Origin of the sequence: Bacillus sp. FJAT-29790 (genome assembly GCF_019039215.1) — a bacterium.
GTDB lineage: Bacteria > Bacillota > Bacilli > Bacillales > Cytobacillaceae > Cytobacillus.
Genome location: NZ_JAHNZZ010000002.1, coordinates 277,918 through 335,588 on the forward strand (window position 1 = coordinate 277,918; position 57,671 = coordinate 335,588).

Here is a 57,671-nt window from a genome sequence, read left to right on the forward strand (position 1 = left end):
TGGATGCGAGCAAAACGTTAATTTTCAGTATCGGCATTTCGGTTATTTTGATTACGTTATATTTGGCGGCCTTATTTTTTAAACTTGTTACTCACCGTGGGGTTTATCAAACGAAAGATGAGAGTAGAGCGCTGCACGCTGACGAAGTCCCTGAGTGGAGCAAAGGGAAGGCGATAGCTGTCCTTTTCCTCGCAACAATTGCTGTTGCTTATATTTCTGAACATTTAGTACATACCTTTACAGAAGTAGGGAAAACATTTGGCTGGACAGAATTATTTATAGGGGTAGTCATTGTTGCCATTGTTGGAAATGCGGCAGAACATGCGTCAGCAATCATCATGGCCTATAAAAACAAAATGGATGTTGCCGTTGAAATTGCAGTCGGGTCTACGCTTCAAATAGCGATGTTTGTCGCACCATTGCTTGTATTAATTTCCTTGTTTTTCCCGACAACCATGCGGTTATTGTTTACTCTTCCAGAATTAATCGCAATGGTTACAGCCGCTTTACTCATGATCGTAATTTCGAACGATGGCGAATCGAACTGGTTTGAAGGAGCCACATTGCTTGCTGCCTACGTAATTATGGGGATTGGATTTTATTTATTATGAAGGCTCTTTTCGCATATATTGTTTTTTTTTCTTCAAAGTTTGCTCGTTGATTTCCGCTCCAATCAACTCAGATAGTTATATAAAAATCACACTAAAAAGCAACAAACTTTACGAAAATTGCTATTATGAAAAACAAAACGACTCCGAATAATTCTCAGAGTCGTTTTTTATTGATAAGTATCTTTTATTGGAATTTACGCTTTAAAAAGGAAATAAATCTACTCGCTTTCAGGCATTGATCACCAACCTTTACGTTGTTATTTGACCACGAAACCTAATCCGGAATGATGACTTCTTAACAATAATTATTTCATCCTCCTTATTTTATATAAAAGCGAATCGACTTAACCGCCCTCCTTTTTATTGAAAGTAAATTAATTATACAATGTTTTTGAATGTTTGTAAATATTCTAATTTTTACAAAAGTATTACAAATATCAGTTTAATGAAATCATATTGTAAAAAATCACCGTACGATGATTTTCTTTCGTCGGATGGATAATATAACTGAACTACGAAAAAACTAAAAGCAAACTAAAAAGATAGTGAGTTGAAAGGAGTTCGACAGCATGAAAAAATTCGTTTCCATGTTCCTAATAGGTCTACTTTTCATGTTATCAATTCAACACCTAACATGGGCAGAAACGGGCCAGAAAAAGGAAGTGCCAGTCCCAAAGGGGATCACTGTGCCAAGCTCTGTTTTAAAAATCACGAAAGAAAACACATATCCAAATCCAACCCAGAATATGCCTACTCTCCAGCCAAGTGAATTAACCAAAAAGCTCATCGATTCGTCGAAAGTGAAAATTGAAAACCCTGACTTAATTCGAATGCTAAATGAATCATCGGTGAACAGCACTCCTTTTGCTGTTGGGTACCGAGCCATTATCTACCTTGGCCAATGGCCGCTGAATTATGAGTCATCAGAAACGTCACCAAACTGGGAATATCAAAAAATAAATACGAACTATTATGACAATCGGGGAGGGAAGGCAGCTTACCGAATCCATTACGTCCAAGAAGTACAAAAGGTTGTACGTGGCGGACTGACAGCAAAGGTTCCAAATATGGAAGATGTTAAAAAAATGATGTTATTAAAAGCGATGGAGAAATCAGGCTTACCGCTTGCTTTTGATACAGTGATCGGAGCCGGAACAAAAAAAGACCAAATCTATAACATCCATCCGAAAAATTTAGGCTATTTATACGGCTACGCTCCCGCCGTCAATGAAAAAGGAAAGGTAACCTATGGAGAAGTATATTTAATGCTGAAGGGAAACAAAAAAATGATTATTATTAAAAATGTAACATCCCAGGGCGTTGGAGCATGGATCCCGATTCAAGATCATGTATCATTTGGATTTTTAGTATCAGAACGTCCAAGATAAAAAACGCCAGATCTCTGGCGTTTTTATTTTGGACGTATAGAGCATGGAGTTAAATCGCTGGTTGTTGGATTTACAAGTTTGATTTCCCTTTTTGAAAATCTACATCCTTATAATAACTATTTTTTACTAGAACATTTGGACCTAGGCAGCGAACTTCAGGACAATGGCAATTCAATGATTCAGCAAGGCTGGATCCTATCCATTGATCAAATACATCTGAAAGCGCATCCTTCTTTATATTGCCTAGAGAAGGAGTGTCACCGAAATCGGTCACGATCACATCGCCTGTAAAAATATTTACATTTAAGCGGGAACGTCCATCCGGGTCGTTTCGCACCGTTACCTTTTTAGCAGAATATAATCGACTCAAAAGATTCAAGTCTTCCTCCTTTGAACCGCAAGCATAAAAAGGAAGCGTACCAAATAGCATCCATGTATTCTCATCCCGAATATCCAATAAATGATGAATGGCAGATCTGATTTCTTCTAAAGAAAGACTTTCTAAAGATGAGGCGAAATCTGAAGGGTACATAGGATGTATCTCGTGCCGCTGACAATTCATTTCGCTAACAATCTGCTTGTGAATCTTTTCAAGATGCGGCAATGTTCGTTTATTAAGCATCGTTTCAGCAGAAACCATTACTCCCGCTTTTACTAGTTCACGGCTGTTATCAATCATTCTTGTAAAAAGGCTTCTTCTTTGTTCAACTGTCGGTTTGCGTTCCATCATGGCGAAGCCGCCTTCGACAAAGTCTTCTTCCGTTCCCCAGTTATGAGAAATATGCAGAACATCCAAGTATGGAATTATCGCGTCATAGCGGCTAAGTTCCAAAGTCAAATTCGAATTCATCTGTGTTTTCACACCTCTGCTATGGGCGTACCTCAGTAAAGGAACTACATATTTCTCCACGGATTTCTTCGAAAGCATCGGTTCTCCGCCCGTGATACTTAAAGATCTTAAATGTGGAATCTCGTCAAGTCTGTTAAGTAAAAGTTCAACTGGAAGAGCATCCGGGTCCTTGGGCTGAAGCGTATAACCGACTGCACAATGCTCGCAGCGCATATTGCATAAAACGGTGGTCGTAAATTCAATATTAGACAAAGTTAGTTTTCCATATTGGTTCATATCCATATAAGCTTCCCATGGATCAAAGTCCGGGGTCATCTGTATTTTTTTAGAAATCATCCTATTCTCCTTTAAAAATTATTCTTTTGATATGTGAGTAAATTTCATCATATAATTAATGAAAATGAAAGGCTGTTTTCGTAATCTTTGTTACTATTTAACAAAAATGAGGTCTAGTTGATTTCCGCTCCAATCAACATACAAAATCTATTTAAAAACGACAATTTTAGAAAACAGTCAAATGAAAAAATGATAACACTATATAATACCACTATTATATATGGTATAAGTGAAATTATAGTAGGATCAAAAATAAGTGGGCAAATCGAGTTCGTAAATGGCACGCGGGCGCCCTTGTTGATAAGTCATTTCTTCACCGACGACACGAGCATATCCATGGTCGACTAATTTTTTAATTATGCGCTCTGTGGAACGTCTTGTCACTTGAAGATATTCAGCAAGTTCTTTAGAAGTAAATTGAAGTGACGGCCTAAATTTGCTGAATTGCATGATTTTCGAGAGATTAGCAGGACTTAATTTCGTTCGTTTGGCTATTTGCAAAAATTCAGGATGATCATTTTTCAATCGCAGTTGTTTACTTTCTTGTGGAAAAGGACCAAGAAGCTCTTTCTTTTCCGTTAAAATGTACCCGCACTTTTCAACTGCATTTTTTTCGGCAAACCGGAGGGCGTCTGTTGCGTTTTGGTCAGCTTCCATTATTGTAGTCCCATAGCCGAAGCCGATGGTGATAGTTTCTTCCCATTTATTAAGGAAATGCTGGAGCATATCCCGCTTCATTAACGTTTCGATATCGCCCCGAGTGCTGTAAAGGACAAAAAGGGCATCATCCACCTGCTGTACGGATGCATTGATGTTATGAGCGAATGAATCAACTATTTCCCGCTGCTGATTATCCCAATTGTTTAGAGAGACATAGGCAACTGCTACTTGAGCGGATTGACTTTTTACAAGCTCGGCTTGGTCTTTCGCATCCTGCAGCCCTCGAATTAATACACTTATTGGATCCGTCATCCTTAAGGCAGGTACGCCAAGAAGCTGTAGCTGATCAAAAACGGCATGAATACTCGTTAAGGCTAAATCGACAGAGCCTTGCTTCCAAAGTGAATAATGATAACTTGTGATTCGTTTCAAGTCGAACTCTTCTTTCTCAAGCATTTGATGATAATCCATTACATGAAAACGCTGCACATTAATATCTATCGACTCTAATACATTTGTTAAAAAAGAAGAATCGATTAAATCAATCGAAATGCGCTCCAACGGAACTTTTTTATGATAAAATATAGAGAGTAAAGATGTCGTGATGGTCATTTCATCTTGGACTAGGTAGAGCGTAGGAATAGGTAAAGTTTCCCGATGTTTTTTCGAAAAATAATAAGGCAAAGCACCTGAAAAAAAGACAGCATCGCAAGGCTTAATATTTTTTACAAGGTTAGCTGCTCCTTGTGGTTCTTGATAAATATAGGGAATCAATTCAATATTAGCAACATATGGCTCAACGGATTGGATACTTTGAAAAAAATCAGCAGAGCAAATGACAGCAATTTTCGTACTCATTAATTCAACTCCAAAAAAAGGGATTTACATTTTTAAATAGCGACTATTTAACGACAACTATATCAAATCATTCATTATTTTGTAAACGAAAGGAAGTCATACTAATGAAAATTACAGCTATTCATCTTTATGCCATTCATTTACCGCTTCATAACCCATTCGTCATCAGCTATGGTTCATACGACTATATGCCATCTATCATTGTGAAGATTGAAACGGACGAAGGCATTGTCGGCTACGGTGAAGGGGTGGCAGACGAACATGTGACAGGGGAATCATGGGAAGGCGTTTTTCATATATTGAAAAATACATTAGCACCTACTTTACTGGGTAAAAACCCGATGGAAATCGAGAAGATTCACGATTTCATGAATAAGGCAATTTACGGGGCGCCGACTGCCAAGGCTGCAATTGATATTGCATGTTTTGATATTATGGGGAAAAAACTGGAGCAGCCAGTGTATCAGTTGATCGGCGGACGGTATCATGACGAGTTTCCAATCACCCATGTGCTAAGTATTGCTGAGCCTGTAGAGATGGCAGATGAAGCTGCATCAATGGTCGAAAAGGGCTACCGATCTTTTAAAATGAAAGTAGGAACAAAGGTCAGCCAAGATGTGAAGCGAATCCAAGCTGTTCGTGAAAGAGTTGGAGAGGATATTGCGATTCGCGTAGATGTCAATCAAGGCTGGAGGAATAGTTCAACAACACTTGTGGCTTTAAACCAATTACGCGATTGCAATTTAGATTGGGTTGAACAGCCGGTAGTTGCTGATGATATTGACGGAATGGTTGAAGTAAAATCTAAGACTACTCTTCCTTTAATGATCGATGAAGGCTTAAAAGGTTCTCGTGAAATGCTCGAAATCATCCAAAAACGCGCATCTGATAAAGTCAATATTAAATTAATGAAGTGCGGGGGAATTTATCCTGCTGTGAAGCTTGCTCATCAAGCGGAGCTTGCAGGCATCGAATGCCAAGTTGGGTCGATGGTCGAATCTTCTGTTGGATCTGCAGCAGGATTCCATGTCGCTTTTTCCAAAAAGGTCATTACAAGTGTCGAATTAACGGGCCCCTTGAAGTTTTCAAAGGATATTGGTAATTTACACTATGATGTCCCGTTTATCCGGTTAACTGAAAAGCCGGGATTAGGTGTCGAGGTCGATGAAGAAATACTGAGCGAATTAACCGTATTTCAGGATATTGTCCGCTAAAAAGGAGGGAAATTTGTGAACCATATTTATGAAGGTACACTCAATAAAAACGGTCAGGAGGGGCCCCTTCCATTTAGAGTTCGCACTTTAAATAGCGATCATTTGCCTGCTATTTTAAACGTACAAGAAGAAGTTCTTCTTCAATTACAGGGCAAAGATACGCTGCAGCCACTTACGAAAGAAGAATTTGAATTTATTTTAACAGGAAAGGGACTAATGATAGGTGCATTTGATGAGGAGAAGCTCATTGCATTTCGAGCGTTATTAGTTCCTCCGATCGATGAAGAACACTTAGGGATAGATATCGGGCTACCAGAGGAGGAATTATCCAGGGTAATCTACCAGGAAATTTCGAATGTCCTCCCAGCCTACCGGGGAAATCAGCTGCAAAAGATCCTTGCGACCCTTATTATGCAGGAATTAGCTAAGAGTAATCACGGCTACCGATATGTTTGCTGTACAGTTGCACCATTTAATATGCCGAGCTTAAAAGATAAGTTTGCTCAAGGGATGGAAATCGGTGCGTTAAAGGAGAAATATGGCGGAAGCCTGCGCTATGTTTTTATGAAGGATTTGAAAGAATCCGAGCCTCAAGAATTCGGAGAAATCACGTCTATCCTAATGAGTGACACAGCCGCCCAACAAGCCAAACTCACCGAGGGCTGGCGCGGTGTAACAATGGAAGAACGTGAAGGCACAATGTGGGTTGTATTTGGACGGTAAGGGGTATTTAATCAGTTAGAACGCTAAAAAGCGTTATGCATTCTTCCATGCGTAACGCTTTTTTTCTTCGTTTCCGGGGTTAATTTTTCAAGATAGAATATGAAGTTTATCTATTTTTCGGTATAACGTGCGAAGACTTATGCCTAAGTCTAGCTGCCCCTTTTGTTTAGTAACTGTTATTAACTAATTATTTGAATAATGTTTTATATCAGGAATGGAGGGTATTACATTTACTATACAAAATTAGTAATGAAGAAAAGGGGATAGGTAGAATGATTATGAACGAAATGATGACAGGATGGTACTCGTACTTTCACCAACTTCCAAGCTTTTTATTGGCACTTCTCGTATTATTGATTGGCTGGCTTATCGCTAAAAGTATCGGAAAAGGTGCAGAAGCTGCTTTAAAGAAAACTAGTTTTGATGATCAGCTGTTTTCAAACTTTGGAAAGAGAAAGTACTCATCTGAATTAATTATTGGAAAAATTGTTTACTATCTTCTGCTGGTTTTTGTGTGGATTATCTTTTTTAATATGCTGAGCTTAAGCTTTATTGCAACACCGCTCATTCAAATGTTATCCACCATCACAGCAGCCATTCCAAACCTATTAAAAGCTGCTCTGATTTTACTGCTTGCCTGGGTGGCAGCATTTCTCCTTCGTATGCTGTTTAAAAAGGGAACAGCACTGTTCCACTTAGAACGCCGTTTAGTAAAATGGAATATCGCAAATAGTGAAGTTGACGCGATGAACAAGGTTAACAGTATTGCCAAAGCCCTCTTCTATTTTGTTCTGGTGCTATTCTTACCTGGGGTATTAGATGCATTACAAATTAAAGGGATTTCAGAACCATTCGCACAATCTCTTACAATCCTTCTAGCATTTATACCTAAGTTATTTGCTGCAGCTCTGATTGTTTTTGTCGGCTGGCTTATAGCTAAAATTGTTCGTGATATATTAACGAACTTTCTAATAAGTATTGGTACGGAAAGACTCGGTCAGCGTTTGGGATTAATAGAAAAAATAGAAGGTACAGGTCTTTCAAGTATCATTGGAAATATTGTGTTTATTTTAATCTTAATTCCTACGATTATAACTGCCCTAGAAAAACTTGAACTAAAAGGAATTTCTGATCCAGCAATAGCAATGCTCCATGATGTGCTAGCACTCATTCCAAACATCGCTGTTGCTGTTATTCTGATCTTAGTTGGCTTAGAGCTTGGAAAATGGGTGGAGAGAATCGTCGCTCAAATGCTTGGGCGTTTAGGGTTTAACGGTATATTTCAGCATATGGGTATTGGCTCATTAAATCCAGAGCAATCCAAGTACACTCTTTCTCAAATTGTTGGTTTGTTTGTAAAAGTTGTTCTCGTTTTAATGTTTACAGTTGAAGCATTACAGATTGTCCAACTAGGGTTCTTAGTAACTCTCGCAACAGGTGTAATTGCTTATTTACCGATGCTGTTTGCGGCACTTGTTATTTTAGGAGTTGGATTATATTTAGGCAATTTAGTAGAACGTATTCTGCAAAATATTTTAAAGAACAGATACTCCCGTACCTTCGCATCTGTTGCAAAGTATGCAATATTATCCATTACAGTCTTTATGGCATTAGATCAACTTGGTGTTGCGCACTCCATCGTAAATGCCGCATTTATCCTTATACTGGGAGGATTAGCGTTAGCATTTGGACTTGCATTCGGCCTGGGTGGAAAAGATTTTGCTTCAAAATATTTACGTAAACTAGATAATAAAATAGATGAAGAAAATAATAGCATATAAAACCAAAAAATAGAGAAGAAGGGCAAATCTTTCCCGATCGAATGAAATTTAAAAATAACAATCCGAAACTTACATGATTTCGGATTGTTATTTTTGTAGATAGATAGGAGGTGTAGGCCTTACTTATGAAGTAAAAAGAATAAATTCATTTTTTCACCTTACAAAAAAATGGTTGGGGTAATAATCTGCCCCAACTCTTCTATCACTGGATTTTCTCATTATAAAATTGCACTGAATACATAGCCCCTTCACTAACCATATTGTTATCTTCCAGATCATGCGGATGAGGATTTCCTCCCTTTTCGATCGGCAGATTTTTACTTTTATCGAAAATGGTAGGCTTAATTTTCCGTTTCCATTCTCTAAGTAAATTTTCAGCCTTTATTCTGTTCGGTTTTGAAGATAACCAAATCACGGCAGATACTCCTATTCCTGCGGCCATTATTGTTTTCATAGGGGAAATTTGTCTCATAACAGGACCTCCTTTAGATTTTAACAATCTTATAAAATAGCAGTTATTTCGACTTAAGTTCTATTTATCTTATGATTACCCGATTCGTTTCTTTTAAAACATTTTTTTCAAAGTTTCATTTATTCAACAATCGGGGATTTAGATAAAAGAACTTTCCATTATTGAGCCGGGTCAGGAATTAGATTTTCTTCCAGCAGCTCGCTCCCAGTTTTAGCATTCTTCATTTCTTTGCCAAGCCTTTTCATTTCGTCGAAATCCTGTGCCATAGAGCTATTGTTGGATTCCTCTAATGATTGGGGTGCTGAATCAAGGAACAGCCGCTCTAACTCAATCAGCTTATCGAGGGCAGATCTGTGAACATGAAGCGGCACAGTTTCATTTTCTTTAAAGGCGGCTTCCTCGAAATGAACAACCGTATGGCCTTGTTCGTAAGCTGACGTATTTATATACAGAGGATAAGAGGCCCCTGTCACATCACTAATGATATTCAATCGATACGTTGATTTCTCTAAAAATTCCACTCGTTCCAACCCATGATCGGCAAAATGCTGATTTAGTGTTTCTTTATCCATTACTATCTCCTCCTAAAAATGATTTCTTTTAGTATGTAACCCTATTTTAGGGGTTTGAAACAAAAGGAGATTCTTTTTTTTAGCTAGTGGAAAGTTTAACTTTTTGTGCAAGCTAAAGTAAGTTTCGACAAAATATAAAAATTCAAGTTTATTCATCGCATAAAAATAACTAAGCCATTCGCCAAAGGACTTGGGTAGTATCAAGTTTGTCCTAATATCACAAAGAAAACAGCTTATATAATTGGGTCTAAATGACTAGGTCATCGTATTTATATGTTTAGATAGTATAAATTGGTATAATACTGGCAAGAAAATAGTCATTTGAATAAATGTTTAGGAGAGGAGAATTTAGATGGATAAAACAAATTATTTTGTCGACTATATTCAAACAAACCGAGAACAGCTTTTAAATGAATGGACGGAAAAACTTATAAATATAGATGAGCAAAAAGTATCAAGTGTGCTATCAGACCAAGTCTATATTAATATTTGTAATGAATATATAAATATATTAGTTAATAATTTTATGAATCAAGATAAAAACCTTATCAGCAAGATGAGTGCTTTCTCTCAAAAAATGGTTCAATTAAGCTGGACTTTAGCTTTTATTATGGAAAGTTTAACTGAATTTGGAAAGGTTCTATTCTTTCAGATGACTAAGGATGCTTCTGAAAAGGAAAAAATTGAATTTGTTTGGGCTTATGATAAATGGATTAGTCCTATTAATAATGAAGTGTTTAATCAGTATGCATCATCTTGGCAAAAAACAGTCTCCTTACAGAAAATTGCGCTTCAGGAGCTATCCGCACCACTTATCCCCATTTTTGATAATATTACGGTAATGCCTTTAGTTGGAACAATTGATACAGAAAGAGCAAAATGCATTATGGAAAATTTATTACAAGGTGTTGTTAAGCATCGGGCACAGGTTGTATTAATTGATATTACAGGAGTTCCAGTGGTAGATACGATGGTGGCCCACCATATTATTCAGGCTTCTGAGGCTGTAAGGCTAGTGGGAGCAAAATGTTTGATCGTTGGGATTCGGCCGGAGATTGCACAAACAATTGTTAATTTAGGAATAAATTTAAATCAAGTCATTACAAAAAACAGTTTGCAAAAAGGGATTGAAGCTGCCTTGGAAATGACAAATCGAAAGATCATATCAATGGGGGAATAATACATGGTTGCCAGAATACCAATCCTAAAGTTATATAACTGCCTGCTTGTCTCTATTCAGTGGGAGCTTGATGATCAAACAGCATTACAATTTCAAGAAGAACTGCTTCACAAAATTCATGAAACAGAAGCGAACGGTGTAGTGATCGATTTAACGTCTGTTGATGTCATTGATTCGTTTATTGCAAAAGTTCTTGGTGATGTCATTAGTATGTCCAAACTGATGGGGGTGAAAGTGGTTTTGACTGGTATCCAGCCAGCTGTAGCGATTACACTAGTTGAACTAGGAATTCACCTTCAAGATGTCCAAACCGCACTAGATTTAGAAAAGGGGCTGGAAAAATTACAGCGGGAGTTGGGGGAGTAACGCATGGAGAACGAATCCTATGTAAAAATTATAACAGAATGGGATATCGTTGCAGCTAGGCAACTGGGAAGAAACATCGCCAAAGAGCTTGGATTTGGTACAGTTGACCAAGCAAGAATCACGACATCGATTTCTGAGCTTGCACGTAATATTTATTTATATGCCGGACAAGGTGAGATATGGATTGAACGCATAAATGAATTTGGTAAACGTGGTTTAATTGTTGTAGCTGTTGATAATGGACCAGGAATTCAGGATATTAGAAGAGTGATGGAGGATGGATTTTCAACATCAGGTGGTTTAGGGGCAGGATTACCAGGGGTTAAACGCTTAATGGATGAATTTGATATTACATCATCAACAGGGGAAGGTACGAATATCCAGGTAGTGAAATGGCTTCGATAGGAGGATGTTAGTGCATGGATTTTAAAGATGTTTTAGAAGCAAGTTACCGGGAAATACTTCGCAGCTATCTTAAAGAATCATCCGAAACAGCTTTGTACCAAGGACAAAAATTTAGCAGAAAATCAATTGAACACCAAATACCCCCAGAAGAAATCATCAGTTTACATTGTAAAGTTTTGAAAGAACTTTTTCCTGATATTCAAAAAGAGGTTTTATCTTCCTTCGACTTTCTCTTAGAGTTTATGATGGACTATGGCTTAGCCTACCAGGAACATCAAAGCTTACGAGATCAGCAGTTTGAAATGAAATCAGAAATTCAAATTGCGGCAAGCATCCAAGAAAATCTATTAGAAACCCCAATTCCTCAAATTGACGATTTAGATATTGGAGCGATAAGTGTTCCTGCAAAGCAAATGAATGGAGATTATCACCACTTTATTCATGATGGACAAATTATTAATATAGCCATTGCAGATGTAATAGGAAAAGGAATACCTGCAGCTATTTGTATGTCAATGATAAAATATGCGATGGATAGTTTACCAGAGTCTAGGAAAAACCCTCACCATGTTTTAGAAAATTTAAATAGTGTCGTAGAAAATAATGTTGATTCAGGAATGTTTATTACCATGTTTTATGGAATGTACGATACAGTAAAACATTCATTTGCTTATGCTTCAGCAGGGCATGAGCAAGGGTTTTATTATCATTCCTTAACAAATTCCTATGAGGACCTCATTACAAAAGGTCTCGTGTTAGGTGTTGATCAAAACATAAAATATGATCAATATGAAAAACAGGTGGAACCTGGGGATATGATTGTTTTATTATCGGACGGAGTGACTGAATCAAGGACAGATGATGGTTTTATGGAACGTTCGTTTATAACAGATTTAATCCAGAAGTATAAGCAATTGTCCGCCCAAGAAATGGTTGAAAAAATCTATCGTGATATTGAAAAAATGCAGAATTTTGAAATGAGTGATGATTTTACACTTATTATTATAAAACGAAAGGTTTAATATTCAATTGGTGCGGGTAAGTATTTCAATAGATTGATATTATTTTCCTGAGGTGAATCAATGAATATAAAAGTAGATAAAAATCATAATAATGAGGAAACATTCGTTTTTGTTGCAGGGGAAATAGATGCATTTACTGCTCCGAAGCTAAGGGAGGAATTATTACCACTTGCTGAAGGGCAAAATAAATCCCTCATAGTCAGTCTAAAAGATGTGTCATATATAGATAGTACTGGTCTAGGTGTATTTATTGGTTTAATCAAATTAGTAAAGAAAAATGATGGTGAATTAAAGCTAGTTAACTTGTCGGGTCGATTAGAACGACTCTTCCAAATTACAGGTTTAAGTAACATCATTGATATTTCTTCTAACTCAGAGGTGGGGGACAATGAAACAATTGGTTGATTACATTGAAATGAAGATACCTGCTAAGCCGGAATATATTGGGGTAATCAGATTAACGCTATCAGGAATTGCCAGCAGAATGGGATATGCATACGATGATATTGAGGATTTGAAAATTGCTATAAGTGAAGCTTGTACGAATGCTGTTCAGCATGCTTACAAAAATGACGAAGGCGGAGAAATTATTGTAGGATTTGGCCTTTATGAAAACAAATTAGAAATGATGATAGCTGATAGCGGAAAGAGCTTTAATTTTGAACAAACAAAGAGCGAACTAGGTCCATACTCTGCTTCAAGTTCTATCGACCAACTTTCAGAGGGAGGGTTGGGTCTATATTTGATAGAAACGCTCATGGATGAAGTCCGTGTATTAAATAATTCCGGAGTAACGGTCTTCATGGTCAAGTATTTAAGTGGGGAGCGTGTAAATCATGACACAACCATCTCGAGTTATGAGGCGAACTAAGGAAGAAATTAATGCCCTTATCTTAGACTTTCAGCGTATTGAGTGTAATTCAGCTCAAACGATATTAGTGGAAAACTACTCGGCGCTAGTTGGGAGTCTTGTTAAAAAATATTCAAGAGGAAGAAACTCCCATGAAGATTTAATGCAAGTAGGAATGATTGGGTTATTGGGTGCAATAAGAAGATATGATCCGGATGTTGGAGGGTCATTTGAATCTTTTTTAATACCTACAGTTATTGGAGAAATCAAGCGTTTCCTAAGAGATAAAACTTGGGATGTCCATGTACCTAGACGGATCAAAGAATTACTGCCGAAAATAAAGAAAGTAGTGGATGAACTGACAAATAAAAATCAAAGGTCACCGAAGATACATGAAATTGCGGAGTATTTAGACGTTTCAGAAGAAGAAGTTTTAGAAGCAATGGAAATGGGTAAAAGTTATCAAGCATTATCTGTGGATCAATCAATAGAAACGGGCTCAGATGGCAGCACGGTTACTATTCTTGACACTGTTGGCTCTCAAGAAGAGGGCTTCAAACAAGTCGATCAAAAGCTTTTGCTTCAGAGCGTACTTCATGTTTTATCTGAAAAGGAAAAAGAGATCATTCATTACACATTTATAGAGAATAAAAGTCAAAAAGAAACAGGTGAGTTTTTGGGGATATCACAGATGCATGTATCTCGTCTTCAAAGAAGAGCTATTCAAAAATTACGAAAGGCACTCGCTGCGGATGCCAATGCAGGATTAAACAATGCTACAACTTGAATCTAATGGGTATATTCAGTCATTAGCCTATCAAATTCAAAAAGAAGGTAATGTATGTAACGGAGATAGTTTTTTTATTAAGGCAACGGAAGATTACTTTATTTGTTTGGTTGCCGACGGTTTGGGAAGCGGATTGAACGCACACGCTTCGTCAAACGCTATTCGTGAAGTGGTTAAGCAATACCATCATGAAGAAGTAGAAGTATTAATAGACATTTGTAATAAAGAACTTAAGAATAAAAGAGGTGCAACAGTATCTATTTTAAAGGTCAATTTTTTACATAAGAAATTCACCTATAGCTCTGTTGGAAACATACGATTCATTCTTTATTCCCCCTCAGATCAATTCATTTATCCACTCCCTGTCTTTGGATTTTTATCTGGAAAGCCACAAAAATATCGAATTGATACTTTTTCTTATGAAAAAGGTTCTAAATTTATTATTCATACAGATGGGATTTACATTCCTGCAGTTAAACAATTATTAAGAAGCGTTAGAACGATCGAAGATATGTCAAATTATTTAAAAATGTATACGAAAACAAGAAATGATGACTTAACCTATATTATCGGTCAACTATTTTAACCTAAATTATCGACACTACATTACATAGTGAGTGACTTTTTATTCTTGAACTCTATTATTTAATGGCTGTTTTCGTAAACTTTGTTGATTTAATAAATTGGACTGGGTATCTATTGCTTTATAAAAGAAAGGCTGACCTCAAAAAGTCATTTTTCAACGACCTTTTGAGACAGCCTCTTCTTACCTAGTTTCATGAAGACTTCCGTCTGACACTTTTCATAATGAAGCTTATGATTAAAATAGCTCCAATTAAAGCTGGAATAAGATAAAAATCTCCAATTACAGGTCCCCAATCTCCTAATACTAAAGAACCTAGCCAAGCACCAATAAATCCAGCGATGATATTTCCAATTATGCCTCCTGGTATATCACGTCCAAGGACTAGACCGGCTAACCAGCCAATTATTCCTCCGATAATTAAAGACCAAATAAATCCCATGAAACCTCACCCTTTCAATAGTAAAAATGAACTATAGTAATATAAGTACCCAAAAATTCAGCTCGTAAACCCATTGCTAAATTCCAATAAAACATTCAACCTAATAGGTTTCGAATCTTAATCAAAGGGTTATATATCTAATAGAAAGACAAGTTGCATTTTAACTTACTTATGAAATCAATTTGAATCTGCTAGTTTTGATTCTACAATTCAAGGAGGCCGTTAAAATGAAGTAGGTAAAAATGGTAGAAAATGGCGTTGGGTCAAAAAAGACAATTGAACAATTTCCTGTTGATCATATGGCTTCGAAATAAAAATATACGAGGAGAATAGATATGAAATTTTCAAGAGTAAGCTTAAGCAATTTATTAGAAGCAGGCCCTAGAGCGAAACGTAAAAATAAAGCGGGTCGTTGTTCAGGCAATTACTTTGAAAATCCGATCATACACAGACAGATTTATGGGGATAAAATATATGTTCCATTAAATCTAGATAGGGTCTGGAATCAGATAAATTAGTATAATTACTACCTTTATCATCGTTTTTTCTTGGCCCGCCAATCGGCGGGTTTTCATTTTCGACTTTGAATTCACAGGTACCACCTGAATTTTGTCGAAAATAAACAGTGATAAACCACTTGAATTTCGTTGCTAAAGTTACCTGATAAATGGAAAGTATTCCAATCCGGAAATAATTTTTAAAATCCATTTGCGAATCCATGAAATTTTCGGTAGGATGGTAACGAGACGAAAGGGGAGAACAAATTGGGAAGTCCGATACAAGATAAAAACAGCCAAGTTTCTTTCTTAAAACAAAGGTTAAATATGTTTCTCGATGTACTTGAAGCCATTGAACCGGAAGATACGGATCTTGACGACATAGATCGTTTAATCGAAATGATCGATGACCTCGAATCCAAATGCCGTGAATTTAATAATCGCGATATTTAAGAGAGCCTTTTAAAAGGGCTCTTTTCTCATTTACTCGAATTTTTTATGGAAATTGGGGTAGTATCTTTATGTGAAAAGGTAGGGCTCAAATAATTCAAAAATGGGACCAATTAAATTAAAAATGGGCTCAATTATTCTCATAATGGGGTCAATAATGAAAAATACAAATACTTTCGCAATCTCTAGATACTGTAACCGATTCCAAGCTTGGTCTTTCAATCGAATCGCAATAGGAGTATAATCAATATCGATAATAATTATAAAATTCATAATAGATCAGTACATTAGGGGAGCAAAGGGAAAGGGGAATTCATCAATGAACATCGAAAAATTCCAAGAAAGCATGTACAAGCTAATTGTTGAAACATCCACGAAATTGCCACGTGATGTTCGACGTGCGATTAAAGCTGCCAAAGAAAGAGAAAGTGCTGGCACTAGATCAGCGATGAGTCTAGCGACGATTACGAATAATATTAAAATGGCTGATGACAATGTATCACCAATCTGTCAGGATACAGGCCTTCCAACATTCAAAATTAAAACGCCTGTCGGTGCAAATCAGTTAATTATGAAAGAAGCAATCAAAAACGCGATTGCTCTTGCGACAAAAGATGGAAAGCTTCGTCCAAATTCCGTCGATTCGCTGACAGGGGATAACAGCGGAGACAATCTTGGGGATGGAACACCAGTAATCAAATTTGAGCAATGGGAAAAAGATTATATCGATGCCCGCCTCATTCTAAAAGGCGGCGGCTGCGAAAATAAAAACATCCAGTATAGCCTGCCAACGGAACTTGAAGGTTTAGGACGAGCAGGCCGTGATCTTGATGGAATTCGCAAATGCATCATGCATTCTGTTTATCAGGCTCAAGGACAAGGGTGTAGCGCTGGCTTTATCGGCGTTGGAATTGGAGGAGATCGTTCTTCTGGATATGACCTTGCGAAAGAGCAATTATTCCGTTCGAATGATGATGTGAACCCAAATGAAGATTTACGTAAAGTCGAAGAATACGTCATGGAAAATGCCAATAAACTTGGAATCGGAACAATGGGTTTTGGTGGGGAAACAACCCTTTTAGGCTGTAAAATTGGCGTTATGAACCGAATCCCAGCAAGCTTCTTCGTGTCAGTTGCTTATAACTGTTGGGCTTTCCGTCGTCTAGGTGTGGCTGTTAACCCGGAAACAGGGGAAATCAATGAGTGGATGTATCAAGAGGGCGAGAACATCGATTTCGGTGCAACAGAAGCGGAAAAGCAAACAGCAGCAGCTTCTGAGCCAACAAGTGAAGTCATTACTTTACAAGCTCCAATTACAGAAGAGCAAATCCGCAGCTTGAAGGTAGGAGATGTTGTTCAAATTAACGGCAGGATGTACACTGGACGTGATGCGATCCACCATCACTTAATGGATAATGATGCACCAGTTGATTTAAACGGCCAGGTTATCTACCATTGTGGCCCTGTGATGCTTAAGGATGCTGAAGGACAATGGCATGTAAAAGCAGCGGGCCCTACGACTAGTGCACGTGAAGAACCATATCAAGGCGACATCATGAAGAAATTCGGTATCCGCGCTGTTATCGGAAAAGGCGGAATGGGACCGAAAACATTAGCGGCACTTAAAGAGCATGGTGGTGTTTACTTAAACGCGATCGGCGGAGCAGCACAATATTATGCGGATTGTATTAAAGCTGTTGAGGGTGTCGATTTAATGGAATTCGGTATCCCGGAAGCAATGTGGCATCTGAAGGTTAAAGGCTTTACAGCCGTGGTCACAATGGATTCTCACGGAAACAGCCTTCATGCGGATGTAGATAAATCATCATTAGAGAAATTAGCGCAATTTAAAGATCGGGTTTTTTAATCGGGAAATCTTCTTCGCTCTAGTCAAACGGCTAGGGCGTTTTTATTGTTAAAATTTTAAAAGGGCTTCATTCACCGTAAAGCAAGAAAATAAGTTAACATGTTGAATGAACACCTACAGTCATTACCCGAAGAACGAAAAATTGGTTCGCGCGGTAAATGAAAGGCGGGTTCATTGCCCAATGAGCGAAAAAATCTGTACGCGTGGTAAATGAAAGAGGATTTCATTACCCAAAGAGCGAAAAAATCTGCTCACAAGGTAAATGAAAGACCAATTCATTTACCGAAATAAGAATAAATTAGTCGCACGGTAAATGAACTCCCAATTTCGTTGATATAAAAAAACTTCCAATTTCGGCGAAGTTAACAAATACCCGTGGAGAATTTTGGCATCATCAGCTGCGAATGTTTTCTTCCCGTTCACAAACAATATGAAAAAAGGAGGAGCGCCAATGCAACTAGTGAGATATCTTATCATTTTATGTGTAATTTTTGTCCTTTCTTCTACAAATACATTTGCTGAATATGCTAATTCCCCGATTCACTGGGGGTTCAACAAAGGAAAGAACGAAAAGCCTGCTGAAGCTGGAAAGCCTTTGGATGAACTTTTAGCAAGACATGATGCTTATTATAAAGGTGACACGAGTAAAAAAGAAATTTATTTAACCTTTGATAATGGATATGAAAACGGCTATACCGCAAAAATTTTAGACGTATTAAAAAAAGAAAAAGTTCCAGCAGCGTTTTTTATAACCGGCCATTATATTAAAACAGCACCGGATCTTATTAAGCGAATGGCAGCAGAGGGCCACATCATTGGCAACCACTCATGGCATCACCCGGATATGACCACGATAAGCAATGAAAAATTTGTAAAAGAACTAGAAATGGTCCGAGAAGGAACAGAAAAGCTAACAGGAATCAAGAATATGATGTACTTGCGACCGCCACGTGGGATTTTCAGCGAGCGAACACTTGCCCTAGCCAAAAAAGAAGGCTATACCCATGTTTTCTGGTCATTAGCTTTTAAAGATTGGATTACGGATCAGCAAAAAGGCTGGCAATATTCATATGATAATATCATGCGCCAAATCCATCCCGGAGCCATTTTATTGCTCCATACCGTTTCGAAGGATAATGCCGATGCACTTGAAAAAGCAATTCAAGATTTAAAAAAGAAGGGATATACTTTTAAAAATCTAGATGATCTGATGATGAGTATGGCGTTTGAAGAAAGAATGTTGTATTAAAAGTGGGAAACAGGGAAACTCGCCGATATATCCGAAAAGTCGCTGATAAAGATGCAAAAGTCGCTGATAAAATCGAAAAGTCGCTGATAAAGATCCGAAAGTCGCTGATATAATCAAATTCCCTTTGATATAATTTCAAATGCAGTCAGAAAGTTGATCAAAATAGATTGCATATCAAAGTCTAACCCGATCTTCTCAGGAATTTCGGGTCTCTTTTTGTTTTACATGCTACTCATTTAGTAAAAACATCGTAAAAAATGCTATAATACGGGAAAATGCTAAAAGGACGGATCATTTTTGGAAACAATACAAATAAAAGGGCCATACAATTTTGATTTAGTTCTAGACAGACTATCTCTGGACCCGCTAAATCAGGTTGATCTTGAAAATCGAACAGTAAAAGTACCGTTATATCGCGTAAATACGCCTATTGTTGCAAGGGTACAGGCAACTGGAACGACACAAGCTCCTGAATTTGTCATTGAAGTTACAGATGATGCATATACGGAGCAAGCAATTGAGAGATTAAATGAAATTTTCCAATGGAATATTTCCCTTGAAAATATTCATTCGCATTTCCAGAAAACAGATCTTAAAAGCATATTTGCCCAGAATTATGGCACACCGCTTGTACTAGACTTTGACCCATATAACTGCCTAATGAAATGCATCATCCACCAACAATTAAATTTAAAGTTTGCTCACACGCTAACAGAGAGATTCGTTAAAACATATGGATTTGAAAAAGACAGTGCCTGGTTCTATCCATTGCCAGAGAGGGTCGCAGCCATAAAGGTTGAAGAACTTCGGGAGCTGCAGTTTAGCGGGCGCAAGGCGGAATATATTATCGGGATTGCAAAGGCAGCGGTCGATGGCGATCTAAAGTTGGCAGAACTAAAAAGTAAATCAGATAAAGAAATAATGGAACAACTAATTAAACTGCGCGGGGTAGGTCCATGGACCGTCCAAAATTTCCTTATGTTCGGTCTAGGGAGGCCCAATTTGTTTCCCTTTGCAGATATTGGAATTCAAAATGCATTAAAAAAATTATACAATTTAGAAGCGAAACCAGCCTTAGAAGAAATGGAGCAATTCTCAAAAAGCTGGGATCCTTACTTGAGCTATGCTTCCTTATATTTATGGAGAAGCATCGAATAATCTGGAGTGATTAAACATCATGAAACAAGAGCAAACCGTGAAAATAAATCTTAACCAAACGTTTCCTCTAACAATCAAAAGACTGGGCATTAATGGAGAAGGCGTCGGTTATTTTAAAAAGCAAGTTGTCTTCGTACCGGGAGCTCTGCCTGGCGAAGAGGTAGTTGTTGAAGCAACAAAAGTACACCCGAAATTTGCAGAGGCAAAAATTAAGAAGATCCGCAAAAAATCGGAGCACCGCGTTCAGCCACCATGTTCAATTTACGAAGAATGCGGAGGTTGCCAGCTTCAGCATCTCAGCTATAATCAGCAGCTAAAGGAAAAGCGGGATATTATTATCCAAGCCCTCGAACGCCATACAAAGCTTAAAGTAGATCAATTAAATATAAAAGAAACAATTGGTATGGACGACCCGTGGAACTACCGCAATAAAAGCCAGTTCCAAGTCGGTCAACAAGATGGAAAAGTGCTAGCGGGATTATACGGAATGAACTCCCATCGTCTCATCAATATTGAACAATGTGCTGTCCAGCATCCGCAAACAACGAAGGCTACAGAAACGGTTAAACGCATTCTTCAAAAACTGCAAATCCCAATTTATAATGAGCGCTCCCGTAAAGGGCTAGTCCGGACAATTGTAGCAAGAGTAGGAATTCAAACAGGCGAGCTGCAAATCGTATTAATTACAGCCAAGAAAGAACTACCAAAAAAAGAGCAAATCATACAAGAAATCAAGAAAAGACTTCCAGAAGTCAAATCCATTATCCAAAACATCAACGGGCAAAAAACGTCACTTATCTTTGGAGAAGAAACAGTAAGGCTCGAAGGAAATGATTTCATTCAAGAAACGCTAGGGGACTTATCCTTTGAACTCTCTGCCCGGACATTCTTCCAGCTGAATCCAGAACAAACAATAAAGCTATATAATGAAGTCAAACAGGCCGCCGCACTAACTGGCAAGGAAAAAGTAGTCGATGCTTATTGCGGTGTCGGAACAATCGGCCTTTGGGTTGCTGACCAAGCTGCTGAAATCCGAGGAATGGACATCATTCCAGAATCCATCGAAGACGCCAAGAAAAATGCCGCCCGTCACGGAATCAAACACGCCAAATACGTAACAGGCAAAGCCGAAGAATGTCTGCCAAGGTGGGTAAAAGAAGGCTGGAAACCAGACGTTATCATCGTCGACCCACCAAGAACCGGCCTTGACCAGCAGCTGCTGAACACGATTTTAAAAGTAAAGCCGAAAAAGGTTGTGTATGTATCGTGCAATCCGTCAACGCTGGCGAAGGATATTAGTGTCCTTAGTTCTAAATATAATGTGAATGCAATTCAGCCTGTGGACATGTTTCCGCAGACGGCACATGTGGAGTGCTGTTCACTACTCGTAAGGAAAGAGAAATAAAGAAATGTAGTAGTTGGCATAAGCCTCCCCTTATCAGGGGGGCTTATTTTTTATAGTAAATTGAAGGTTATTCATCTGTTCACATCTAATATAGTCCTTTAAAAATAAAATAGTTGTTAAAAAAGTAGGCACGAATATAAACATAGAATAATATATTTTTAAGTTATGCTAAAATGAATATAAAGTTATAGGAGGAAAGGGTGGTACATCCCTTGCGTAAAGCCATCATTATTCTTAGTTTCGTTTGTGTCGTCCTTTTTTACTTTACGATCGTATCTGGAAGTAAAGTGTTTAAATCAGAATGGGAGTTGCCTCGAGCAACAGAACAAGGGAATTCGAAGCATCGTATCGTACTAATCACACAGGAGCTAGAGACTCCTTTTTGGGACAAGGTAGCAAAAGCAGCAATGGAACAGGCAAAGAAGGAATCTGCTAGTCTTGAAGTATGGGGAAGCTATGGTAACAACAGAGAGGACTTTTTAAAGAAAATTGAAATCGCTATCTATTCGCAAGTGGATGGTATTATCGTTCAGGGGTTAGACACCGATGAGTTTAAAGCCCTTACAAAAATAAAAGCTGCTTCTTATGGAATACCCATTATTACTGTTGCAAACGATGTTCCTATGGGGGATAGTCTTAGAAAGTCGTATGTTGGTTCAGATCAATACTTAGCTGGGAAAATGATTGGTGAACAGTTACTCGATGATATGGGAACCGCAGGAGAAGTAGCGATCATGATTGACAAACAATATCAATATTTTCAAAAACAACGATTGGAAGGAATTAAAGATGTATTAATTGAATATCCGAATATTAAAATCATTGATATAGAGATGAAAGATGCGAGGGAACAGGTTATGGCAACAACGAGAGACGTATTAAACCGGAATCCGAATATAGACGCTTTTATTGCCATTAATGCGGATATACTTGCTGCTATGGTACAAGAGATTGAAAGCAGATCACAAATTGAGCGTTATTATATTTATTCATGTGATGATGATTATGAATCAATATCATTACTTAATCAGGGGAAGATTAATGGAATCATTGAGCAGTCTCCAGAAGAAATGGGAACAAAGAGTGTTGAATTGATTTTAAAATGGCTTAATAATGAGAAAGTACCACTGGATTTAAATGGATATCGAACGGATATTCAAGTTGTAAAGGCGTCAGATGTAAGATGAACAGTATTGAGAAAAAAATATTAGTGCTCGTCATCGCTGTTCTATTTATTATGGTAGCCATTTGGATTTCACTTACCTACTATAATCAAAAAATGCAAAACCAATATAACGACATATTAGAACGATATTTAATTATGAATGAAGTTACAAGTGAAAGCCAGCAAATTGTTGCCGCCCTTAATAACTACTTAATTGAACCATCAGAATCTAATTTAAATGAGCTCGATCTCAATAAGAATCAGATTCAAAAAACAAAAGGGGAAGTTTCAAAATTCAGAAATACCGATAATGATTATGCGTTGACAAACTATGAAAACTTAATCGACAGTCTTGTTGAAATAACCAATCAATCCGTTCTGGCTCGTATGGGGCAACAAACGGATGATTACTTGAGTGCCTTTTCAGAAGCGAGTCGTATTTCGAAATATATTTCTGAAATGACGCTTACCTTAATTGACATGGAACTCAAGACGTATGATCGTTTCTATCGTAGCATCATCGACAGTTCAGGAGAGTTGAGAATGTTGGGAATCTGGCTATTGCTGTTGATTACGTTGCTGGTACTGTTATTAGCACATTGGTTTGCGAAAAGAATCACAAGTCCGGTCAATCAGCTGACGCAAGCGGCACATGAGTTATCATTGGGGCGTTTTGATTTAAAAATAGAAGTGGATTCTAATGATGAGATCTCATTTCTCGCTAAAATGTTTGATAAAATGCGTATCAATATTAATAACTATTTATCTGAAATAAAACAGAAGGCACAACTTGAACATGAGCTTCAAGAAAGTAAGCTATTATTACAAGAAAGTCAGCTTCGTAGTCTGCAAAGTCAGATCAATCCTCATTTCCTTTATAACACACTAGACATCCTATCGAAAAAGGCATATTTAGAAGGATCAGAAGAAACAAGTGATCTTTTAGTAAGTGTTGCGGGACTTTTGCGTTATAACCTTAAACATCTAGAAAATTCCGCTACACTATTTGAAGAAGTACAAGTTCTTAAGCAATACATTGATATTCAACATGCAAGGTTTACAGATCGGCTTCAATTTCACATGGAGGTGGAAGAATCTTGTTTGGACATCAAAATTCCGCGTTTAACATTGCAGCCTATAGTGGAAAATGCCGTTATTTATGCAATTGAACCGGATGAGAATGGTGGAAGTATCTATTTTCGCGTTAAAAATGACGTTGACTACGTGAGAATAGAGATAGAAGATAATGGACCAGGGATGACAGAAGAGAAAGTAAAACAAATACTCCATGTGAATACGAAAGAAGCGGGAGGTCACTTCACAGGAATTGGTATAAATAATGTCGTGAAGCGCTTAAGTTTATTTTACAGCTGTAATGACGTATTTGATATGGAAAGCACACTTGGATTCGGCACAAAGGTTATTTTAAAAATACCAAAAACAAGGAGAGTTGAATGAGATGAAGCGACTCCTAATCGTCGATGATGAGCAGATTGTAAGGGAAGGCTTACAAGCGATACTATTAAAGAGCTTTCCAGAAATGGAGATAGAAGAAGCGAGAAACGGAAAAATGGCAATAGAGAAGGCTGAGTCATTTATGCCTGATTTGGTATTAATGGATATAAAGATGCCGGGAATGAATGGACTCGAAGCCGTACAGAAAATAAATGAAAAGAATCCTCATATTAAGTTTATAATGATTACTGCATATGCCGAGTTTGACTATGCCAAAGAAGCGCTAAAGCTAGGTGTGAAGGACTATCTTCTTAAACCGAGTAAAGCAAGTGAGGTTGTACAAACTGTTCGTAAAGTAATCAGTCAAATTTATGAAGAAAAAAAGTCGCAACAAGAGCGTATCCTTCAGAAAACTGTATTGCAAAAAGCCTTAACAATCGTAGAAACGGATGTGGTTACACAGTTATTATTTGATCACGTTCACGAAGTTCATTTGGATGAGTTAGTGGGGATGTTAAATACGCCGGTGACAAGTGAAAAGTTTGTCATGAGTATTTTACTGCCACAGGATTCTGAAGGTTTGTATGCAGAAATTAAACAAAGGGTTAGAAAAATAGGAAGTGCGTGGGTGGGTACATTATATGGCCGCCAAATTTCAATTATCGTGTTTAGGCAACATAGTCAATCTTTTCGCACCCAAGCGATTACTCTTGCAAAGGATATTTTATCTGCATCTAATACGGAGGATAAGGCGGGCTGGTTCATTGGGATTGGAAACGTCTGCAATTCCTTGGACATGGTCCGACAATCATACCAGGAATCGCTGATTGCGACGAAGGATAGCTCCCTTCCTGTTAAATATCGTTTTTATTCAGATATACCAGTGGCTAACTCAAGAATAGATGGTTATCAAACAAAGAAATTAGAAAATCAATTGTTTGATCAGATTCGAAATGGACAATGGCAGGAAATCAGGAAAGGGATATCTGAGTTAATTGAGTTTTTTGAGGAAAAGGGCGTTCATCTTATCGAAACACAGCAACGTGTCTTGGAGTTACTTTGGATTTCATCTCGGGTATTAAATGAGATCGGAGTTGAACCAGATACGCCCCTGTATCCTTTTCAAATAAAAGATTTCAGGCAATTACGTACGGAAACCAATCATTTACTCGACCAGATGATGCAGTCTTATACCGATTATCAAAAACAGGTAGAGGATGACACGATTAAACAGATTAAGCAATACATCATTGAACACTCGCATGAAGAAATATCGTTAGATGGGATTGCGCAAAAATTTGAACTAAGTCCGATTTATATTAGTAAGCTTTTTAAAGAACAGTTGGGTGTGAATTATATCGCCTTCTTAACGAAATGCCGATTAGAAAAGGCAAAGAAATTGATGTTAAATCTTGATAAAAGCTTAAAAGAAATTACCTTTGATGTTGGATATCAAGATCCCAACTATTTCAGTAAAGTTTTCAAAAAAATGTATGGTGCGTCGCCAACAGAATATAGAAAATCATTGCTAAGAACAAAGGCATAACAAGATAAAAAAGGTGTTTTCGTAAAGTTTGTTGCTTTTATAATTTGATTTTAATTTAATAGTCTGAGTTGATTGGAGCGGAGGGCACTTGACTCCTGCGGGAAATAGAGGAAACGGGAGACCCCACAGGCGGTAACGCCGAGGAGGCTCCCGTCCTTCCCCGCGGAAAGCAAGTGCCCGCAGCGGAAATCAACGGGCAAACTTTGAAGGCTAAAACAACAATATATGCGAAAATAGCAGATATAAAAGGTGTGAAATTGAATGAAACAGACCTTTATGAAGGTGCATATCCTATTGTTTATGCTTGTTTTCATCCTTGTTGTCCCTGCCTGCCAACAAAACAAAAGTCAATTAGATCATCAAGATATGCACGAAGATTCCTTATTAAATAAAGGAACCAGTGAGGGCGATATAGAGGCAGATGATAAAATCATTATTGGCTTTTCCATGGATACATTAGCTGAGGAGAGATGGTTAAGGGATCGAGAGCTATTTAAAGCAGCGGTAGAAGCATTAGGTGCTGAAGTGAAAATACTCACATCAAGGGGAGATGATGCATTACAAATCTTACATGCAGAAAATCTAATTAATGAAGGCATTGATATATTGGTCATCGTCCCACATAACGCAGAGTCAACAGCCATGATTGTCAAAAAGGCTCACGCATCAGGGATTAAAGTACTTTCTTATGATCGCTTAGTTCGAAATTCTGAAATTGATTTGTATGTTTCTTACGACAATGAAATGGTGGGGGAACTTCAAGCAAAGGCGATCACGAAATTAGTCCCTAAAGGAAAGTATGTGTATATCGGTGGTGCTGAAACAGATTACAATGCCCATTTACTAAAAAAAGGAGTGTTTAACATACTCCGACCGCTCATTGATAAGGGGGATATTACCATTGTCTATGACCAATGGACAAAGGAATGGAACCCTGAATATGCCTTTACGAATATGGTAGAGGCTTTAAAGGCAAACGATAATGAAGTGGATGCTGTTATTTCTGCAAATGATGCAACGGCGGGCCAAGTTATTCAAGCATTAGCTAAACAGGGGCTTGCGGGGAAAATACCTGTTGTTGGACAGGATGCTGACCTTGCTGCAGCACAGCGAATTGTTGAAGGTACGCAAACGATGACGGTATATAAGCCATTAAAGGAATTAGCTGACCAAACGGCTGAACTTGCGGTAAAGCTTGCTAAAGGAGAAGAAATAAAGGTAGAGAGAATCATTAACAACGGAAAATCAGAGGTGCCATCCATGCTTCTTTCTCCTATCGCTGTTGATCAAAGAAATATTGATGAAACGATCATCGCAGATGGGTTTCATTCTCGAGAAGAAGTATATAGGAAAAAAGAAAAATAACTCTAATTATACCGCCGAGAATTGCCGGCGTACTGCAAATCTATTCATTTGCAGCATGAACATAGACCCCATATCTGCTTTTGGATATGAGGGTCTTCTTTGTTAAAGATCATTTTGAATTTTAAACACTGTAAATTGAAGTGCAATCAATAACCTTGTTTATTAATTCACGCTGTTATTTTAAAAACTGCCATAATAGAAATCTTATGAAATATTAAAAAAAGACAGATGATACTAAAATATTACTATAAGAAAGCGTTCTCAAAGCCTAGATGCGTTGATATAGTTAAATAGAAGTAAGAAAATGCAGAAAAGAAAGGGGTTTCAATATGAAAAATATTAAAAAGATTTCTTCTGCTTTACTCGTTGCTATGCTAATGGTATTCCTTGTAGTTGGCTGTAGTAATGGTAGTAATAACGCTTCAACAACGAATAGCGAAGAAGGAAATAACAGCGGGAAAAAAGCTAATGGCGGCAAGGTAAACGTTGGGATTGTTTTACCTACTAAAGACGAACCAAGATGGGTACAAGACGAAACACGTTTTCATGATGCGTTAAAAGATTCTGAGTATACGACAGAGATCTTGTTTAGCCAAGGTTCATCTGCTAAAGAAAAAGAAAATGTAGAAACACTTCTTAATAAAGGTATTGATGTATTAATTATTGCGCCTCATGATGGGCCAGCAGCCGGTGCTGCGGTAGAAGCTGCGAAAAAAGATGGCGTAACTGTCATTGCATATGATCGTCTCATTACAGATACAAAAGGAATCGATTATTATGTAACATTTGACAGTGTTGCTGTAGGTGAAGCACAAGGGCAATACTTAATTGATCATGCTGGTGATAAAAAAGGCATCCCATTATATCTTTATGCTGGGGCTGCTTCTGACAATAATGCCTTCTTATTCTTTGAAGGTGCATGGAATGTATTACAACCAAAAATTGCGGATGGGACTTTTGTCATTGTAAACTCAAGTGAAGCAGTAGCTTTAAAAGATAAAGCAGAACTTTCACGTGATGAATTAGGTAAAATTCTTGGGCAAGTAACAACAAACTGGGATCCAAATGAAGCGAAAAATAAAGCTCAAACACATTTAACAGCTGCTAAGGCAGAGCTCAAAGGTGAAGTCGTCGTTCTTGCTCCAAATGATGGCACATCCCGTGCAATTGCCGATGTATTTGCTACTGACCCTGAGGTTTCAAAATATGTTATAACTGGTCAAGATGCGGAAAAAGCCTCTATTCAATACATTATTGATGGCAAACAATCTATGACAGTATTTAAAGATGTTCGTACACTTGTTGCGGATGCAATGGGAATGGCCATTGATATACTTGATGGTAAAACACCTGAAACAACTGGTTCTTATGATAATGGAAGTATCGATGTACCAGCAAAACAAACAGATGTTATTGTTGTTGAGCAAAAGAATGTGAAGAGTGAACTTGTTGACTCCGGCTACTATAAAGAGAGTGATTTCACTGGACTATAAAAACGTAAACAACTAAAGCAAGGCTTAAGAAATAGTGGTAGACGTTCATCTATCACTATTTCTTAATTGTATAGTTGTTTTTGTTGAGGAGGAAAAACATGAGCGAATATATTCTGGAAATGAAGCAGATTACGAAGGAGTTTACAGGAGTCAAAGCGCTCAGTAATGTTAATTTTAAAGTGAAAAAGGGTGAAATTCACTTCCTTGTTGGTGAAAATGGAGCTGGTAAGTCTACACTTATGAAAATACTTAGCGGTGTTTATCCTTACGGTTCGTATGAGGGAGATATCGTTTTTAATGGCAAGGTTCAACAATTCAACAAAATTAATGACAGTGTTGAAACAGGGATCGTTATTATTTATCAAGAGCTTGCCTTATTTCCTGATCTTCCCGTTTATGAAAATATATTTATCGGCAATGAAGTGAACCATGGTGGCGTACTAGACTTTAACAAAACCATTGTTGAATCTAAAAAATTGCTGAATAAGGTGAATCTGAAGGTCAATCCGGAAACGTTAATTAAAGATTTAGGAGTAGGTAAACAGCAGCTAGTTGAAATTGCGAAAGCGTTAAGTAAAGATGTAAAATTGCTTATTTTAGACGAACCAACTGCTGCGCTTAATGAAGACGATAGTGAGAACTTGTTACAATTGTTGCGTGAATTAAAGAAACAAGGCATCACTTGTATTATGATTTCACATAAGTTGAAAGAAGTTACTGCCATTGCCGATAAGGCAACGGTTATCCGCGATGGAGAAACGATTTGCACGTTAGACGCGTCTAAAGGTGAAATTAATGAAGCGACGATTATTAAAAATATGGTTGGTCGAGAAATTGATGATATTTACCCGAAAAGAGAGAAAAAATCATTTGGTGATAAAGTTCTCGAGTTAACTAACTGGACTGCCCTTGATCCACAATTAGGCCGCAACGTCTCTAAAAATGTTGATTTACATGTGAGAAAAGGTGAAATTGTTGGAATTGCAGGGTTGATGGGATCTGGTCGAACAGAACTTGCGCTCAGTATTTTTGGGAACTCTAAGTCGTACAAAATACAGGGGGATCTCTTCGTGGACGGACGTCCCGTCAGCTTTAAACATACGAGTCAGGCTATTAAAGCTGGGATCGCATATGTTACGGAAGATCGTAAGGGGGACGGGTTGTTTTTATTACAGGATATAAAGAACAATATCACCGCTTCCAACTTGATGGGAATCTCATCGAATGGCATGATTAATGAAAATGAAGAAGTCAAAGTTGCTGATCATTACAAAAATTCATTAGGTATTAAAGCCTCGTCATTACAACAGCTCGTTGGAAAATTGAGTGGCGGCAACCAACAAAAAGTATCACTAGGTAAATGGCTATTTGTAGGTCCAAAACTACTTATTTTAGACGAACCAACGCGAGGAATCGACGTTGGTGCTAAGTTTGAAATTTATTCCGTTATGAATGAATTAATTGAACAAGGTATGAGTATTATTATGATTTCTTCAGAACTTGGCGAGGTCCTTGGAATGAGTGACCGTATCTATGTGATGGCTGAAGGAAAAATCAAAGGCGAATTGACATCTGAAGAAGCTGATCAAGAAAAAATCATGCAGCTTGCTACGCAATAGGAGGTTAATATTATGAAACTATTGAATGAAGCGAAGCATTTAATTAAAGATAATATTCGTGATTACGGTATGTACATTGCTTTAATCGTTATTATGGTGACCTTCACCATTCTAACAGATGGTCTCTTTATGACTTCAAGAAATATAAGTAATTTACTAGATTCTGCTGGGTATATTGCCGTTTTAGCAGTAGGTGTCATGCTCGTTATTGTCATTAGGCATATTGACTTATCTATAGGCTTCCTAGCCGGATTTCTGGGTGCGATTACAGCGATATTACTTATGCATGTAGGTTTGCCGATCTATATCGTCATCCCAATTATATTAATCCTTGGATTATTTGCTGGATCGATTACAGGTTTTCTAGTAGCCAAGATCGGAATTCCTGCTTTCGTTGCTACATTAGCTGGATGGCTGATTTATAGAGGGGCTATTCTTCTAGCAACAGAGAAGACAGGGACGATTATCATTAATAATGATGCATTTAATGCGATAGGGAATGGATATATTCCAGCGCTCAATGTCATTAATGGTGTGCATCTATCAACATTGATCGTTGGAGCATTGGCGATTGTGTTCTACATTTACAGAACAATCTCTAACCGAAGAAATAAAGTAAAATACAATTTTGAAGTTGTATCGAAAGAAATTTTTATTATGCAGTTAATTTTTGTATCGGCTATTATTGCATATATTACATGGATTTTATCTAGTTATAACGGATTATCTTGGACAGTTATGATTATGCTTTTTGTTGTAACAGTATACCACTTTATTACGACGAAGACAGTGGTTGGACGACATATTTATGCGGTAGGTAGTAACCCTGAGGCAGCACATCTAAGTGGGATTAATGTGAGTAAAATTACATTCCTCGTATTTGGTTCTATGGGGATGCTATCCGCGTTATCTGGTATTTTGTTTACCTCTCGATTACAATCGGCAACAACCACTGCTGGTACTTTATTCGAACTTGATGCCATTGCAGCCGCATTCGTTGGTGGTGTATCCGCTGCAGGTGGAGTTGGTAAAGTAACGGGAGCTGTGATTGGTGCACTCGTTATGGCGACGTTAACAAATGGTATGAACTTGATGGGTGTAGGAATTGCACCTCAATATATCATCCGTGGTGGTGTTTTGGCCCTAGCGGTTATTTTTGACGTATTCACTCGCAAACAAAGAGCGTAAAATCATGTATGAATTATGAATAATGGGAGAATGGCCAGCTACATTTAGTAGCTGGCCATTTATTTATAAATCAATATGTAAAGATCGAATTTTAGATAAGTTCCAACTTTGTGATTTTACCATACAGCTCGGTGATGTTAAAGGAATGCATGGATTTGACGGGATCATAGGTAGCGATTTTTTTCTAGCAAATAAATTAATTATCGACTTTGAAAATATGGAAGTACGAAATATCAAGGTTAAGGTAAACACTGCTACATCTTTGAAATCAGCCATCACCATCTAAGCCATGTTGCGTATATAGGCAACCCAATTAAAGGAAGTCAACTAACTCCTTGGGCCTTGCCTTTTATATAAACTTAAGATGATTGAATATTTTACCATATTCTTGTACGATAATAGAGAGGAAAATTGAAAGCGAACAAATGTGTGATATAAGAAAAAGTTTTTCATAAAAGTCAGGAGGGTAAATATGGGAAGATTAATTCATTTCGAAATTCATGTAAATGATATGGAACGGGCAAAGCAGTTTTATGGAGAGGTATTCGGATGGTCATTTCAAGATTGGAGTGATTATGCAGGAATGCCTTACTTTGGAGCAGTGACTGGTGATGAAAAGGAACCTGGAATCAATGGTGCTTTGATGCAGCGCCAAAGTGCCCCGCCAGAAACAAATCAAGCTTTAAATTCATTCTGCTGTACAATGGGAGTGGAAAACTACGATTTAACGGAAACTAAAATTTTGGAGAATGGCGGCAAGGTCGCATTGGCCAAACATGCCCTGCCTGGAATGGCGTGGCAAGGATACTATTTGGATACTGAAGGGAATATATTTGGAATTCATCAACCAGATTTAAATGCAAAATAGAATTCAGGAGAGATGAATAAAAGCATTAATTCACATGAGGCGGTGCCCGAAGCCGATGAACACATCGATGGTTTCGGGCATAATGCTTTTAAAATTTAAAGGAAGAGATTGTGAATGATGATGAAAATCTATACGAAACGATTTTTGATTCACACAAAGAAGGATTAGAAATGAACTGGAGGATAATTTTCAAATGATTCATATTCTTTTTTCTAGGACAATTAGACCAACATCTGGGTGACTCATTTTTAGATTAGCGGCTTAGAATGCTAATAGATGCGGGGATATTTGAGTCCGAAGGAAGTCTTAAGGCCATGCGATTTTATAGTGATTGAAATAATGATGCTTAGGCGGGAATATAGTGAGAACAGTAATTTTAGTTTTATCAATCTTAGGAATGACTCTTTTAACAGGTTGTCAAACACAAACAGTAGAAACGATAGAAACAATGGTTCTTTTAGATGAAAAGATTTCAGAAATGAAAATTTCAAAATCAAACGGATTTGGCGGAATGAATGAAGACATTATCCAATCCTTTACCGATGCCGAATCAATTAATACGTTTAAAAATGCGATAATAACCTCCCAAAAACAAATGGGAAAAGTCGATGTTTCTGAACCAGAATATGATGTGATGGTCAAATATACATCAGCAGATGGCCAATTACCAACACACGGAATTCATTTGTGGCTGGGAAAGGAAAATGAAAAAAGTATGTTCATGTACATCGGGGATGATGAAGTTTATCTTACCTCGGCAATAAATACCCAGAAATTAAGAGAGTTAATACAATCTGGTAATTGAAAGCTATAATTTTTACTTGAATAACTCCCCTGGTTTTTCCAATTCCCCTTTTTTGGAGGCGTTTCTATGGATAAAAAAACAAAATTGATTGAAAATTTCGATATAAAACGTCGAGCTGGGTGCAAACACCTGCTAATATTAGAAAACTTGGCGGGGCTATCTTTTGTGATCGTCGCTATGACACTGTCTTTGTGTACCACAATGGAGCAGAATCCTACTATGCTTCAAGGGGTTTTCGTGGCTCGCTAAGGGTCTAAATTTTGGTGTGCTAAGCGCCCGATGATGGGACTTATGTGGAATATACCTCAAGGGGATCGATTTCACTGTAAGGTCATATGATTAATACTCCATTGTTATTTTGTATAAGTGTTATGTGATATCGCATTTAGACGCAGTCACGAAGCTTGCGTTGTTATAGCAACGGTATGGAAGATCAATTCCTTTGTCCGTTTGTAGATACGAATACTGAAAGAGGAATTCTTGAGTTCTCTAAATCACAATTTGCGAAGCTCCATCTGAAAAGGATGGGCTTTTTCTTTTTTGATTAGCTTGTGGAATATTTTGGTGAAACAAGAAAATCCAGGTTATGCCTGGAACCGTTGCCGATTTATGGATACATAATATATTTAATAATAAAGATAATAATCCCATAAATGAATTGGACCCAATTCTGAGATTTAAAACCCTGCAGAGCAAATGTTCTTACATTCCAATCAATCGTAAATTTGAAATTTTAATTTTAGGGGGATATACATACATATGTCTTCAGAACAAAATGAACAAAAACTCAGTCCCTTTAGATGGGTAGTTTGGGGAACTCTCATAGCTGTTTATCTTACAGTATTCTTTCATAGGGTTTCAGTTGGGGTTATCACAGGTGATCTAGAGGAAACATTTGGAATGAGTGCCACGCAAATCGCAAATTTAGGTGCTATGTACTTTTATGCATATACTGTCATGCAAATCCCAACAGGTATTTTGGCTGATCATTTAGGTCCTAAGAAAACAGTAATAATGGGTTCCATAGTTGCAGCTATTGGTTCCATAACCTTCTCGATGGCTGGCAGTATTTCAATCGCGTATTTCGGCAGACTTCTAGTTGGTATTGGTGTATCCGTTGTATTCCTATCCGTACTAAAGATTCAGGCTAACTGGTTTCCAGCTAAGAACTTTGCTTCAATGAGTGGACTTACAAGTTTTACAGGTACGATGGGAGGTGTTTTGGCGCAGGCGCCTCTTATAGCAATGGTTGGTCTTATAGGATGGAGAGGTTCTTTTCTTGCTATAGGTATCATTACAATTGTTTTTGCAATTCTAGTTGGGATCCTTGTTAAAAACACACCTACTGAGAAGGGATTGCCAGAGGTTAATCCCCAACAAACTCAGCCAATTGAAGAAAAAACTAGCATTATGTCCCAATTATTAGGTATTGTTAAAAATCCCAGAATTTGGTTTCCTGCCCTTGCATTTGGGGGAATAAATGGAGGTTTCATGCTCTTTGCAGGAACATTTGGGGTTTCATACATTGTGACTGTATATGGTTTAAGTAAAACCATTGCAGCCAACTATATTTCAATATTACTAATAGTTGGAGGAATTGCATGTTTGATTATTGGTAAAGTATCGGACTCCTTAAAGAGAAGAAAATTACCTATGGTAATTCTTTCAGTTCTTGCAGTTGTTGCATGGGGAATTTTAATTTTCGCAAACCCGCCTGTATGGTTTATTCCTGTATTTGTAACATTAATAGGTGTTTCGGGATCCTTAGGAGTTGTATGTTGGTCTGTAGGTAAAGAAGTGAGTGATCCAAAGCTTGCTGGAATGTCAATGTCCATAGTAAATGTATGCGGATTCTTTTTTGCGGCACTTCTTCCAGTTATATGTGGAAAATTAATTGATACGAATATAGCAGCTGGACTCACTCCTGCTATGGCTTATCCAAAAGCTTTCAGTGTTCCTACAATTGCTTCCATTCTTGCCTTAGGTTTTGCACTATTTTCAACTGAAACGAAGTGTGAAAATGTTTATACAAAAAAGGATAAAAATGCTTAGGGGTATTTTAAAGTAATCCCGATGGAAGAAAGAAAACTAAGCCAAGAAAAGATCAATAATCGGCTTAAGCAAGCAATTTGCGGTTATAATTACGCGACATTTGTATAAGAAGATATGGGGAGGACGTGGGACAGGCTCCTTGTCCCACAAACTACTCCTGATACTAGGTTAATAAAAATTTAAAAATTCACGTTATTTGAAAAACGGTAGAGACCTAGAGTAGAATAATAGGAAGGGAGAGTGATAACAAATGAAAGCACAGGTGATTAAAAGATTTGGAGATCCATCTGTTTTCGAGATTGCTGAGGTTCCTAAGCCTGAAGCAATTCCCGGGCATGTTATTATTCAAGTAAAAGCAACAAGTGTAAATCCGATTGATACAAAGATTCGTGGCGGAGTGGTGCCAGCAGTTGCACCAGAGTTTCCGGCCGTGTTACATGCCGATGTAGCAGGAGTTGTTGTGGAGGTCGGAGAAGATGTAACAGAGTTCAAGATAGGTGATGAAGTTTTTGGCTGCGCTGGTGGTGTTAAAGGAACAGGCGGTGCTCTTGCTGAATATATGCTTGCGGATGTGAAGCTTCTAGCTCCTAAGCCAAAAAATGCAACGATGGCACAAGCGGCGGCTCTTCCTCTCGTAACCATTACTGCATGGGAGTCACTTTATAACCGCGCAAATGTTCAAAAGGGACAAACAGTACTTATTCACGGTGCTACAGGCGGAGTAGGACATGTTGCTATTCAACTAGCAAAGCTAGCTGGTGCAAAAGTATTCACTACTGCTTCATCTGAGGAAAAATTACGCATTGGAAAGCATTTGGGTGCAGATGTGGCCATTAATTATCGAGAACAGTCAGTGGAGGAGTACGTAAAGGAACATACAGATGGCGAAGGGTTTGACATTGTGTTTGATACGGTCGGTGGCGAAAACCTCGATCGATCTTTCCAAGCTGCTGCCACTTACGGAACTGTATTAGCAATCGCGACACGCTCAACGCATGATTTGTCACCTCTACATGCTAAGGCACTATCCTTACATATTACCTTCATGATTTTAAAAATTTTGAATAAGGCAAAAAGGCAGGAATATGGGAACATATTACGAGAAGTAACGAAGCTTGTAGAGGAAGGGAAACTTCAGCCGTTAGTAGATGAAAGGGTTTTCGATTTTGATCAAATTAATGAAGCACATACTTTATTGGAATCCAATAAAGTAATTGGAAAGGTCGTATTGACAAATGAATGGTAAGTAGTGGGGAACGGGCCCCTTCATGAGTAGAGACGAATGTATTATTGATTCGTCTCTACTCTTTTTTTGTGGTAATACCCTAAGGTTGAATGGATCCCAAATTATAACACCATCATTTTTCTAATGGTATTCCATATCTTGACTTATGGAAACAGGAATAGAGAAATCTGGATTTGAAAAATATTAAAAAAGTGGTATATATATATAGAAGAAAAATGGCTTAAATTAGTTTGTAAGGAATTTCTTCGTTAAGACCTCATGGGAGTTCTTAAATAGGACAAAAGATGATAAAGCGGCTATGTAAATAGGTATGTTATAGGAGGACTTTTGATTGGAAAATAATGATATATTAATTAGATTAAGATATGCTCTAGATATCAAAAATACAGATATGGTAGAGATTTTTAAACTTGGTGGCATTGAAGTAACAAAAGCTGAAGTGCTGGAGATGCTCACAAAACAAGATGATATTAACGAAAATGAAGAGCACTTAAAATGCAATAATATGATGTTAGAGTCATTTTTAAATGGCTTTATTATTTTTAAAAGAGGAAAACAAGATCCAAAACCAGGACAACCTAATAGCTCCGAACCGTCTTTAAAGAATACTGAAAGTGTTAATAATCTTCTACTAAAGAAATTAAAAATAGCATTAACATTAACAAGTGAAGATATGCTTGATATCTTAGAAGATGCAGGAGTTAGGATAACAAAGGGAGAATTAAGCGCTTTATTAAGAAAAAAAGGTCATAAAAATTATAAAGAATGCCTGGATAGATTCGCTAGGAATTTCTTAAAAGGATTAGCTATAAAATATAGGGGATAAAAATAGTAAAGGATCCCTACAGGTGATGAAATGATACATACCTATTCAAGTGAGACAATACGTTTTGAGATAAAGTACAAAAAGCGAACATCCATGGGCATTTATGTAGATATCTATGGGAATGTTGAAGTCCAGGCTCCGAAAGGGACACCTGATGAAAGTGTGCTTCAATTATTAGAGGGAAAATGGGATTGGATTCAGGAAAAATCAAAAGAAATGAAGGATAGAATGCTTGGGCCAAAGGAGAAGGTCTATGACCATGATGAGAGCTTTCTTTATTTAGGACATACCTATCCCATACAGATTTCACAAGATATAAATATCAAGCAAGACCATGTAGTGTTTGACGGAAATAAGTTATATATATATGTGAAGCAACTTGAGGATGAAAAAATTAAACAAGCTTTAAAACGGTTTTATTATCAGCAGTGTAAAAAGTTAGTTGAGAAGAGTATCCAGTCCTTTCAAAGCAATTTTAAAACAAAACCACGTTCTATTCGAATTTCTGATAGTAAAAGTACATGGGGAACCTGTGATTCAAAACTGCAGTTAACTTTTAATTGGAGGCTGTCAATGGCACCACTTGAGGTGATTGACTATGTAGTCGTTCACGAAATGTGCCACATGGTCCATTTGAATCACGACCGATCCTTTTGGCGCCTTGTTGGAAAAATAATACCCGATTATAAGGAACAGGAAAACTGGTTAGCATTATCCAGTTGGAAAATGACTATATAGCAGAATCATCCTAGAAAAGCAGTTGATATAGAAAAAATCTATACCATCTGCTTTTTTGTTTATAAAAATACCATTCTGGACCGATTTTCGATTAAAATAAACATTGCCGATTTTCACAAATTATAAATGTCCATATACTTGTGTTTGATAATAAGTTATTAAGCATGATATAAGTGTAAAAGAAGTGGAACATTTGGCTTTATATTTTTTGACCGAGAGTTTGAAGTTGTATCCATAGTGAGAGGATTTGATGTTTGAAATGATAGATAATTTTTGGCGTGATTTACCACGGCCATTTTTTGTACTTGCACCAATGGAAGATGTGACAGATGTTGTTTTTCGTCACGTAGTAAGTGAAGCCGGTCGACCGGATGTATTTTTCACAGAGTTTACAAACTCGGATAGCTATTGTCATCCAGAGGGCATGAAAAGTGTGCGTGGCCGTTTGATTTTTACAGAAGATGAACAGCCAATGGTGGCACATATTTGGGGGGATAATCCCGAATATTTCCGTCAAATGAGTATTGGCATGGCAGAGCTAGGATTTAAAGGCATCGATATTAATATGGGCTGCCCTGTACCGAATGTGGCATCGAGAGGGAAAGGTAGTGGCCTTATTCTGCGTCCAGACGTTGCGGCAGAACTTATTCAAGCAGCAAAAGCGGGTGGACTGCCTGTCAGCGTGAAAACACGACTTGGCTATAACGATGTAAATGAGTGGGAGGAGTGGCTAACGCATATTTTAAAACAGGATATTGCGAACCTTTCTATTCATCTACGTACAAGAAAGGAAATGAGCCAAGTAGATGCGCATTGGGAGCTAATTCCGGAAATCAAAAAATTACGTGACCGTATCGCACCAAATACGCTACTAACAATCAATGGAGACATTCCTGACCGTCAAACTGGGCTGCAGCTTGCTGAACAATATGGTATTGATGGCGTTATGATCGGGCGAGGTATTTTTAAAAATCCTTTTGCTTTTGAAAAAGAGCCAAAAGAGCATAGCAGTAAAGAGTACCTTGATCTTTTAAGACTGCAGCTTGATCTTCAAGATCAATATGCGGAAGCACTACCACGTTCAATTACAGGGCTTCATCGTTTTTTCAAAATTTATGTCAAAGGATTCCGTGGAGCTGGTGAATTAAGAAATCAATTGATGAACACGAAATCAACAGATGAAGTGCGTGCAATGCTTGATAACTTTGGAAAAGAATGTTGATGGGACGGAAAAGCATGGAAAATCCCTGTCCTATCATGGGTTGGGAGAAACTATAACATTTTATCGCTGAACAAAAAGCGTAGCTCTATAAAAAACCTTTCCGAAATATAAATATAAATATGAAAATCTAAATACTAGAAACAAAAAATACTTCAAAAGTAACTATTAAATAGTAGTCAGAATTGTTAATCTATTAATAACATCACGGGTCGGCTTCAATTTAATCCTATAGGAGGGAATAAAAATGGAGCGAAAAGTAAGTTTGATTCCGTATCAAGTAATTGCACAAGTAGAAAAGGTCAATGAAGTTCCCAATGGGGTAGAAATGATTCAGGCCCCAAGAATTTGGGAGCAAACAAAAGGAAAAGGAATAACAGTTGCCATATTGGACACTGGCTGTGATTTGACCCATCCTGACTTAAAAGAGCAAATTGTCGGCGGAAGAAATTTTACAAAGGATGATAACGGAAACCCTGATGTATACAAGGATTACAATGGCCATGGTACTCATGTTGCAGGAACGATTGCTGCAATACAAAACAATATCGGTGTTGTAGGTGTAGCCCCTGAAGCAAAACTGCTTATTATTAAGGTGCTTGGCAAAAATGGTTCTGGCCAATACGAATGGATTATTAATGGGCTTAACTATGCAATAGAACAAAAGGCTGATATTATTTCTATGTCGCTTGGCGGTCCAGTGGATGTTCCTGAACTACATGAAGCAATTCAAAAAGCTGTTAATAACAACATTCTTGTTGTCTGTGCAGCAGGGAATGAAGGGGATGGCGATGATTCAACGGATGAATTTGCTTATCCGGGGGCATATAATGAAGTGATCGGCGTAGGCGCAATTGACTTGGAAAGAAATTCTTCAAGGTTTTCAAATTCAAATAATGAAGTAGACTTAGTGGCTCCTGGTGAGAAAATTTTATCAACCTATTTAAATGGAAAATATGCTACATTAAGTGGAACCTCAATGGCAACACCGCATGTTTCCGGAGCGATGGCTCTGATAAAAGTTCTTGCCAATTTAAGCTTTGAACGGAATCTCTCAGAGGCTGAACTTTATGCCCAATTAATAAAAAGAACAGTGCCATTAGGAAATTCTCCAAAACTTGAAGGCAATGGATTAATTTATTTAACTGTAACGGAATTATTGTCACAGATCTTTAATGAGCAATTGATCCCTGAAAAAGTGAGGTTATGATGAATAATCTGGAATTGCTGACAAATGAACGGGAGAACGCAAAGGCAGCCTATTTGGAAAACAGCAATAACCGCAGCTACTATGAGGAACAAAGGGATATAGAAATCCAACAAAATTATTATAAAAATACTAAACTTGAGAGAAGTGGTATTCATTATTTATTAGAAAAAACACATATGAATAGGCTGGATTACTCTCCTCATCGTTATGTTTACCCATGGGTTGATCTTCATGAGAATGGGAAACTGAAAAGCTTATATTCCGGGAAAGGAATGGATCCGCTTGCTGTCATTGAGGAAGATATTCGTATTCTTGAAAACACAGTTAGTTTAACTGATGAAATTACTTTAAATTGTGAGCATGTGGTACCTCAGTCATGGTTTGATAAACAAGAGCCAATGAAGGGAGACTTGCATCATTTATTTTCCTGTGATCCCGAATGCAACAGCAGACGCGGAAACAGGTCCTATTATGATTTTGCTGACTATGTTCCGGAGAACCTTACTTTAGGAGTTAAGGAAGGCTGCGGAAAGGCAGATAAAGGAAAGTTTGAGCCTGAATATGGAAAGGGAATTGTTGCAAGGGCCACTTTTTATTTTTTAACCCGGTACCACGGGATAGTAAATAACAATCTTGTGAACCTGCAGGTTTTACTGAAGTGGCATAAGCAATTTCCAGTGACTCTTTATGAAAAACACCGGAACTTAGCCATCTTTGAATTGCAAGGGAACCGGAATCCGTTTATTGACTTTCCGGATATGGCTGAGAAATTGATATGTGAATAAGAAGTTTTTAGTAGAAAAAAATATTTTTTTTGTAATTTCCCATTATCTAGATTTTTCGGAATGGTTAAATGAAAAAACAGCACATATTTTTAAGTGCTGTTTTTTCATTTAACCATTTTGACTTTTTCTAATTGCCGATATACTCACATTACCCTTAAGATTGCTCAGAGGGGCAATCCCATTACCATTTGTCCCTTTAACAATAGCCCCGTTTCGCTTTATAGTAGAGGAACCTATGGTGTTTGATTTGACAGTTCTCGCCATAAAAGTCGTCTCCTAATTTCCTGCATTCTTTTTCCTTTTGAATTGTCTCAAAAATCTGTTATTCGTTCCTAATAAGATCATTTTCGATGTGTAGTAGGTAAATTCCTTCAAGTTTTCATTAGTAAATATGTTATCTTTGAGGATAAATACGGCTAGTCCTAATTTCAAATTACCATAATTTCGAACTGTAATGAACTGCTTTATTGGACTTTCTCGTAATTCCATTCTGCTGTTGACAGCAGATTCTTGTACCCGAACATTAGGCATATCTAGTGCAGAGTTTATTAATTTAGCTGCACCTTCGATATCTGTCGGTGTTTTTAAATAAACTAATTTAATGTCGTTGTTTTTTCCTTCAAAGTACCAAACAAATTCAATTTGGCGTTCAGGAAGATCGAATATTCTTTTGATTTCTGCTTGATTACTCATCATGAATATCGTGACTTTTTCGTCAATTACTCTAAGAGAAGATTGTTGATCAAATGCTGTTAATACATCTCCTAACTTGTCCTCAAGATCTAAGTATGAATCGTAATCATCGATCTTACGTAAAAGAAGTGCAGTAGATTTTTTCATAATTACATTTTTAACTATTAAAACAGCATTTACAAAACCCACAAGAAATAAACCGTAAATCAAAATTAAAAGTATAAATTGCAAAGCTTGTAATAATGGACTTTCATTTTCATGGTATTTTAAAAAATCAGCAGTAATAAACTTGGACATTTCTTTATGGAGATCTTTCAGTAGTTCGGTGTCATTGGAGATTAAATAAAAGGAAAATAAAGATATAATTAGAAGCAAAATGAGACCTGGCACTCCAAATTGTTTAAATCTCTCTTTCCAAGCCAAATAAGCACCGCCCTCCTTATTTGGCTTAATTTTACAAAAATAATAGTCAACTTACAAGGTGTTGAAGAGTAATTGATTATTATTTACCAGGAGTAATAGGTCGAGTTCTTCTTAAAGTAGTACAGAATACCTTGGTCCCATTTTTAAGGGTTTTTTCCCTCTCGTTAGAAATTGTAACTTGTAAGTCAATTTTCAAAAGATGTTTAATGTAGAATTGAATAATAATAACATCTCCTTCCCCTTGGCTATATTATTTATCATTTTCCCTAGATAGAACATATTATATGTAAAAGGTAAACAATGTGATTTCAATATATCTGCGATCACTACTTAATTTTGGGGTCAGTGGAATAACATCATGGTTTTTTCCTCATCTTTATTTTTATTTTACGCTCTTTTCCAAAAGATTGTTGCTATTCTTTAACTCTTTTAATTGGAAATATTTCCTTGCTCTCCATTGTAGCCATTGAATGCCTAATGCTGAGAGGAGTCCTGCAAGAGTACAAATAATCCAATTCACGTGTGGCATATGCTCAAACATCCATCCACCAGCACCTTGACTAATGCTGCCGCCGATTGCCATTGCGAGCAGCGAAAAACCAAAATAGCTGGCAGAAAATTGTGGAGGAGCAATTTCCGAAGTATATTCGTATGAGGTTGGTTCCACTAGCATAATGCCAACAGCATATGTACAGAAACCACCCCAAAAGATTAGGAAGCTATCAGAGATACCAATTAGTAACATTCCTGTTCCCATGATAACCATCCCAACTTTAATGACCGATAACCGCGAAAACCTTTTCGTCCATTTTTGCAAAGGATACTGGAGAAAAACGACAATTAATCCATAGACGATAAACAGGCTCGACACGAATGTTGAACTGTTAAACACCTTGGCAGCATGCAAAGGAATGGTCAAATACAATTGCATAAACATAAACCAAAATCCAATCATGCAAATCGTAAAATAGATAAAAAGCCGATCAGATTTGACCTTCTGCCAAGAGTCCTTAAAGGACTGCTTCGGTACATTTACATTTTCTTTAGGTAAAATAAAAAAGGTGATCAACCCGCTGAAAACAAAAATCCCACCGCAAACTAAGGAAGAATAGAAAAAGTCGAGCTGCAATAAAATTCCACCTAATATCCCAGCACAAATAATCCCAGAATGGCGAACAATTTTATCTAGTGCAAAAATATCACCTCGTTTAGAAGGGTGACTAAAAATGGACATAGCAGCTTTACTTGTGGGCTCAAATAAGGAACCGCCTATACCGGCAATGATAGCAGCTACAATTAATTCCTTCGAAGTTGTGCAAAATGAAAATAGCAAGAAGCCTGCTCCTCGTAAAATCATCCCTGTACTAATCAATATTCGATAATCAAACCGATCCCCGAGCATCCCTGATAAAAATGAAGTGCCTTGCTGTGTTAACTGGCGAATCATAAGAACAACTCCAGCAATACCTGCAGAAAGTGCTAAACTTCCAGTAATATAGGAAGATAAAAACGGTATAAATGCAAAGAAGCTGACGTTCATAAGAAATGAATTTACTAATAACAATCGTATGGCCCTCATCATCAAGTTATCACCTTTCATCCGTAACGAATCTATTAAAAGTGTATCAGCGCAATTGCCATTTGTATAACGCATAATTATAATTGCATTAATTAATAAAATGAATTATAAGGATGAATAAAGTGGAAATTCAACAGCTACGTGCTTTCTTGTCTGTAGCTCAGACGAAAAATTTTACGAAATCTGCGGAATTAATGTTTATATCACAATCAACCGTTACCATGCGCATCAAAGCATTAGAACAAGCGCTAGGGAAAAAAATATTTGAGCGAGATAATCGACAAGTTCTTCTTACTCCCGCAGGTAAAGAGTTGCTTGATTATGCAAAGAGAATTATTGACCTTGTTGATGAAGGGTCAAGAAAATTGAGTATGGAAGAAACCTTTGAAGACTCATTAGTCGTAGGAAGCTTGCATTCATTGTGGGATTATCTGCTGTTTCCGATAATGACAGAGTTTCAAGCAAAGCACCCAAGAACAGCACTTCGTTTCATTACGGGACATTCATGGGATATTGTTCAGCATATTCTTGATGGGGTCATTGATTTTGGAATCGTCCTAATTCCACCTACACATTCAGAGATCGAGGTTCTTCCATTTATGACAGAAGAAATTAAACTTGTTACAAATGTAGATACCTATTTTACAGATGAAATCGATTTAGCTAACTTAAGTAACTTACCCTATATACATATGGATTGGGGACCAATCTATAACCGCTGGTTTGAAAAGAACGTTGGAAAGCAAATACTTTCTTTAATGGTCGATCACGCTTCCCTATATGTCCAATATTTACGAAGTGGCCACTATCTGGGACTATTGCCATCTGCTATAGCGGATACTTTCATACAAAGAGGTGAGCTCGTGTCACTACCCTTTCGCTCAAAAACGAAGCCGCCAATCATTCAAAGCTATATCATTTATCCAAAACGCAAAGTAGAATCGATTAAACGATTGCTTGAACATATGCTACAAGCCTGATCCTAAAATTAAATAAACATGATATTAGACAACAACCAAATAGTAAGGATTACTTATTCTAAACTAGTGGAATAATTTTTTAAAATTAAACTTTACAATTCATTTGTTCAAGTATAGAATTTCTATATACCTAAAAATTCTAGGTAGGTGAAATTATGTTTAATCGCGAATTGGTAAAAGGAAGTACATCCCTTTTGATGCTTCAGTTGCTGGAGGAGCGGGACATGTACGGATACGAGCTTGTAAAAGAACTGGAGAAGCGCAGCGGTAATGAGTTTTCTGTAAAGGAAGGAACGCTGTATCCGGCGCTCCATAAGCTAGAAAAGCAGGAATATATTGAATGCTATTGGCAGGAACAGGAGAAGGGGCCGGCCAGGAAGTATTATCGAATGACAAAGGCCGGGAAAGAAATGCTTCTTGAAAAAACCCGTGAATGGAACGACTTTGTTTCTGTAATGAACAAGTTGATGGGGAGAAAAAAACATGGAACGGCTGAAGAATGAGTTTTTAGCAGAACTTGCACAGGGTCTCGAAAATCATCGGGAAAAAGAATCGATACTAAGGGAATATGATGCACATCTTGATGAACTCCTTGTGGGCCTTTATAAGCTGGAGGATGAATCTGAGGTGCGGGATCAAGTCTATTCCAGGTTCGGGACACCTGAAGAGATTGCCGCAATGTGGAGGGAAGAGCTTTCCGTTACGCCCAGCAATATGAAATTGCTATTCATCGCAGTTAATATTGTTTTTTTTGCTGGGGGATCCGCTCTTACTCTTGCACATAATCTGCTTGATTGGAACTGGCTGACGATCTTATGGGTTCGGCTGACTTCCTTTCCGATATTAATTGCATTGATTTATTTGTCTTTTTGGGCGCTGCTAGGCTATGAAATTGGCAGGGGCTTTGGACATAAAGGCAAGAAGGTGATGAAAATGACTTTCGTCTTGGCATTGATACCGAATATAATGCTAATGGTGTTAACGGTTTTCCGAATCATTCCCCGTGAATGGTTTAGCCCGTTGTTGACAGAAACCTTTATAGGAATCTGCATCCTATTCACCCTTCTTTTATACCCGGTATGCCTCATTAGCTACAGGTGGGGGAAAAAAGCTTCTGTATAAGCTTTTTTTTAACCATATACATAGAAATTCTATGTATATGAAAAAATATAATGTGGAGGAATTGAAGATGGAATTAAAAATTGAAAAGATTGACTGGCTCTTTTTACTCTTGTGCCTTTTTGTAGGGATCATTGCAGAAGAAGCGTTCTTTCGTAATCAGATCGGCGTCTCCTATTTTGTTTTCATCGCTATATTTTATATGTTATTTTTCTGGAGGTTTCGAACCTTTTCGTTCACGCATCAGCGGCTTGGATATTTGGTATTGATTTCAATATGGCTATTGGCAGCAGGCTACTACCTATATGACACAACTCTTTTTTATACGTTGAATATCCTTGTCATTCCGGCACTTGTCATCTTCCATCTGGCATTGATTACTTCACCGAAAAAAATTGAATGGAATAATCTGTTTTTCATCGTTTATACCATACTGCGCCTTGTTGACGGAATCCGCTATAGTGCCATTTTTACCATCCATTTTGCCAGGCTATTAAAGCGGAGCAGCAACGAAAAGCATTATAACGTTTGGAAAAAGATCTTGATTGGCATGGCTATCTCAGTGCCGTTTTTGTTTGTCGTTCTAAATCTGTTAATTTCGGCTGATACTCAATTTGAAAGGCTTTTAGGCAGTCTCCCTGAATTGTTAAGCTTTAGGGCAGATAATATCTTCCGTTTGGTCATCGTTCTTATTTACACATTCGGCTTTTTTGGTTTCATGCAGGTTCTTTTGCAAAAAAATATTCATTTCTACAAGAGGGAAGGTACCCTTAAGCCAATTGCAATGGATGGAATTATTACGTTGACTGTACTGCTGCTCCTAGATTTAGTGTATGTATTATTCGTTGCTGTCCAGTTCAGGTACTTCTTCAGCGGGACACTTGATAATGGCTTCACTTATGCGGAATATGCACGCCGCGGTTTTTTTGAATTGCTTTTTGTCAGCCTGATTAACCTGACCGTAACAACCGTGGTTATACACTTTACGAAAAGCGTTCAGGGATTTTTGCAAAAAACAATCCGCTTGGCCTTAACAGTACTTGTCTTATCGAGCGGCATCCTTCTTGTATCAGCTTTCATGCGAATGACGATGTATGAAGATGCGTATGGCTTCACTTTTACGCGGGTCCTAGTGCACTCCTTCATGATTTTCCTGATGGTCATCTTTGCATACACCCTTGTTAAAATTTGGCTTCAGAAGCTATCCTTGTTCCATTTTTATTTCATTGCTTCGCTTATTTATTATGCAGGCATCAATATCGTAAACATCGACAAGATTGTTGTTGACCAAAATATTGCTCGTTTTGAGCTGACAGGAAATATCGATATCCACTATTTAAACCACTTATCATCAACAGGAATCCTTGGACTTATTGACCTTTATGAAAATAAGCCTGATGTTGCAGGATTGCACGAATTGCTGAAACAGCGCAAAGCGGAAAGAGAGAATCTAAAAAGCGATTCATGGCAGTCACATAATCTTGAAAGGAAAAAAGCTTATGAAAAGCTGGGGGAGTTGAATTTGTAAAAATGAAGATTGCCATAGGACTTTACTTTTGGTTATAGTTAGGTTGCCTGTCATTAACACTTTCATGCAGTGGGGGACGGGATAAATAGATGAGGTGTGATAAAAATTGGATTCAATCAGTTTTGAAGAAATAACAGAAGAAACCTTATATATAGCCCTTGAAATCATCAATTCAAATCCAGAGTACAATCAGCTAGAACATGGGAAGGAGAGAAGAACGCTTGAAGAGGTAAAAGAAGAGTTTATAAATGATAAAACAATGAGTCAATTTATTAAACTTGATGATACATATATTGGTGTTATGGACTATCTGCCATTGAATGAAAAAGACCAGTATCCGTGGCTGGGGTTACTAATGATCCATGCTGATTACCAAAGGTTTGGATTTGGAAAACAAGCCTATTTCATTTTTGAAAAAGATATGGTTGAAAAAGGATTGGAAGTTATACGTATTGGTGTTCTCAAAAAGAACGATAGAGCTCAAAAATTTTGGGTATCTGTTGGTTTTGAGTACTTTAAAACAGCTATATCGAATAACTCGAATGAAGTGGACTGTTTTGAAAAAATTTTATATTAAAAAGGCAATCTGACTTGGAGGCTATGATATAAGGAAAAGAATGTAATTAATAACAGGTGCCTGGCACTGTTATTAGTTGTTGAAACTAAAGCGATATCCGAGTATAATGGGGTGATTCTAAGGCACGTATATTGGGGATTATAAAGGGTGGTAGGCGATGAAAAAAAGGGTAATAGATATTGTTTTTATTATAATCGGGTCTTTTTTATTTGCATTAGGGGTTAATCTTTTTATTATTCCAAACGAGCTTGGAGAAGGTGGCGTAACAGGGATAACCATTATCGCCTATTATCTCTTTAAATGGTCTCCAGGCCTAGTAAACTTAGTTCTGAATTCGATTTTGTTGCTTGTTGGTTATAAATTTTTAAGTAAATTGACAACAGTTTACACGATTATTGCTGTTATATTTAATTCTTTGTTTTTGCATTTAACTGAAGGATGGTCGATTTCATCGAATGAAATCGTAGTTAATTCAATATTTGGCGGAGTTATTATTGGGGTAGGGATTGGATTGATTATTCGAGTAGGCGGTACATCTGCTGGTTCAGTGATCTTAGCAAAACTTACTCATAAATATCTTGGCTGGAATTTAAGCTATGGATTGTTATTTTTTGATTTAATTGTCGTGTTTTCTTCCTATTTTATTATTGGTGCCGAGAAGCTGATGCTTACGATTATGATGCTTTATATTGCGACAAAAGTTATGCAATTCATCATAGAAGGCATAAATTCAAAAAAAGCGATTACCATTATTTCTAATGAGCCGGATAAGATCGCCCAGCAAGTGAATAATGAGATGCATCGAGGAGTGACCGTTTTTTCCGGCAGTGGCTATTATACAAAAGCTCAAAAGGACATTCTTTATATTGTCATTAGCAGCCAAGAGGTCGTAAAACTCAAGAATATTGTAAAGGAAGTCGACAAAGACGCTTTTATTGCCATTCATGATGTCCGGGATGTGTTTGGTTTAGGTTTTGGGGAAATTGTAAAAGCTGATTAATGAAAGAAGGATGTTTGAAATTGAGAATCTATCACAATTTCAAACATCCTTTTTCTGTAATTATAAAGAATTTTGGGTCAAGTCCCACTCAGCGAGAATAGATTAAGGAATGGACCTCTATTTTATTGGTAAAATAATCCCATTTGTTTGGCAGCCTTATCGTATTAATTTTTTAAAATAATGCACATTTAACGTTGTCAATCTTCTAGCAACATCTCCAGAAAATCTATAGATACATAGGTTTTCTTCTCCTTCAATTCAGGAGCTTCTTCGAAATACCTTAAACTGCGGTTGTAGCCATATTCTTTGTTTCCGCGAACCACGGTGAACGAGCGATTCTGTTTCGTAACGAGAGCGCCTGAAAGTTTTGGCTGCGACTCAACATGATATCCGAGATGTTCAGCCACTTTTCTAAGTGGAATCATCTTTGTTCCATTTTTCATGTAATGATCATTGTCGATGATTTCTTGCAATTTTGCCATTTCTTCTGTTACATAATCCAAAGCAATGATTTTGGACGGTGTCGTTTGTGCTGGAATACTTCTTGTAGTTGTAGTGTAGAAAACGGCTAAGTCCTTACCTTGCAAATCCTTCTCTTCAATTTCTTCTCCTTGTTCATTCACAAGAATCGTATCTTCGTTAATGTTCAATTTCAATTCGTTATCGAAGCTAGTAAGCTCTTTGTTGAATTTGGAGATTTTCACCTCACCGAATAGATCGTCGTTTTTTACAATGACGATTTCAGGTGTCACCTGTGCCGGATAAATCAGGATCATCGGCTTGTTTTTATCGTAGTAAGCTGTGACGGTTTCCCCTTTTTTTAAGTCTGTTTTTTGAAGCTGTTCGGTTGATCCGCTATTAAACAAAAGGGATTCATCATTGATGCTTAAAATCATAATCATTTCATCTTGGTTTTCAACCGTTAATTTGATTGCTTTCTCGTCGTTTTCAATTTCCGTGATGACACCGGTAAAATTAATGTAATTTGTCGTGTCTTCTTCTTGGGTGCTTGAAACTTGTCCTGATTCTTCCTGCGCAAGTGCCGGATAGCTACTAACAACACTGCCCGTTAACAATGCAGTCAATATGACTGTGCCTATCTTCTTCATGTTCTCTCTCCTCACTTTTGGTTACTCGATGAATTTGACGAGGATTAATGGAAAAGGTTGCACTTTTATACAATTTTTATTTTTATAATCCGAATAAGTAGTTAGGCATTCAATTATATACAACAGATCGGTACAATTTTGCAGTTATCCGCCATAATGCGGACAAGCAGACATGGAAAATCTCTGATGAAAATTTAATGAGGTGGTGCGAAATTGTCGCAAATTCAGATCAATTCCAAACACTAGTTGATCGCCAGGAAAAATCAAATTCAATTCTGATCAATCTTACATCTACGAACTTCCTTCAAAACATGTGGATTGTATCATGAAGCTGTATAGAAATATTTTTGTAGCTAAATAAAAATGAATAAGAGAGAGTTTTAGTACACTCTCTTGTTCATTTTTTTCATCTGATACTTCTATTGCTGTTGCATCTACTTCTTCGTTTACTTTATCGTTTGTCACTTTCTTAAAGTCAAAAAAATGAGATCTTTATTTCCCTATGGAAAAGAGTTGAATATCCTGCAAAGCTTGATGCAGGTCAGACCTCGTTTTTAATTCATTATCTATTTCGATACCAAGTTCAATCATAGTGTCGGCAATTTCAGGGCTGATGCCTGTTAAGATTGTCGAACAGCCTAATAATTTTATGCCTTTTACAATTTTAAATAAATGGTTGATAACCGCTGTATCGACAAAAGGTACACCTGAAATATCTATAATTAATTGCTGGGCTTTTAGTTCCTTTACCCGAAAGAGTGTTTTTTCGCGAATTTTTTTTGCACGATACGTATCCACATTGCCCATAACTGGAAGAATACAAACCTTATCGGCGAGAGGGATGATTGGAACGGACAATTCATCTACGGTTTCACGATGGCTTTTTAATAATTCATCTTTATAATTAACATAATAAGCTGTATAAGAATCAATATATAAATCAATAATATCGTTTACATAGCGTTCTAGTTTAAAAAAGTCCTCCATATTAAGAGCGTTACTGGATTCAAGATAAAATGCTTTTATGGCATTCCAAATGATTCCGCGGGCTGATTGGAAGTGTTCCAAGGACAAATGAATTGGAAAGTCAATTTTTGCCCCTCTTAAGCCTCTTTCTTTCGCTTGCTCCATAATTTCTTCCGTTTTTAAGTCTAGAATGCTATCAGCAACAATTTTTATTATAGGATTACCGTCTTTTTCATACTCATCTAGAATCCCATTTTCCTTCATTAAAGTAGTAAGATAGCTTTTATTTTGATATAAATATTGAATCCATTCTTTTGTATAGAAATCTAAATTATCCCTCAAAAACTGTGATAGAGCTACTTTTGAATCAACTGTTTGTATCATGGAATGACCCCCTGTATATGAGTTGGTATGTTGGAGTGTTTTTGCGAATGAAAGAAAAAAAGTGGTCCCTTGTCCAGCCTCACTTGTGACACGTATTTTGCCATGATTATTTTGTAAAGCATTAAAAGCCTGTGCGAGGCCCATTCCTTTTCCATCCTGTTTCAATGTGAAGAATGGAGTGCCAAGCAAACGTAACTTATCTTTGGGAATACCAATACCAGAATCAGAAATATTGAGGTGAATTTCATGAGCATTTTCATATTGTTCAATCATCAGCGTCCCATTTTCAGGCATGGCTTCGATCGCATTTTTAATTAAATTAAACAGTGCTTTTTTAATTTGATCTTTTCTGCCAACAATCATTGCATTTTCATGTTCAAACTTCTTGATTAATTCAATATGATAAAGTTGATTTTGAAATAGAAGCAAAATGGATTCGATTTCTGAGCATATACTAAATGTAGTATATTTTTCCTGGAAAAACTCAGGTTTTGATACACTCATTAAATCATTTAATGTATGTATGGCTCTGTCTAATTCACTTTGTGCAATTTGGATATATTCTTGATTCAAATTTTGTTCCATTAATTGAAGAAATCCTTTCACGGAAGTCAGAGGATTTCGAACCTCATGTGCAATTCCGGCTGCCATTTCTCCAATGGAGGATAATAAATGGTTATTCCAGTTGTTATGTTCATGAGAGCTTTGTATATGATTGACATTAAACATGTAGACATGAATCTTGTTTAGTCTTTGCTCTATAAATGTTCGGTGGAATAAAAAAAAGTACGGTTGTGTATCAATGGTTACGATAAACTCACTAGATTTCCCCATGAAGCATTCGTGTAGCTTTGTCTTAATTTCGTTGTTTTTAATTCGTTGAAAAAGGTACTTACTATCACCTTCCGCCATAATTAGCAGTTTTTTTCCCTCATTGTTTATTTTTTGAATTGTTCCATCGGGATTAAGTTCAAGCAAACCGTATGAAATTTCATCAGTGATGGGAGTTGTGAACATCGCTTCAAACCTGCCTTTCGTTGAGCCACTTTACGGCTCTAACCCTTGTTCCTAGGTGAATGGTACTTGTGATTTCGAATTCGTCCATTAATCTTTGTACACCTGATAATCCCAATCCTAAACCAGTTTTCGAAGTAACTGTATTATTCAAAATTTGATCAAGATTAGGAATGCCAGGACCTTGGTCAATGGCGATTATTTCTATCACATAGGGTGGATCTGGTTTTATTAAAAGCTCACCTTTTCCAGCGTAAAAGACAATGTTACGGGTTAATTCCATTATCGATACAACTAATTTGGTTTGTTGGCTTTTATTCAAACCGCAATCTTCAGCAACTCTTTTCCCTATCGTACTCGCCATGTATACATCATCTTCTCGTTCAATTACAATCCTGTACAAAGTTTTTCTCAAATCCTTCACAATCATTAGAATATTTATATTACACTGAATATTTTATCATATCAATAACGGATATGATAAAATATTCGAATAGTATAGAAAAAAATTTATTGTAGTATCAAAAAAGGGAGAAATTGTGGGGGATAGTTGGAATAGAAGAATTACGTAGATCCATAGATAAATTATCCCGAAGTGAAGGCAAGAGCTTATTCTTTAGAGCAATCTTCCCTATTCGCTAAAAATTGCTTTAAAGTGATGGAATGGAAAATCCAATGATCACGAAAATTTTTAAAAAACGAAAGGGGATGATTAAATGTAACAGATGAGTCGAACAAAGAAAAATATTTACTTCAGTTGTTCTTGTATTTATTTTAATACTGATATGCCTTAGTTTCGGAAGTAAAAGGATTTATACGGAAATAGAAATTAATGCATCAGAAGCTCATGTTTGGGGTAAATTTACTGGCCCTTTACTCAAATATTTGTTTCTATCTTATTGAAATAGGTTTCATAAGCTAAATTAAAAAGGAGATATGAGATGGAAATTTTTTCGGTTTTTAGAATGCTCCATATCATTGGAGGATTTACGGCATTATTAGTATTTTGGGTTCCAATGATCACGAAAAAGGGCGGCAAGATCCATAACTTTATTGGCTGGGTTTATGTATGGGCAATGGCAATTGTCTCCATCTCTGCTTTTTATATGGGCATTTATCGTGTGCTATTTGATGAAAATGCGAATACTGAACGAATTTCATTTTCCTGGTTTTTAATTTTTATTGCTATTTTAAGCGGGGCATCGGCATGGTATGGAATTCGTGTTCTTTGTTTTAAAAAGAGAACGAAAGCGCATCGAAATATAATAGATATTTTTGTTAGTATCTTATTACTAACTTCAGGAATGGCCATTGGAATTTATGGCGTGATGATAAAATCACCGTTAATTACCTATTTTCCGCTTCTCGGTCTTTTCCTTGGATCAATTCAATTAAACTACTGGCTAAGAAAACCAGTGAAAAGAATGCACTGGCTTTTCGAACATTTCGGAGGGATGATTTCCTGTTGTATTTCAACAGTTACAGCATTTGCCACTTTTGGGGCACCTAGGCTATTAAATATTCAATCTTCCAATTTGCTGCTCTGGTTATTACCAACGTTTATTCTTGTTCCAGTGTTGATCGGGTTCAGTATGTTTTATGGAAAAAAATATTCCGGAAAAAAGCAGGCTGGAATTAGAAGCGAAAAAATGTGAAAATACAAAAGCCAAAAAGTGTGACATAGTGATTGGCTATATTCACGAGGTCTATTTTTTTACACTTTTTTGCATTTGATTTAAAAAACGAATAAGGATCCAGCCTCTGTTTATCGGATGTGTCGATTATTCGACGTTCATTCATCTAGGGGATCGGGTATAAAGAATAAATAGTAATACCAACATGATAATGTCCAATCTACTAATGAAAGCAAATTGCATAAAACCTGTGTTTAAGGTTGGAATCTTTGTTAATAGAATGGCTGCAATCATGATGGCTATTAAAGGGATCGCTGCATTTTTAACACTTTTATTAACCAGTATAAAAATCCCGCAAATCATCTCAAGATAGGCGATAACATACATCGTAATATGAGGGTAAGGCAATCCTAAATTGATAAAATAATTTCCTAAATCAGTACTTATTAATTTCATGAATCCAGAAGTAATAAAAACATAGGCTACTACATATCGTATAAGGTTTATCGTTGTTTGCGGAGTATTCATGTTAATTCCCCCCTTTTAATAAAACTGTATGTATAAAGGGGACAAACAAGCACAGAAAATCGAAATTAGGATGTTTTAAAGTTTTTTTGCATATACAAAGAATCCCCTCCTACGCAATCGTAGAAGAGGATTTTTTTATGCCTTGCCGATTTTTTTGCAATACGTACTGATTACGACCTGCCCCAACACCTGCTATTGTAAATAAAACCGAAACGATAACAAGCATGATTAACGGGATTGTCCAAGACTGAAACAGATCAAATAGAAATCCGATGACAAAGGGGCCAAGAGCAGCCAATAAGTAACCAACTGATTGCGCCATCCCTGAAAGGTCAGATGCTTGCTTGGCGTTTTCAGCTCGCAATCCGATGAGAGTCAGGGAATGACTGATGGCGGCCCCGAGTGCAATGCCAATTAATATGATACTGACCGTCAATACTAGTGTGTTTCCGCCTGAGAGAATTCCAGCTAAACCTGTTAATATGAAAGCACCGATACCAATGGCAATTCCTTTTTGATTAGGAAGCCGATCAGCTAGAATAGGGATGATAAAATTTGCAGGGAGGCCTGAGAACTGCAGGAGAGTGACCATCCAGCCTGCTGCTCCGATATTCATTCCATGGCTATGAAGGATTTCAGGGAGCCAGGTAGTAAAGCTGAAATAAACCATTGATTGTAAGCCCATGAAAAGCGTGACTTGCCAGGCGATTGTTGAATTCCAAAGAGATGCTCTCGTCGCGTTTAAATTAGGCCCACTCCCTGATGGTCTTTTTCCTTTTAGTTGTGGAACCCAAAAAGCGATCGCTACGATTATGAGAATCGTCCATATGCCAAGTGACATTCTCCAGCCTAAATGTAAATTTTCGGCAAGCGGAATACTAAGTCCTGGTGCCATCCCCGCCCATACTCCCATTGAAAAAGTGTAAATCCCCGTTAGGAAACCTACTTTTTTAGGAAACTTCTCCTTGACAATACCAGGAAGAAGGACATTGCAAATGGCAATCCCTAAGCCAATTAATGCGGTTCCAGTATATAAGGGGAAAAGCATCCCAATGGAGCGAATGACAATCCCAGACCCTAAAATGCTTAATCCGATTAACACGCTTAATTCATTCCCGAACCTTCGAGCGATTTTGGGCACAAATGGCGAAATAAGTGCAAAAGTAACGAGCGGGAGAGTTGTTAGTAATCCCGCTACCCCATTCGATATCCCGATGTCAGCGCGAATCGAGCTTATTAAGGGTCCTACAGAAGTGATTGCGGGTCTTAAAGTGAATGCGACAAAGATTATCCCTATCATTAAAAGTGTATTCCCCGAATACGTCCCATTTGTTTTTATTGCTGTATTGCTTTTCATTTATAAATTCCCCCAGCTCCGTGTATTGCGCGAAATTTGAAAGTTAAGCCTTCAGTGTATATATATTTGTTGACGCTGAGTTAAAGTAGGATATTTTTGGTAATTAACTCTATTTTTAAAATATTCGATATTCGGATAATTATAAGGGAATTTCACTATATTGTACATAGCAAAAGGGCTTTATTTCGCCCCGCTAGTTTACATATATCAACATTAATCACTAATAAAGCCTTCCAAAAAATATTAGTTTAAAAATAAAAGAGTACATGATGGATAACCTATAATTTTGTGAAAAATGGGTATATATGCTCCAATTTGAAAGGCATAGGCGATCAAGTTCTAATTGCTATTAAGTGTGGCCAAGTGTCACGGCTAGTCAATTGTCGCAAAATACTCGATCACAAACGCTTTAAATCTTTTCGCTATTGGAGATAAGAATTCATCAGATAAAGTGGATAGGGCCATTGTTCGTTTGCAAGGGTAGTCCGAAATTTCTAAAAAACGAAGCGAATCATGCTTAATTTCACTGATTTTCGGTAACACGGCAATTCCAAGCCCTTTGTCAACAAATCCCGCAACTGTTGTAGTCTCTTCGCCTTCAAATGTAATTTTTGGTTTCACATTCAACTGAAAGCACATTTCATCGAAAATATAACGAAGCCCGTATCCCTTTTTAAAACAGATAAACTCTTCATCTTTCAAACTTTGAAATGAAACAGTAGAGAGGTTCGCAAGTCGATGATTAATTGGGACAACTAAATAAAGTGATTCCGTTTTTAATGTCGTCCATTCGAGCCGTCCTTTTCGAACGAGTGGGGAAGATAGGCATAAATCAGCAAGCCCTTGTTCCACTTGATTAATGACATAATCATTCGCACCTTGATAAAGCTGGAAAGTGACATTTGGATACAGCTTGCGGTAATTAGCAATTAAATGAGGAATTAGATTTGGACCAAGCGTATGTAGAAATGCAACTGTTATTTCCCCGGTATCTGCTGAGGTTTTTTCTTGGATCTCCGCAATTCCATCCTGTATGGCTGATTGAGCTTGTTTCGCTTTTTTTAGAAAAAGTTCTCCATATTTCGTCAGCTGAACAGTCCTTCCCTCACGAAAAAATAATTGAACACCTAATTCTTGCTCTAGTTTCATGATAGAACGGCTTAAGGCCGGCTGTGAAATCGATTGTTGCTGTGCTGCTTTTGTAAAATGCTTATGTTTTGCTACGGCAATAAAATTTTCCAGTTGGTGCCATTCCATTCAAACTCCTCCTTTCATTCTGGGCGCTGTTAAAAAATATTATTGGTCTAGTCGCGGGTTCGATTTACCTTCCGAAAGGCGGGTTTTGCATTCGCAAAAAAGGCTCTCTACGACGCACAGGACGTGCTAGTGTCGACAATGCCACAGGACAAGGAAAGCTTCGGCAGCATTAACATCGCTAATATCTATTAATCTGCATTGTCCATTGTAAAGTTCA

54 protein-coding genes and 2 pseudogenes (1 of these 56 running past the window's edge) are annotated in these 57,671 nt (G+C 37.3%); 43 read left to right on the forward strand and 13 right to left on the reverse strand.

The annotated features are described in order from the left end of the window. Both cax and BGM26_RS16310 read left to right on the forward strand, forming a co-directional pair. Window positions 1–611, forward strand: the 3' portion of a protein-coding gene (gene cax / locus BGM26_RS16305; RefSeq protein WP_217041214.1) for a calcium/proton exchanger. Its footprint begins 466 nt before the window's first position; the window shows 611 of its 1,077 coding nt (coding positions 467–1,077); its start codon lies beyond the left edge, outside the window; its stop codon occupies window positions 609–611. Window positions 612–1,180: 569 nt separating this feature from the next. Continuing rightward, the gene (locus BGM26_RS16310; RefSeq protein ID WP_217041048.1) at window positions 1,181–1,999 is read left to right on the forward strand and encodes a YfkD famly protein; all 819 of its coding nucleotides are present in this window, start codon (window positions 1,181–1,183) and stop codon (window positions 1,997–1,999) included. 70 nt (window positions 2,000–2,069) lie between these two features. Here BGM26_RS16310 and yfkAB read toward each other — a convergent pair whose 3' ends face one another. Together yfkAB and BGM26_RS16320 are read right to left on the reverse strand one after the other, a co-directional pair. Next, entirely contained in the window at window positions 2,070–3,185 is a 1,116-nt protein-coding gene (gene yfkAB / locus BGM26_RS16315) for a radical SAM/CxCxxxxC motif protein YfkAB (RefSeq protein WP_217041050.1), read from the reverse strand. 246 nt (window positions 3,186–3,431) lie between these two features. Beyond that, a complete protein-coding gene (locus BGM26_RS16320) occupies window positions 3,432–4,703 on the reverse strand; it encodes a transcriptional regulator (RefSeq protein ID WP_217041052.1) in 1,272 nt (423 codons plus the stop codon). Window positions 4,704–4,807: 104 nt separating this feature from the next. On the opposite strand from BGM26_RS16320, the gene BGM26_RS16325 reads away from it, so the two are divergent. The 3 genes from BGM26_RS16325 to BGM26_RS16335 all read left to right on the forward strand — a co-directional run bounded on the left by BGM26_RS16325 (window position 4,808) and on the right by BGM26_RS16335 (window position 8,421). Continuing rightward, window positions 4,808–5,917 carry a mandelate racemase/muconate lactonizing enzyme family protein gene (locus tag BGM26_RS16325; RefSeq protein WP_217041054.1) on the forward strand — a complete coding sequence of 370 codons (1,110 nt, stop codon included), beginning with the start codon at window positions 4,808–4,810 and terminating at the stop codon, window positions 5,915–5,917. A 15-nt stretch (window positions 5,918–5,932) separates the two neighbouring features. Beyond that, window positions 5,933–6,640, forward strand: a complete 708-nt coding sequence (locus BGM26_RS16330) for a GNAT family N-acetyltransferase (protein WP_217041056.1) — start codon at window positions 5,933–5,935, stop codon at window positions 6,638–6,640. A 278-nt stretch (window positions 6,641–6,918) separates the two neighbouring features. Further along, complete coding sequence (locus tag BGM26_RS16335) at window positions 6,919–8,421, forward strand: mechanosensitive ion channel (RefSeq protein WP_483297812.1); 1,503 nt, start codon at window positions 6,919–6,921, stop codon at window positions 8,419–8,421. Window positions 8,422–8,623: 202 nt separating this feature from the next. Here the strand turns inward: BGM26_RS16335 and BGM26_RS16340 are convergent, their stop codons facing one another. Further along, complete coding sequence (locus BGM26_RS16340; protein WP_217041060.1) at window positions 8,624–8,893, reverse strand: hypothetical protein; 270 nt, start codon at window positions 8,891–8,893, stop codon at window positions 8,624–8,626. A 158-nt stretch (window positions 8,894–9,051) separates the two neighbouring features. Next, window positions 9,052–9,465 (reverse strand): hypothetical protein, encoded by a 414-nt coding sequence (locus BGM26_RS16345; protein ID WP_217041231.1) that lies wholly within the window; start codon window positions 9,463–9,465, stop codon window positions 9,052–9,054. Between the two features lie 352 nt (window positions 9,466–9,817). On the opposite strand from BGM26_RS16345, the gene BGM26_RS16350 reads away from it, so the two are divergent. From BGM26_RS16350 to BGM26_RS16385, 8 genes are read left to right on the forward strand one after another with little or no spacing between them, the layout of a single operon-like run. Continuing rightward, window positions 9,818–10,645 carry an STAS domain-containing protein gene (locus BGM26_RS16350; RefSeq protein WP_217041062.1) on the forward strand — a complete coding sequence of 276 codons (828 nt, stop codon included), beginning with the start codon at window positions 9,818–9,820 and terminating at the stop codon, window positions 10,643–10,645. A 3-nt stretch (window positions 10,646–10,648) separates the two neighbouring features. Further along, window positions 10,649–11,011, forward strand: coding sequence for an STAS domain-containing protein (locus BGM26_RS16355; RefSeq protein WP_217041064.1), 363 nt, complete (start codon window positions 10,649–10,651; stop codon window positions 11,009–11,011). Between the two features lie 3 nt (window positions 11,012–11,014). Then, window positions 11,015–11,416, forward strand: a complete 402-nt coding sequence (locus BGM26_RS16360; RefSeq protein ID WP_217041066.1) for an anti-sigma regulatory factor — start codon at window positions 11,015–11,017, stop codon at window positions 11,414–11,416. A gap of 14 nt (window positions 11,417–11,430) precedes the next feature. Then, the gene (locus BGM26_RS16365) at window positions 11,431–12,438 is read left to right on the forward strand and encodes a PP2C family protein-serine/threonine phosphatase (protein ID WP_217041068.1); all 1,008 of its coding nucleotides are present in this window, start codon (window positions 11,431–11,433) and stop codon (window positions 12,436–12,438) included. 60 nt (window positions 12,439–12,498) lie between these two features. Then, the gene (locus BGM26_RS16370; protein ID WP_217041069.1) at window positions 12,499–12,843 is read left to right on the forward strand and encodes an anti-sigma factor antagonist; all 345 of its coding nucleotides are present in this window, start codon (window positions 12,499–12,501) and stop codon (window positions 12,841–12,843) included. Further along, a complete protein-coding gene (rsbW, locus tag BGM26_RS16375; RefSeq protein ID WP_217041071.1) occupies window positions 12,827–13,309 on the forward strand; it encodes an anti-sigma B factor RsbW in 483 nt (160 codons plus the stop codon). Before BGM26_RS16370 ends, rsbW begins: the two co-directional genes overlap by 17 nt. Then, complete coding sequence (gene sigB / locus BGM26_RS16380) at window positions 13,275–14,075, forward strand: RNA polymerase sigma factor SigB (RefSeq protein ID WP_217041073.1); 801 nt, start codon at window positions 13,275–13,277, stop codon at window positions 14,073–14,075. The genes rsbW and sigB overlap by 35 nt, the downstream gene beginning before the upstream one ends. Then, the gene (locus tag BGM26_RS16385) at window positions 14,062–14,661 is read left to right on the forward strand and encodes a PP2C family serine/threonine-protein phosphatase (protein WP_217041075.1); all 600 of its coding nucleotides are present in this window, start codon (window positions 14,062–14,064) and stop codon (window positions 14,659–14,661) included. The genes sigB and BGM26_RS16385 overlap by 14 nt, the downstream gene beginning before the upstream one ends. Window positions 14,662–14,851: 190 nt before the next feature. Here the strand turns inward: BGM26_RS16385 and BGM26_RS16390 are convergent, their stop codons facing one another. Then, window positions 14,852–15,100, reverse strand: coding sequence for a GlsB/YeaQ/YmgE family stress response membrane protein (locus tag BGM26_RS16390; RefSeq protein WP_217041077.1), 249 nt, complete (start codon window positions 15,098–15,100; stop codon window positions 14,852–14,854). 764 nt (window positions 15,101–15,864) lie between these two features. Between BGM26_RS16390 and BGM26_RS16395 the strand changes: the two genes are divergently transcribed. The 23 genes and pseudogenes from BGM26_RS16395 (at window position 15,865) to BGM26_RS16505 (ending at window position 41,306) form a co-directional block, all read left to right on the forward strand. Further along, window positions 15,865–16,050, forward strand: a complete 186-nt coding sequence (locus BGM26_RS16395; RefSeq protein WP_217041080.1) for an SE1561 family protein — start codon at window positions 15,865–15,867, stop codon at window positions 16,048–16,050. A gap of 316 nt (window positions 16,051–16,366) precedes the next feature. Continuing rightward, entirely contained in the window at window positions 16,367–17,914 is a 1,548-nt protein-coding gene (locus BGM26_RS16400; RefSeq protein ID WP_254119618.1) for a fumarate hydratase, read from the forward strand. Between the two features lie 460 nt (window positions 17,915–18,374). Then, window positions 18,375–19,163 (forward strand): delta-lactam-biosynthetic de-N-acetylase, encoded by a 789-nt coding sequence (gene pdaA / locus BGM26_RS16405; RefSeq protein ID WP_483297813.1) that lies wholly within the window; start codon window positions 18,375–18,377, stop codon window positions 19,161–19,163. A 297-nt stretch (window positions 19,164–19,460) separates the two neighbouring features. Beyond that, window positions 19,461–20,321: a DNA-3-methyladenine glycosylase family protein gene (locus BGM26_RS16410; RefSeq protein WP_217041084.1), complete on the forward strand. Its 861-nt coding sequence runs from the start codon at window positions 19,461–19,463 to the stop codon at window positions 20,319–20,321. A 19-nt stretch (window positions 20,322–20,340) separates the two neighbouring features. Further along, complete coding sequence (gene rlmD / locus BGM26_RS16415) at window positions 20,341–21,726, forward strand: 23S rRNA (uracil(1939)-C(5))-methyltransferase RlmD (RefSeq protein ID WP_217041086.1); 1,386 nt, start codon at window positions 20,341–20,343, stop codon at window positions 21,724–21,726. 212 nt (window positions 21,727–21,938) lie between these two features. Next, window positions 21,939–22,913, forward strand: coding sequence for a substrate-binding domain-containing protein (locus BGM26_RS16420; protein ID WP_217041216.1), 975 nt, complete (start codon window positions 21,939–21,941; stop codon window positions 22,911–22,913). Further along, entirely contained in the window at window positions 22,910–24,349 is a 1,440-nt protein-coding gene (locus BGM26_RS16425; protein ID WP_217041088.1) for a sensor histidine kinase, read from the forward strand. Before BGM26_RS16420 ends, BGM26_RS16425 begins: the two co-directional genes overlap by 4 nt. Window position 24,350: 1 nt before the next feature. After that, window positions 24,351–25,892: a response regulator gene (locus tag BGM26_RS16430; protein ID WP_217041090.1), complete on the forward strand. Its 1,542-nt coding sequence runs from the start codon at window positions 24,351–24,353 to the stop codon at window positions 25,890–25,892. A gap of 261 nt (window positions 25,893–26,153) precedes the next feature. Continuing rightward, window positions 26,154–27,257, forward strand: coding sequence for a sugar ABC transporter substrate-binding protein (locus tag BGM26_RS16435; protein ID WP_217041092.1), 1,104 nt, complete (start codon window positions 26,154–26,156; stop codon window positions 27,255–27,257). Window positions 27,258–27,586: 329 nt separating this feature from the next. Next, window positions 27,587–28,750, forward strand: a complete 1,164-nt coding sequence (locus BGM26_RS16440) for a sugar ABC transporter substrate-binding protein (RefSeq protein WP_217041094.1) — start codon at window positions 27,587–27,589, stop codon at window positions 28,748–28,750. A gap of 98 nt (window positions 28,751–28,848) precedes the next feature. Then, complete coding sequence (locus BGM26_RS16445) at window positions 28,849–30,369, forward strand: sugar ABC transporter ATP-binding protein (protein WP_217041096.1); 1,521 nt, start codon at window positions 28,849–28,851, stop codon at window positions 30,367–30,369. A 12-nt stretch (window positions 30,370–30,381) separates the two neighbouring features. Further along, window positions 30,382–31,557, forward strand: coding sequence for a sugar ABC transporter permease (locus BGM26_RS16450; protein ID WP_217041098.1), 1,176 nt, complete (start codon window positions 30,382–30,384; stop codon window positions 31,555–31,557). Between the two features lie 22 nt (window positions 31,558–31,579). Then, window positions 31,580–31,843: a hypothetical protein gene (locus BGM26_RS16455; protein WP_217041100.1), complete on the forward strand. Its 264-nt coding sequence runs from the start codon at window positions 31,580–31,582 to the stop codon at window positions 31,841–31,843. A gap of 186 nt (window positions 31,844–32,029) precedes the next feature. Next, window positions 32,030–32,425 (forward strand): VOC family protein, encoded by a 396-nt coding sequence (locus BGM26_RS16460; RefSeq protein ID WP_217041102.1) that lies wholly within the window; start codon window positions 32,030–32,032, stop codon window positions 32,423–32,425. 361 nt (window positions 32,426–32,786) lie between these two features. After that, entirely contained in the window at window positions 32,787–33,230 is a 444-nt protein-coding gene (locus tag BGM26_RS16465; protein ID WP_367949346.1) for a YhfM domain-containing protein, read from the forward strand. Window positions 33,231–33,322: 92 nt separating this feature from the next. Then, window positions 33,323–33,487 (forward strand): annotated as a pseudogene (locus tag BGM26_RS16470) (DUF4256 domain-containing protein); the annotation flags it as partial. 502 nt (window positions 33,488–33,989) lie between these two features. Next, window positions 33,990–35,282, forward strand: a complete 1,293-nt coding sequence (locus BGM26_RS16475; RefSeq protein WP_217041104.1) for an MFS transporter — start codon at window positions 33,990–33,992, stop codon at window positions 35,280–35,282. A gap of 250 nt (window positions 35,283–35,532) precedes the next feature. Further along, window positions 35,533–36,528 (forward strand): zinc-dependent alcohol dehydrogenase family protein, encoded by a 996-nt coding sequence (locus tag BGM26_RS16480; protein WP_217041105.1) that lies wholly within the window; start codon window positions 35,533–35,535, stop codon window positions 36,526–36,528. A gap of 331 nt (window positions 36,529–36,859) precedes the next feature. Next, a complete protein-coding gene (locus tag BGM26_RS16485) occupies window positions 36,860–37,354 on the forward strand; it encodes a YehS family protein (RefSeq protein ID WP_217041106.1) in 495 nt (164 codons plus the stop codon). A gap of 30 nt (window positions 37,355–37,384) precedes the next feature. Then, window positions 37,385–38,092, forward strand: a complete 708-nt coding sequence (locus tag BGM26_RS16490; RefSeq protein WP_217041107.1) for a M48 family metallopeptidase — start codon at window positions 37,385–37,387, stop codon at window positions 38,090–38,092. A gap of 259 nt (window positions 38,093–38,351) precedes the next feature. After that, a pseudogene (locus BGM26_RS16495) lies at window positions 38,352–39,384 on the forward strand (tRNA dihydrouridine synthase). A gap of 174 nt (window positions 39,385–39,558) precedes the next feature. Continuing rightward, a complete protein-coding gene (locus BGM26_RS16500; protein ID WP_217041108.1) occupies window positions 39,559–40,521 on the forward strand; it encodes a S8 family peptidase in 963 nt (320 codons plus the stop codon). Next, the gene (locus BGM26_RS16505) at window positions 40,518–41,306 is read left to right on the forward strand and encodes an endonuclease I family protein (protein ID WP_217041109.1); all 789 of its coding nucleotides are present in this window, start codon (window positions 40,518–40,520) and stop codon (window positions 41,304–41,306) included. The genes BGM26_RS16500 and BGM26_RS16505 overlap by 4 nt, the downstream gene beginning before the upstream one ends. Before the next feature lie 276 nt (window positions 41,307–41,582). Here the strand turns inward: BGM26_RS16505 and BGM26_RS16510 are convergent, their stop codons facing one another. After that, entirely contained in the window at window positions 41,583–42,422 is an 840-nt protein-coding gene (locus tag BGM26_RS16510) for a hypothetical protein (RefSeq protein WP_217041110.1), read from the reverse strand. A 382-nt stretch (window positions 42,423–42,804) separates the two neighbouring features. After that, complete coding sequence (locus BGM26_RS16515; RefSeq protein WP_217041111.1) at window positions 42,805–44,004, reverse strand: MDR family MFS transporter; 1,200 nt, start codon at window positions 44,002–44,004, stop codon at window positions 42,805–42,807. Between the two features lie 119 nt (window positions 44,005–44,123). On the opposite strand from BGM26_RS16515, the gene BGM26_RS16520 reads away from it, so the two are divergent. The 6 genes from BGM26_RS16520 to BGM26_RS16545 all read left to right on the forward strand — a co-directional run bounded on the left by BGM26_RS16520 (window position 44,124) and on the right by BGM26_RS16545 (window position 49,205). Then, entirely contained in the window at window positions 44,124–44,981 is an 858-nt protein-coding gene (locus BGM26_RS16520) for a LysR family transcriptional regulator (RefSeq protein WP_217041113.1), read from the forward strand. A 155-nt stretch (window positions 44,982–45,136) separates the two neighbouring features. Next, entirely contained in the window at window positions 45,137–45,484 is a 348-nt protein-coding gene (locus BGM26_RS16525; protein WP_217041115.1) for a PadR family transcriptional regulator, read from the forward strand. Then, window positions 45,465–46,103 carry a DUF1700 domain-containing protein gene (locus tag BGM26_RS16530; protein WP_217041117.1) on the forward strand — a complete coding sequence of 213 codons (639 nt, stop codon included), beginning with the start codon at window positions 45,465–45,467 and terminating at the stop codon, window positions 46,101–46,103. The genes BGM26_RS16525 and BGM26_RS16530 overlap by 20 nt, the downstream gene beginning before the upstream one ends. Window positions 46,104–46,170: 67 nt before the next feature. Next, on the forward strand, window positions 46,171–47,628 hold the full coding sequence (locus BGM26_RS16535) for a DUF4153 domain-containing protein (RefSeq protein ID WP_217041119.1): 1,458 nt from the start codon (window positions 46,171–46,173) through the stop codon (window positions 47,626–47,628). Window positions 47,629–47,734: 106 nt separating this feature from the next. Further along, window positions 47,735–48,205, forward strand: coding sequence for a GNAT family N-acetyltransferase (locus tag BGM26_RS16540; RefSeq protein ID WP_217041121.1), 471 nt, complete (start codon window positions 47,735–47,737; stop codon window positions 48,203–48,205). 157 nt (window positions 48,206–48,362) lie between these two features. Further along, on the forward strand, window positions 48,363–49,205 hold the full coding sequence (locus BGM26_RS16545) for a YitT family protein (protein WP_217041123.1): 843 nt from the start codon (window positions 48,363–48,365) through the stop codon (window positions 49,203–49,205). A 197-nt stretch (window positions 49,206–49,402) separates the two neighbouring features. Here BGM26_RS16545 and BGM26_RS16550 read toward each other — a convergent pair whose 3' ends face one another. From BGM26_RS16550 to BGM26_RS16560, 3 genes are all read right to left on the reverse strand, one after another. Next, window positions 49,403–50,314, reverse strand: coding sequence for a stalk domain-containing protein (locus BGM26_RS16550; RefSeq protein WP_217041124.1), 912 nt, complete (start codon window positions 50,312–50,314; stop codon window positions 49,403–49,405). A gap of 492 nt (window positions 50,315–50,806) precedes the next feature. Then, complete coding sequence (locus tag BGM26_RS16555) at window positions 50,807–52,681, reverse strand: ATP-binding protein (RefSeq protein ID WP_217041126.1); 1,875 nt, start codon at window positions 52,679–52,681, stop codon at window positions 50,807–50,809. A 4-nt stretch (window positions 52,682–52,685) separates the two neighbouring features. Continuing rightward, complete coding sequence (locus BGM26_RS16560) at window positions 52,686–53,081, reverse strand: anti-sigma regulatory factor (protein WP_217041128.1); 396 nt, start codon at window positions 53,079–53,081, stop codon at window positions 52,686–52,688. Between the two features lie 538 nt (window positions 53,082–53,619). On the opposite strand from BGM26_RS16560, the gene BGM26_RS16565 reads away from it, so the two are divergent. Next, complete coding sequence (locus BGM26_RS16565; protein WP_217041129.1) at window positions 53,620–54,333, forward strand: DUF2306 domain-containing protein; 714 nt, start codon at window positions 53,620–53,622, stop codon at window positions 54,331–54,333. 141 nt (window positions 54,334–54,474) lie between these two features. Here the strand turns inward: BGM26_RS16565 and BGM26_RS16570 are convergent, their stop codons facing one another. The 3 genes from BGM26_RS16570 to BGM26_RS16580 form a co-directional block, all read right to left on the reverse strand. After that, on the reverse strand, window positions 54,475–54,840 hold the full coding sequence (locus BGM26_RS16570; RefSeq protein ID WP_217041130.1) for a DoxX family protein: 366 nt from the start codon (window positions 54,838–54,840) through the stop codon (window positions 54,475–54,477). Between the two features lie 109 nt (window positions 54,841–54,949). Beyond that, complete coding sequence (locus BGM26_RS16575) at window positions 54,950–56,197, reverse strand: CynX/NimT family MFS transporter (RefSeq protein WP_254119622.1); 1,248 nt, start codon at window positions 56,195–56,197, stop codon at window positions 54,950–54,952. A gap of 372 nt (window positions 56,198–56,569) precedes the next feature. Then, window positions 56,570–57,454, reverse strand: a complete 885-nt coding sequence (locus tag BGM26_RS16580) for a LysR family transcriptional regulator (protein ID WP_217041131.1) — start codon at window positions 57,452–57,454, stop codon at window positions 56,570–56,572. Window positions 57,455–57,671 lie beyond the last annotated feature (217 nt).

Coding starts and splice junctions, on each gene's coding strand:
- BGM26_RS16335 (WP_483297812.1), top strand. CDS start 6,919: ATGAACGAAATGATGACAGGATGGTACTCGTACTTTCACCAACTTCCA.
- BGM26_RS16460 (WP_217041102.1), top strand. CDS start 32,030: ATGGGAAGATTAATTCATTTCGAAATTCATGTAAATGATATGGAACGG.
- BGM26_RS16450 (WP_217041098.1), top strand. CDS start 30,382: ATGAAACTATTGAATGAAGCGAAGCATTTAATTAAAGATAATATTCGT.
- BGM26_RS16580 (WP_217041131.1), bottom strand. CDS start 57,454: ATGGAATGGCACCAACTGGAAAATTTTATTGCCGTAGCAAAACATAAG.
- BGM26_RS16545 (WP_217041123.1), top strand. CDS start 48,363: ATGAAAAAAAGGGTAATAGATATTGTTTTTATTATAATCGGGTCTTTT.
- BGM26_RS16565 (WP_217041129.1), top strand. CDS start 53,620: ATGGAAATTTTTTCGGTTTTTAGAATGCTCCATATCATTGGAGGATTT.
- BGM26_RS16320 (WP_217041052.1), bottom strand. CDS start 4,703: ATGAGTACGAAAATTGCTGTCATTTGCTCTGCTGATTTTTTTCAAAGT.
- rlmD (WP_217041086.1), top strand. CDS start 20,341: ATGAAACAAGAGCAAACCGTGAAAATAAATCTTAACCAAACGTTTCCT.
- BGM26_RS16350 (WP_217041062.1), top strand. CDS start 9,818: ATGGATAAAACAAATTATTTTGTCGACTATATTCAAACAAACCGAGAA.
- BGM26_RS16325 (WP_217041054.1), top strand. CDS start 4,808: ATGAAAATTACAGCTATTCATCTTTATGCCATTCATTTACCGCTTCAT.
- rsbW (WP_217041071.1), top strand. CDS start 12,827: ATGAAACAATTGGTTGATTACATTGAAATGAAGATACCTGCTAAGCCG.
- BGM26_RS16340 (WP_217041060.1), bottom strand. CDS start 8,893: ATGAGACAAATTTCCCCTATGAAAACAATAATGGCCGCAGGAATAGGA.
- BGM26_RS16575 (WP_254119622.1), bottom strand. CDS start 56,197: ATGAAAAGCAATACAGCAATAAAAACAAATGGGACGTATTCGGGGAAT.
- BGM26_RS16430 (WP_217041090.1), top strand. CDS start 24,351: ATGAAGCGACTCCTAATCGTCGATGATGAGCAGATTGTAAGGGAAGGC.
- BGM26_RS16400 (WP_254119618.1), top strand. CDS start 16,367: ATGAACATCGAAAAATTCCAAGAAAGCATGTACAAGCTAATTGTTGAA.
- sigB (WP_217041073.1), top strand. CDS start 13,275: ATGACACAACCATCTCGAGTTATGAGGCGAACTAAGGAAGAAATTAAT.
- BGM26_RS16480 (WP_217041105.1), top strand. CDS start 35,533: ATGAAAGCACAGGTGATTAAAAGATTTGGAGATCCATCTGTTTTCGAG.
- BGM26_RS16435 (WP_217041092.1), top strand. CDS start 26,154: ATGAAACAGACCTTTATGAAGGTGCATATCCTATTGTTTATGCTTGTT.
- BGM26_RS16345 (WP_217041231.1), bottom strand. CDS start 9,465: ATGGATAAAGAAACACTAAATCAGCATTTTGCCGATCATGGGTTGGAA.
- BGM26_RS16445 (WP_217041096.1), top strand. CDS start 28,849: ATGAGCGAATATATTCTGGAAATGAAGCAGATTACGAAGGAGTTTACA.
- BGM26_RS16570 (WP_217041130.1), bottom strand. CDS start 54,840: ATGAATACTCCGCAAACAACGATAAACCTTATACGATATGTAGTAGCC.
- BGM26_RS16475 (WP_217041104.1), top strand. CDS start 33,990: ATGTCTTCAGAACAAAATGAACAAAAACTCAGTCCCTTTAGATGGGTA.
- BGM26_RS16505 (WP_217041109.1), top strand. CDS start 40,518: ATGATGAATAATCTGGAATTGCTGACAAATGAACGGGAGAACGCAAAG.
- BGM26_RS16425 (WP_217041088.1), top strand. CDS start 22,910: ATGAACAGTATTGAGAAAAAAATATTAGTGCTCGTCATCGCTGTTCTA.
- BGM26_RS16515 (WP_217041111.1), bottom strand. CDS start 44,004: ATGATGAGGGCCATACGATTGTTATTAGTAAATTCATTTCTTATGAAC.
- BGM26_RS16500 (WP_217041108.1), top strand. CDS start 39,559: ATGGAGCGAAAAGTAAGTTTGATTCCGTATCAAGTAATTGCACAAGTA.
- BGM26_RS16355 (WP_217041064.1), top strand. CDS start 10,649: ATGGTTGCCAGAATACCAATCCTAAAGTTATATAACTGCCTGCTTGTC.
- BGM26_RS16365 (WP_217041068.1), top strand. CDS start 11,431: ATGGATTTTAAAGATGTTTTAGAAGCAAGTTACCGGGAAATACTTCGC.
- BGM26_RS16310 (WP_217041048.1), top strand. CDS start 1,181: ATGAAAAAATTCGTTTCCATGTTCCTAATAGGTCTACTTTTCATGTTA.
- BGM26_RS16360 (WP_217041066.1), top strand. CDS start 11,015: ATGGAGAACGAATCCTATGTAAAAATTATAACAGAATGGGATATCGTT.
- BGM26_RS16370 (WP_217041069.1), top strand. CDS start 12,499: ATGAATATAAAAGTAGATAAAAATCATAATAATGAGGAAACATTCGTT.
- BGM26_RS16525 (WP_217041115.1), top strand. CDS start 45,137: ATGTTTAATCGCGAATTGGTAAAAGGAAGTACATCCCTTTTGATGCTT.
- BGM26_RS16530 (WP_217041117.1), top strand. CDS start 45,465: ATGGAACGGCTGAAGAATGAGTTTTTAGCAGAACTTGCACAGGGTCTC.
- BGM26_RS16390 (WP_217041077.1), bottom strand. CDS start 15,100: ATGGGATTTATTTGGTCTTTAATTATCGGAGGAATAATTGGCTGGTTA.
- BGM26_RS16490 (WP_217041107.1), top strand. CDS start 37,385: ATGATACATACCTATTCAAGTGAGACAATACGTTTTGAGATAAAGTAC.
- BGM26_RS16555 (WP_217041126.1), bottom strand. CDS start 52,681: ATGTTCACAACTCCCATCACTGATGAAATTTCATACGGTTTGCTTGAA.
- BGM26_RS16550 (WP_217041124.1), bottom strand. CDS start 50,314: ATGAAGAAGATAGGCACAGTCATATTGACTGCATTGTTAACGGGCAGT.
- BGM26_RS16385 (WP_217041075.1), top strand. CDS start 14,062: ATGCTACAACTTGAATCTAATGGGTATATTCAGTCATTAGCCTATCAA.
- BGM26_RS16440 (WP_217041094.1), top strand. CDS start 27,587: ATGAAAAATATTAAAAAGATTTCTTCTGCTTTACTCGTTGCTATGCTA.
- BGM26_RS16535 (WP_217041119.1), top strand. CDS start 46,171: ATGGAATTAAAAATTGAAAAGATTGACTGGCTCTTTTTACTCTTGTGC.
- yfkAB (WP_217041050.1), bottom strand. CDS start 3,185: ATGATTTCTAAAAAAATACAGATGACCCCGGACTTTGATCCATGGGAA.
- BGM26_RS16455 (WP_217041100.1), top strand. CDS start 31,580: ATGGGAGAATGGCCAGCTACATTTAGTAGCTGGCCATTTATTTATAAA.